Source organism: Rhizobacter terrae, from assembly GCF_003852895.1.
GTDB lineage: Bacteria > Pseudomonadota > Gammaproteobacteria > Burkholderiales > Burkholderiaceae_C > Albitalea > Albitalea terrae.
The window spans coordinates 508,021-564,121 of sequence record NZ_QUSW01000001.1 but is presented as its reverse complement, the minus strand read 5'-3'; the positions used below and the strand labels follow the sequence as shown (position 1 = coordinate 564,121).

At 66.7% G+C, this 56,101-nt stretch carries 51 protein-coding genes and 1 other RNA gene (2 of these 52 running past the window's edge); 24 read left to right on the top strand and 28 right to left on the bottom strand.

Features of this window, described 5'->3' with window-relative positions:
• A protein-coding gene (locus DZC73_RS02540) for a pirin family protein (RefSeq protein ID WP_124538618.1) crosses the window boundary here: on the top strand, positions 1-53 show its final stretch. The gene continues 649 nt to the left of window position 1, outside the view; 53 of the gene's 702 nt are visible here — the last part of the coding sequence; the start codon falls outside the window, past its left edge; its stop codon occupies positions 51-53.
• Between the two features lie 70 nt (positions 54-123).
• On the top strand, positions 124-843 hold the full coding sequence (locus DZC73_RS02535; RefSeq protein ID WP_124538617.1) for a DUF599 domain-containing protein: 720 nt from the start codon (positions 124-126) through the stop codon (positions 841-843).
• Between the two features lie 10 nt (positions 844-853).
• Here the strand turns inward: DZC73_RS02535 and egtB are convergent, their stop codons facing one another.
• From egtB to DZC73_RS02520, 3 genes are read right to left on the bottom strand one after another with little or no spacing between them, the layout of a single operon-like run.
• Positions 854-2,146, bottom strand: a complete 1,293-nt coding sequence (egtB, locus tag DZC73_RS02530; protein WP_124538616.1) for an ergothioneine biosynthesis protein EgtB — start codon at positions 2,144-2,146, stop codon at positions 854-856.
• The gene (locus DZC73_RS02525; protein WP_124538615.1) at positions 2,143-2,787 is read right to left on the bottom strand and encodes a class I SAM-dependent methyltransferase; all 645 of its coding nucleotides are present in this window, start codon (positions 2,785-2,787) and stop codon (positions 2,143-2,145) included. Before DZC73_RS02525 ends, egtB begins: the two co-directional genes overlap by 4 nt.
• A gap of 54 nt (positions 2,788-2,841) precedes the next feature.
• Positions 2,842-3,591 carry a sulfurtransferase gene (locus DZC73_RS02520; RefSeq protein ID WP_124538614.1) on the bottom strand — a complete coding sequence of 250 codons (750 nt, stop codon included), beginning with the start codon at positions 3,589-3,591 and terminating at the stop codon, positions 2,842-2,844.
• 41 nt (positions 3,592-3,632) lie between these two features.
• Here DZC73_RS02520 and dnaE point away from each other — a divergent pair, with 41 nt between their 5' ends.
• From dnaE to DZC73_RS02505, 3 genes are all read left to right on the top strand, one after another.
• Positions 3,633-7,136 (top strand): DNA polymerase III subunit alpha, encoded by a 3,504-nt coding sequence (gene dnaE, locus DZC73_RS02515; RefSeq protein ID WP_124538613.1) that lies wholly within the window; start codon positions 3,633-3,635, stop codon positions 7,134-7,136.
• A gap of 78 nt (positions 7,137-7,214) precedes the next feature.
• Complete coding sequence (locus tag DZC73_RS02510) at positions 7,215-7,661, top strand: hypothetical protein (RefSeq protein ID WP_124538612.1); 447 nt, start codon at positions 7,215-7,217, stop codon at positions 7,659-7,661.
• Between the two features lie 81 nt (positions 7,662-7,742).
• Positions 7,743-8,978, top strand: coding sequence for a patatin-like phospholipase family protein (locus DZC73_RS02505; protein WP_124538611.1), 1,236 nt, complete (start codon positions 7,743-7,745; stop codon positions 8,976-8,978).
• An 88-nt stretch (positions 8,979-9,066) separates the two neighbouring features.
• Here the strand turns inward: DZC73_RS02505 and DZC73_RS02500 are convergent, their stop codons facing one another.
• From DZC73_RS02500 to gyrA, 12 genes are all read right to left on the bottom strand, one after another.
• Entirely contained in the window at positions 9,067-9,444 is a 378-nt protein-coding gene (locus DZC73_RS02500; RefSeq protein ID WP_124538610.1) for a ComEA family DNA-binding protein, read from the bottom strand.
• A gap of 127 nt (positions 9,445-9,571) precedes the next feature.
• Positions 9,572-10,564: an ADP-glyceromanno-heptose 6-epimerase gene (gene rfaD, locus DZC73_RS02495; protein ID WP_124538609.1), complete on the bottom strand. Its 993-nt coding sequence runs from the start codon at positions 10,562-10,564 to the stop codon at positions 9,572-9,574.
• 41 nt (positions 10,565-10,605) lie between these two features.
• Positions 10,606-11,541, bottom strand: coding sequence for a D-glycero-beta-D-manno-heptose-7-phosphate kinase (gene rfaE1 / locus DZC73_RS02490; protein WP_124538608.1), 936 nt, complete (start codon positions 11,539-11,541; stop codon positions 10,606-10,608).
• Entirely contained in the window at positions 11,541-12,701 is a 1,161-nt protein-coding gene (lapB, locus tag DZC73_RS02485; protein ID WP_124538607.1) for a lipopolysaccharide assembly protein LapB, read from the bottom strand. The genes rfaE1 and lapB overlap by 1 nt, the downstream gene beginning before the upstream one ends.
• The gene (locus DZC73_RS02480; RefSeq protein ID WP_124538606.1) at positions 12,691-13,008 is read right to left on the bottom strand and encodes a lipopolysaccharide assembly protein LapA domain-containing protein; all 318 of its coding nucleotides are present in this window, start codon (positions 13,006-13,008) and stop codon (positions 12,691-12,693) included. The genes lapB and DZC73_RS02480 overlap by 11 nt, the downstream gene beginning before the upstream one ends.
• Before the next feature lie 64 nt (positions 13,009-13,072).
• Positions 13,073-13,411, bottom strand: a complete 339-nt coding sequence (locus DZC73_RS02475; protein WP_124538605.1) for an integration host factor subunit beta — start codon at positions 13,409-13,411, stop codon at positions 13,073-13,075.
• 35 nt (positions 13,412-13,446) lie between these two features.
• On the bottom strand, positions 13,447-15,168 hold the full coding sequence (rpsA, locus tag DZC73_RS02470) for a 30S ribosomal protein S1 (protein ID WP_124538604.1): 1,722 nt from the start codon (positions 15,166-15,168) through the stop codon (positions 13,447-13,449).
• Between the two features lie 122 nt (positions 15,169-15,290).
• Positions 15,291-17,321, bottom strand: coding sequence for a bifunctional 3-phosphoshikimate 1-carboxyvinyltransferase/cytidylate kinase (locus DZC73_RS02465; RefSeq protein WP_124538603.1), 2,031 nt, complete (start codon positions 17,319-17,321; stop codon positions 15,291-15,293).
• 46 nt (positions 17,322-17,367) lie between these two features.
• Entirely contained in the window at positions 17,368-18,252 is an 885-nt protein-coding gene (locus tag DZC73_RS02460) for a prephenate dehydrogenase (protein WP_124538602.1), read from the bottom strand.
• 2 nt (positions 18,253-18,254) lie between these two features.
• Positions 18,255-19,361 (bottom strand): prephenate dehydratase, encoded by a 1,107-nt coding sequence (gene pheA / locus DZC73_RS02455; protein ID WP_124538601.1) that lies wholly within the window; start codon positions 19,359-19,361, stop codon positions 18,255-18,257.
• Positions 19,362-19,452: 91 nt separating this feature from the next.
• On the bottom strand, positions 19,453-20,055 hold the full coding sequence (locus DZC73_RS02450; RefSeq protein ID WP_124538600.1) for a DUF2059 domain-containing protein: 603 nt from the start codon (positions 20,053-20,055) through the stop codon (positions 19,453-19,455).
• Positions 20,055-22,694, bottom strand: a complete 2,640-nt coding sequence (gene gyrA / locus DZC73_RS02445) for a DNA gyrase subunit A (protein WP_124538599.1) — start codon at positions 22,692-22,694, stop codon at positions 20,055-20,057. The genes DZC73_RS02450 and gyrA overlap by 1 nt, the downstream gene beginning before the upstream one ends.
• A gap of 262 nt (positions 22,695-22,956) precedes the next feature.
• Between gyrA and ompA the strand changes: the two genes are divergently transcribed.
• The 4 genes from ompA to ssrA all read left to right on the top strand — a co-directional run bounded on the left by ompA (position 22,957) and on the right by ssrA (position 25,491).
• A complete protein-coding gene (gene ompA / locus DZC73_RS02440; RefSeq protein WP_124538598.1) occupies positions 22,957-23,631 on the top strand; it encodes an outer membrane protein OmpA in 675 nt (224 codons plus the stop codon).
• A 102-nt stretch (positions 23,632-23,733) separates the two neighbouring features.
• The gene (gene ubiG, locus DZC73_RS02435) at positions 23,734-24,441 is read left to right on the top strand and encodes a bifunctional 2-polyprenyl-6-hydroxyphenol methylase/3-demethylubiquinol 3-O-methyltransferase UbiG (RefSeq protein ID WP_124538597.1); all 708 of its coding nucleotides are present in this window, start codon (positions 23,734-23,736) and stop codon (positions 24,439-24,441) included.
• Positions 24,441-25,106: an HAD-IA family hydrolase gene (locus DZC73_RS02430; RefSeq protein WP_124539471.1), complete on the top strand. Its 666-nt coding sequence runs from the start codon at positions 24,441-24,443 to the stop codon at positions 25,104-25,106. Before ubiG ends, DZC73_RS02430 begins: the two co-directional genes overlap by 1 nt.
• Positions 25,107-25,120: 14 nt before the next feature.
• Positions 25,121-25,491: a transfer-messenger RNA gene (ssrA, locus tag DZC73_RS02425) on the top strand.
• A gap of 74 nt (positions 25,492-25,565) precedes the next feature.
• On the opposite strand, the gene DZC73_RS02420 is transcribed toward ssrA, so the two are convergent.
• From DZC73_RS02420 to DZC73_RS02405, 4 genes are all read right to left on the bottom strand, one after another.
• Positions 25,566-25,958: a YybH family protein gene (locus DZC73_RS02420; RefSeq protein WP_161974424.1), complete on the bottom strand. Its 393-nt coding sequence runs from the start codon at positions 25,956-25,958 to the stop codon at positions 25,566-25,568.
• A gap of 39 nt (positions 25,959-25,997) precedes the next feature.
• Positions 25,998-26,540, bottom strand: coding sequence for a GAF domain-containing protein (locus tag DZC73_RS02415; RefSeq protein WP_124538595.1), 543 nt, complete (start codon positions 26,538-26,540; stop codon positions 25,998-26,000).
• Positions 26,541-26,667: 127 nt separating this feature from the next.
• Positions 26,668-28,044, bottom strand: a complete 1,377-nt coding sequence (locus DZC73_RS02410; RefSeq protein WP_124538594.1) for a sensor domain-containing diguanylate cyclase — start codon at positions 28,042-28,044, stop codon at positions 26,668-26,670.
• Positions 28,045-28,482: 438 nt separating this feature from the next.
• Positions 28,483-29,340: a helix-turn-helix transcriptional regulator gene (locus tag DZC73_RS02405; RefSeq protein ID WP_124538593.1), complete on the bottom strand. Its 858-nt coding sequence runs from the start codon at positions 29,338-29,340 to the stop codon at positions 28,483-28,485.
• Between the two features lie 133 nt (positions 29,341-29,473).
• Here DZC73_RS02405 and DZC73_RS02400 point away from each other — a divergent pair, with 133 nt between their 5' ends.
• From DZC73_RS02400 to DZC73_RS02390, 4 genes are read left to right on the top strand one after another with little or no spacing between them, the layout of a single operon-like run.
• Positions 29,474-30,343 carry an alpha/beta fold hydrolase gene (locus tag DZC73_RS02400; RefSeq protein WP_124538592.1) on the top strand — a complete coding sequence of 290 codons (870 nt, stop codon included), beginning with the start codon at positions 29,474-29,476 and terminating at the stop codon, positions 30,341-30,343.
• 13 nt (positions 30,344-30,356) lie between these two features.
• A complete protein-coding gene (locus DZC73_RS02395) occupies positions 30,357-32,141 on the top strand; it encodes a DUF885 domain-containing protein (RefSeq protein ID WP_124538591.1) in 1,785 nt (594 codons plus the stop codon).
• A gap of 12 nt (positions 32,142-32,153) precedes the next feature.
• Positions 32,154-32,294: a hypothetical protein gene (locus DZC73_RS29585; RefSeq protein ID WP_161974423.1), complete on the top strand. Its 141-nt coding sequence runs from the start codon at positions 32,154-32,156 to the stop codon at positions 32,292-32,294.
• A gap of 8 nt (positions 32,295-32,302) precedes the next feature.
• Complete coding sequence (locus DZC73_RS02390) at positions 32,303-33,100, top strand: NUDIX hydrolase (RefSeq protein WP_124538590.1); 798 nt, start codon at positions 32,303-32,305, stop codon at positions 33,098-33,100.
• Here DZC73_RS02390 and DZC73_RS02385 read toward each other — a convergent pair.
• Positions 33,080-34,750 (bottom strand): Na/Pi cotransporter family protein, encoded by a 1,671-nt coding sequence (locus DZC73_RS02385; RefSeq protein ID WP_124538589.1) that lies wholly within the window; start codon positions 34,748-34,750, stop codon positions 33,080-33,082. The two genes, DZC73_RS02390 and DZC73_RS02385, sit on opposite strands and share 21 nt — an antisense overlap.
• A gap of 133 nt (positions 34,751-34,883) precedes the next feature.
• Here DZC73_RS02385 and DZC73_RS02380 point away from each other — a divergent pair, with 133 nt between their 5' ends.
• The 5 genes from DZC73_RS02380 to ald all read left to right on the top strand — a co-directional run bounded on the left by DZC73_RS02380 (position 34,884) and on the right by ald (position 41,132).
• Positions 34,884-35,924 carry a putative 2-aminoethylphosphonate ABC transporter substrate-binding protein gene (locus tag DZC73_RS02380; protein ID WP_124538588.1) on the top strand — a complete coding sequence of 347 codons (1,041 nt, stop codon included), beginning with the start codon at positions 34,884-34,886 and terminating at the stop codon, positions 35,922-35,924.
• 47 nt (positions 35,925-35,971) lie between these two features.
• A complete protein-coding gene (locus tag DZC73_RS02375) occupies positions 35,972-37,366 on the top strand; it encodes a glutamine synthetase family protein (RefSeq protein ID WP_124538587.1) in 1,395 nt (464 codons plus the stop codon).
• 3 nt (positions 37,367-37,369) lie between these two features.
• Complete coding sequence (locus DZC73_RS02370; protein WP_124538586.1) at positions 37,370-38,503, top strand: iron-containing alcohol dehydrogenase; 1,134 nt, start codon at positions 37,370-37,372, stop codon at positions 38,501-38,503.
• A 5-nt stretch (positions 38,504-38,508) separates the two neighbouring features.
• A complete protein-coding gene (locus tag DZC73_RS02365; RefSeq protein WP_124538585.1) occupies positions 38,509-39,882 on the top strand; it encodes an aldehyde dehydrogenase family protein in 1,374 nt (457 codons plus the stop codon).
• A gap of 134 nt (positions 39,883-40,016) precedes the next feature.
• On the top strand, positions 40,017-41,132 hold the full coding sequence (ald, locus tag DZC73_RS02360) for an alanine dehydrogenase (RefSeq protein ID WP_124538584.1): 1,116 nt from the start codon (positions 40,017-40,019) through the stop codon (positions 41,130-41,132).
• A 6-nt stretch (positions 41,133-41,138) separates the two neighbouring features.
• On the opposite strand, the gene DZC73_RS29580 is transcribed toward ald, so the two are convergent.
• The 7 genes from DZC73_RS29580 to DZC73_RS02330 all read right to left on the bottom strand — a co-directional run bounded on the left by DZC73_RS29580 (position 41,139) and on the right by DZC73_RS02330 (position 48,576).
• Entirely contained in the window at positions 41,139-41,996 is an 858-nt protein-coding gene (locus tag DZC73_RS29580) for a Kelch repeat-containing protein (protein ID WP_161974422.1), read from the bottom strand.
• 98 nt (positions 41,997-42,094) lie between these two features.
• A complete protein-coding gene (locus DZC73_RS29575) occupies positions 42,095-42,556 on the bottom strand; it encodes a hypothetical protein (protein WP_161974421.1) in 462 nt (153 codons plus the stop codon).
• A gap of 86 nt (positions 42,557-42,642) precedes the next feature.
• Positions 42,643-45,387, bottom strand: a complete 2,745-nt coding sequence (locus DZC73_RS02350) for a TonB-dependent receptor (RefSeq protein WP_161974420.1) — start codon at positions 45,385-45,387, stop codon at positions 42,643-42,645.
• Positions 45,388-45,550: 163 nt separating this feature from the next.
• Positions 45,551-46,288, bottom strand: a complete 738-nt coding sequence (locus DZC73_RS02345; protein ID WP_124538581.1) for a response regulator transcription factor — start codon at positions 46,286-46,288, stop codon at positions 45,551-45,553.
• Positions 46,270-47,184 carry an AraC family transcriptional regulator gene (locus DZC73_RS02340; RefSeq protein WP_124538580.1) on the bottom strand — a complete coding sequence of 305 codons (915 nt, stop codon included), beginning with the start codon at positions 47,182-47,184 and terminating at the stop codon, positions 46,270-46,272. Before DZC73_RS02340 ends, DZC73_RS02345 begins: the two co-directional genes overlap by 19 nt.
• Positions 47,185-47,255: 71 nt before the next feature.
• Complete coding sequence (locus DZC73_RS02335; protein WP_124538579.1) at positions 47,256-47,690, bottom strand: MarR family winged helix-turn-helix transcriptional regulator; 435 nt, start codon at positions 47,688-47,690, stop codon at positions 47,256-47,258.
• Positions 47,691-47,763: 73 nt separating this feature from the next.
• Complete coding sequence (locus DZC73_RS02330) at positions 47,764-48,576, bottom strand: IclR family transcriptional regulator (RefSeq protein ID WP_124538578.1); 813 nt, start codon at positions 48,574-48,576, stop codon at positions 47,764-47,766.
• Positions 48,577-48,655: 79 nt separating this feature from the next.
• Between DZC73_RS02330 and DZC73_RS02325 the strand changes: the two genes are divergently transcribed.
• From DZC73_RS02325 to ntrC, 6 genes are all read left to right on the top strand, one after another.
• Complete coding sequence (locus DZC73_RS02325; protein ID WP_124538577.1) at positions 48,656-49,528, top strand: EI24 domain-containing protein; 873 nt, start codon at positions 48,656-48,658, stop codon at positions 49,526-49,528.
• Positions 49,525-50,319 (top strand): competence/damage-inducible protein A, encoded by a 795-nt coding sequence (locus DZC73_RS02320; protein ID WP_124538576.1) that lies wholly within the window; start codon positions 49,525-49,527, stop codon positions 50,317-50,319. Before DZC73_RS02325 ends, DZC73_RS02320 begins: the two co-directional genes overlap by 4 nt.
• Positions 50,320-50,564: 245 nt before the next feature.
• Positions 50,565-51,983, top strand: a complete 1,419-nt coding sequence (glnA, locus tag DZC73_RS02315) for a type I glutamate--ammonia ligase (protein ID WP_124538575.1) — start codon at positions 50,565-50,567, stop codon at positions 51,981-51,983.
• Positions 51,984-52,161: 178 nt separating this feature from the next.
• Complete coding sequence (locus tag DZC73_RS02310; protein ID WP_124538574.1) at positions 52,162-52,659, top strand: hypothetical protein; 498 nt, start codon at positions 52,162-52,164, stop codon at positions 52,657-52,659.
• Positions 52,656-53,786 carry a nitrogen regulation protein NR(II) gene (gene glnL / locus DZC73_RS02305; RefSeq protein ID WP_124538573.1) on the top strand — a complete coding sequence of 377 codons (1,131 nt, stop codon included), beginning with the start codon at positions 52,656-52,658 and terminating at the stop codon, positions 53,784-53,786. The genes DZC73_RS02310 and glnL overlap by 4 nt, the downstream gene beginning before the upstream one ends.
• Before the next feature lie 69 nt (positions 53,787-53,855).
• Positions 53,856-55,385 (top strand): nitrogen regulation protein NR(I), encoded by a 1,530-nt coding sequence (ntrC, locus tag DZC73_RS02300; protein ID WP_124538572.1) that lies wholly within the window; start codon positions 53,856-53,858, stop codon positions 55,383-55,385.
• Positions 55,386-55,399: 14 nt separating this feature from the next.
• Here ntrC and DZC73_RS02295 read toward each other — a convergent pair whose 3' ends face one another.
• A protein-coding gene (locus DZC73_RS02295) for an exodeoxyribonuclease III (protein WP_124538571.1) crosses the window boundary here: on the bottom strand, positions 55,400-56,101 show its 3' portion. Its footprint extends 63 nt past the window's final position; only the last 702 of its 765 coding nucleotides appear in the window; its start codon lies off the right edge, out of view; it ends in the stop codon at positions 55,400-55,402.

The following is a 56,101-nucleotide window of genomic DNA, read 5'->3' as shown; positions in this document are numbered from 1 at the left end:
TCATCGACCACGGCGAGAAGGCCGAGGTCATCGTGTTCGACCTCGCAGCCTGACCATCGCCGCCGGGCGCCTTGCGCCCGGTCGGCACCCAGTCTGGCCGGGGCGTCGGCTAAAGTCGCGCCCATGGAAGCGATGTTCAAGGTCTTGGCGCTGCTGCCCTGGCTGGATTGGGCGGCGGTGGTGGTGTTCTTCAGCGGGTGGGCGGGCTATGCCTGGTTCGCGCGGCACCGCGCGATGACACAGCCCTCCGTTCTCGCCAGCACCAACCGCATCCGCCAGGCGTGGATGCTGCAGACCACCTACCGCGACGTGCGCGTCATCGACGGCGTGGTGGTGCAGAGTCTCTCGACCAGTCCGTCGTTCTTCGCGTCCACGTCCATCCTTGTCATCGGCGGCCTCCTGGCGACCCTGGGCGCGACCGAGAAGACCACCGAGCTGGTGCGCGACCTGCCTTTCGCCGCACGCACCTCGGTGCTGGTGTTCGACCTCAAGCTCGTGCTGATGCTGGTGGTGTTCGTGTATGCCTTCTTCCGCTTCACGTGGTCGATGCGGCAGTACACCTTCGGCGCGCTGCTCATCGGTTCGGCGCCGGAAGCCAAGCAGTTCGATGCCTTGGGCGATGGCGCGCAAGCCGCCCGTCTCGCGTTCTCGCAGAAAGCCGGCCGCGTGCTGGGCCTGGCAGCGGAGACCTTCAACGACGGCCTGCGCGCGTACTACTTCGCCTTCGCGGCGATCGGCTGGTTCTTCTCGCCCATCGTCTATGTCCTGGCGACGCTGGGCGTGATCTACATCCTCTACCAGCGCGAGTTCAGGTCGGACGTGCTCCAGGGCCTGAACGCCTGAGCCTCGGACTTCAGCGGGCCAGCCTCAGTCCCGTGAACTGCCACTGCGCATCCGGTGGAAAGAAGTTGCGGTAGCTGGCGCGCACATGCCCCGCCGGCGTGGCGCAGGAGCCACCGCGGAGCACAAACTGGTTGCACATGAACTTGCCGTTGTATTCGCCGACTGCGCCCGGCAGTGGCCGGTAGCCGGGGTAGGGGTTGTAGTTCGATTGGGTCCACTCCCACACGTCGCCGTACATCTGGAGCGGCTCTCCCCCGTCGGGCACTGAGGCAGGCAAGGGATGGAACGCACCGCGCTCGGCGAAGTTGCCGTGCGTCGGGCTGCTCTTGATGAGTCGCCGTGCAGCCAGTTCCCATTCGGCTTCCGTCGGCAGCCGGGCGCCGGCCCAGCGCGCGTAGGCCTCGGCCTCGAAGAAGCTGAGGTGGCAGGCGGGCGTGTGCGGGTCGATCTCGACCTGGCCTTGCAGGGTGTGGGTGAGCCAGCGGTTCTCCTCCTGCCGCCAGTACAGCGGGGCGTCGCGCTGCTCGGCCTGCACCCAGTCCCATCCCATGGACAGCCACAGCTCGGGGCGGCGGTAGCCGTCATCGTCCATGAAGGCCATGAACTCGCCGTTGCTCACCGGGCGCGACGCCAGCTCGAAGGGCGCGAGGTAGGTGCCGTGCCGCGGCGTTTCATTGTCGAAACAGAAGTCACCGTCGCGCGACGATTCATGGCCCAGCTGGAACATGCCGCCGTCGAAGCCATGCCACTGCGGCGGCTGCGGACTCACCGCACCGATCGGCCAGCGCTTCGCATACGGCCCATGCAGCGGGTTGAACGACAGCGCGTGCTTGATGTCGGTGAGCAGCAGTTCCTGGTGCTGCTGCTCGTGGTGCAGGCCCAGGGTGAGCAGCTCGTTCAGCTGCGCATCATCGGGTCGCGCAGCGAGCAGGCTGAGCATGCGGGCATCCACGTCGGCCCGGTAGCGCTTCACCTGCGCCAGCGTGGGGCTGGTGATCAGCCCTCGCTGAGGCCGTGGATGCCGCTCGCCCACGCCCTGGTAGTAGCTGTTGAACAGCACGCGGAACATCGGCTCGAAGGCCCGGAAGCCCGGCTCGAAACGTTCGAGGATGAAGGTCTCGAAGAACCAGGTCACGTGTGCCAGGTGCCACTTGGTCGGGCTGGCGTCAGGCATGGACTGCACCTGGCAGTCCTCGTCGGTCAGCGGCTCGGCCAGTGCGAGCGTGAAGCGGCGAATTTGCTCGTAGCGCTGCGACAGCGGCGACGAACATCGCGGCGGTGATTCAGGTCGTGCAAGCGTCATGGACCAGTCCCTCGAACACGTCCCGACCCAATGTAGCCCATGCCGCCTTGTGTGGGTTTCCAGTTGAAGTTCTGCAAGCGAGGTTCGATCAGCGACCAGGGCTTGTGCAGCTCATGCGCCCGCACGTTGTACGGGCGATTCTTCAACCAGGCGAGCAGGTTCAGCGGCGCCAGCCACCAGGGAAAGAACTTCATGCCTGCGATGGCAATGCGCGTGCCCGGCGGCAACTGCTCGAAGAGGTTGTCCACGGCTTGCGGCGTGCGGCTGATGTCGTGCACGTAGTGGAAGAGGGCCGCATCGGGCCGGCCCTTGAAGCGCACTTCCTCGGCACTGGCGCACAGGAGCTCGATGTTCCAGCCCTGTGCGATCAGCCCCTTGGCCCGCAGCTCGGCCTGGCGGAACATGTGCGGGCTCTGCTCGAAGGCGATGAGGTTGCCGTTGCGGCCGACTTTTTCCAGGATGGGCTCGAAGCTCAGCCCCGTGCCGCAGCCCACGTCCAGCACGCAATCGCCCGCATCGAGCTTGAGCAGTTCGATGCAGCGCATGCGGATGGGCCAGGTGGGGCGCGTGGTCCTGTCGTACGCGGCGGCGGCGTGCCGGTACTTGCGGATCGAGCGCAGGTTGTCGCGGGTCGGAGGCATCTGTGGGCTGTCGTGCCGGCGGACCCGAAGCTTACGTCTGCGTCCTTGACCTTGTCATTCGGGCTGGGACGGAGGCGATTCGGCCAAGGCTGCATCCACTGCCCGGCGATCGTCGAACACGAAGCAGTCGCCGTCGAAGTGTTTGCCGCCCACTTCCTCGAAGTACTTGAGGATGCCGCCTTCGAGCTGGTACACGTGGTCGACGCCCGCCTCGGCCATGAAGATTGCCGCCTTCTCGCAGCGGATGCCGCCGGTGCAGTAGCTCACCACCGTCTTGCCGCGCAGTTCCTCGCGGTGGTCGAGCACCGCCTGCGGGAACTCGCTGAACTTGTGGATGTGCCAGTCGATGGCATCGTGGAATCGGCCCTGCTGCACCTCGAACTCGTTGCGCGTGTCCAGCGTCACCACCGGCCGGCCTTCGTCGTCGTGGCCGGCGTCCAGCCAGCGTGCCAGCGTCTTCGCATCCACCGCTGGCGCCCGCGAATCCGCCGGGCGGATGGTGGGGTGGTTCATGCGGATGATCTCTTCCTTCACCTTCACCAGCAGCTTGCCGAAGGGCACGGCGTCGGACCAGCTTTCCTTGGGCGCCAGCGGTGCGAATCGCGCATCGCTGCGCAGCCAGGCGACGAAGCCGCGGACGTTCTCGGCGGCCCCCGCGAGGAAGAGGTTGATGCCTTCCCCGGCCAGCAGCACGGTGCCCTTGAGTGACAGGTCCATCGCTTGTGAGCGGATGCTCTCGCGCAAGGCGGCGGTGTCGTTCAGTGGCGTGAAGAGGTACGCCGAGATGTTCAGAATCGGTTTCACCTGCGGGATTTTACGGACCCGGCCCTCCGTAAAATCGCCCGATGGCCTTCGTTCACCTGCGCATCCACACCGAGTTTTCCGTCGTTGACGGCACCCTGAGAATCGACGAGGCGGTGGGCGCCGCAGCGTCCGACAAGCAGCCTGCCCTGGCCATCAGCGACCTGAGCAACCTGTTCGGCGCGATCAAGTTCTACAGCAGCTCGCGCAAGAAGGGCGTCAAGCCCATCATCGGTGCGGACGTGTGGCTGGAGCCCGAAGGTGGCGAGAAGGGCGCGAGCCGCCTCTTGCTGCTGGTGCAGAACAAGACTGGCTACCTCAACCTGTGCGAGCTGCTGTCCAAGTCGTGGCTGGTGAACGTGCAGCGGGCGCAGGCCTGGGTCAAGTGGGAATGGCTGGCCGAACTGGGCGAAGGGCTCATCGCGCTGTCGGGCGCGGACCTGGGCGCCGTCGGCCAGGCCCTGCTGGCGCAGGACAAGGACCGGGCGAAGGAACTCGCGACCCGACTGGCGGGCCTCTTCCCGAACCGCTTCTACATCGAGCTGCAGCGTGCCGGGCAGGCGACCAACGAGGCGCATGTGCGCGCCGCCGTGCCGCTGGCGGCCGAGATGCATCTGCCGGTGGTGGCCACGCATCCCATCCAGTTCCTGGCCGATGAAGACTTCGAGGCGCACGAGGCCCGCGTTTGCGTGGCCGAGGGCGAGACCCTGACCAACCCGCGTCGCATCAAGCGCTTCACCCGCGAGCAGTACTTCAAGACGCAGGCGCAGATGGAGGCACTGTTCGCCGACATCCCCAGTGCCATCGCCAACACGGTGGAGATCGCCAAGCGCTGCAACCTCTCACTGGTGCTGGGCAAGCCTCAGCTGCCGAACTTTCCCACGCCGCTGCTGGACGACGGCACGCCCATGCCGATGTCGGACTACTTCCGGCTCGCCTCCCATGACGGCCTAAAGGAACGCCTGGTCCAGCTCTTTCCCGACGAAGCCCTGCGCGAGAAGGAAACCCCGCGCTACGTGGAGCGCCTGGACTTCGAGATCAACACGATCTTGAAGATGGGCTTCCCCGGCTACTTCCTCATCGTGGCCGACTTCATCAACTGGGCGAAGAACAACGGCTGCCCGGTGGGGCCGGGCCGGGGGTCGGGCGCGGGCTCTCTGGTGGCCTACGCGCTGAAGGTGACCGACCTTGATCCGCTGCGCTACAACCTGCTGTTCGAACGCTTCCTGAACCCCGAGCGGGTGTCGATGCCCGACTTCGACATCGACTTCTGCCAGGGCAACCGCGACCGCGTCATCGACTACGTCAAGCACAAGTACGGCCGCGAGGCGGTGAGCCAGATCGCCACCTTCGGTACCATGGCCGCCAAGGCCGCGCTGCGCGACGTGGGCCGTGTGCTGGGCATGGGCTACGGCCATGTGGACAGCATCGCCAAGCTCATCCCCGCGCCTCCAGGCAAGACGGTGACGCTGGCCCGCGTGCCCGAGAACCCCGATGGCGGCGTGATCTACGCGCGCAAGGAATCGCCCGAGATCGAGGAGCGCGAGAAGAACGAGGAAGAAGTCGCCGAGCTGCTGACGCTGGCGATGCGCCTGGAAGGCGTGACCCGCAACATCGGCATGCACGCCGGTGGCGTGCTCATCGCGCCGGGCAAGATCACCGACTTCTGCCCGCTGTACATGCAGCCCGGCAGCGACAGCGCGGTGAGCCAGTTCGACAAGGACGACGTGGAAGCCGCCGGCCTGGTGAAGTTCGACTTCCTGGGCCTGGCGACGCTGACCATCCTGGAGCTGGCCAAGGACTACATCCGCGAACGCAACCCCGGCAAGGAAAACTTCGTCCTCGAGGACATTCCGCTGAACGATCGCTCGGCCTACCAGCTGATGAGCGAAGGCAAGACCGTTGCCGTGTTCCAGCTGGAAAGTTCGGGCATGCAGCGCATGCTCAAGGACGCCAAGCCCAGCGTGTTCGAGGACATCATCGCGCTGGTGGCGTTGTACCGCCCGGGCCCGATGGACCTGATCCCCACCTTCTGCGCCCGCAAGCACGGCCGCGAAGAGGTGGAGTACCCGCACCCGATGATGGAGGCGGTGCTCTCGGAGACCTACGGGATCATGGTCTACCAGGAGCAGGTGATGCAGGTGGCGCAGCGCCTGGGCGGCTACTCGCTGGGCGGCGCCGACCTGCTGCGCCGCGCGATGGGCAAGAAGAAAGCCGAAGAGATGGCCACCCACCGCGGGCTGTTCGCGGAGGGCGCGGCGAAGAACGGCATCAGCACCGACAAGGCCAACGAGATCTTCGACCTGATGGAGAAGTTCGCGGGCTACGGCTTCAACAAGTCGCACGCCGCGTGCTACGCCCTGCTGGCCTACCAGACGGCCTGGCTCAAGTTCCACTACCCGGCCGAATTCACCGCGGCCAACATGAGCATCGCCCTGGACGACACCGACAAGCTCAAGGTGTTCCATGACGATGCGGTCGACAAGCTGGGCCTGACCTTCGAGCCGCCCAACGTGAACACCGGCAACTACCGCTTCGAGCCGGTGGGGCGCAAGGTGGTGCGCTACGGGCTGGGCGCCATCAAGGGCACGGGGCAGAGCGCGATCGAGGCCATCATCCAGGCCCGCAAGGACGGCGGTGACTTCAAGTCGCTGTTCGACTTCTGCACCCGCGTGGACCGCTCGCGCATCAACAAGCGCACGGTGGAGGCGCTGATCAAGGCCGGTGCGTTCGACATCCTGGGCCTGGAGCGCGCATCGCTGGTGGCGAGCATTCCGCTCGCCTTCGACTACGCCGACACACAGCACGCGAATGCCGACCAGGGCGGGCTCTTCGACTTCGGCGACTCGCACGCCGCCTCCACGCAGGAGCCCGACCTCGTGCAGGCCGAGCCGTGGAGCATCAAGGAGCGGCTGACCTTCGAGAAGGTGGCGCTGGGCTTCTACCTCTCGGGCCACCTGTTCGACCAGAGCGCCGACGAGGTGCGCCTGTTCGCCAAGCGCCGCAATGCGGACCTCGTGGACAGCCGCGACCCGCAATTGCTGGCGGGCATCGTGAGCGACCTGCGTGTCATCAACGGGCAGCGTGGCCGCGTGGCCATCTTCAAGCTCGATGACAAGACCGAGGCCATCGAGGCCGTGGCGAACGAGGAGGTGCTCAACGCCAACAAGGACCTGCTCAAGGACGATGAACTGCTCATCGTGACGGGCAAGGTGCAGCCCGATCGTTTCTCCGGTGGCCTGCGGCTGAACGTGCAGCAGGTGTGGGACCTGACGACGGCCCGCTGCCGTTTCGGCAAGTACCTGCGCGTGGAGGTCAACGGCAGCATTCCGCCGGTGGCCGAGGTGCTGCGCGACTTCCCGACGCGCAAGACCATGGGCGAGCTGGGGCCGACGACGCAGGGGTTGGGCGTGCGCCTGGTGCTGGAGCGGCAGTCCGCCCGCGGCGAACTGGACCTGGGCGAGGACGGCAAGTTCTTTCCGAGCGATGCGGCCATCGCCCGCTGGAAAGAGGGCAGCCACGGCAAGGCGACGGTGGTGTACGAATAGTCACGTTTGCGGGCCGGCCATGGTGCACAGGCCATGGCCCGGCTGCGTTGGACAAGTAGCTTTCCCAGGAGTCCAACCATGAAACGAATTCTTGCCGCCATTGCCCTCGCCGCCTGCGTTGTGCCAACTTTTGCACAGCAAGTCGGGGTGTCGGTGCAGGTCAATCAGCCGGGCCTGTACGGCCGCATCGACATCGGCCATGTGCCGCAGCCGCCGGTGGTGATCTATCCGCAACCCGTCGTGATCCAGCCATCGCCGGTGGCGGTGTACCAGGCACCGATCTACCTGCGCGTGCCGCCCGGCCATGAGCGCCGCTGGGCCCACTACTGCGGCCGCTACGGCGCCTGCGGCCAGCCCGTCTACTTCGTGCGGGAGGACTGGTACCAGCGGCAGTATGTGCCGGCCCAGTGGCATGGACGCGGTCACGACCATGACCACCATGACCATGACGACCATGGCCACGACCGTGACCATGACCGTGATGACGACCACGATCGCGGACATGGCCGCAGCCGCCACCACTGATCGCTCCCCGCGGATGTTGCGCCGGGGCCACCCCGGGGCAGTCCCGACCACCAAGCCGCATGCCGCTGTCTACACTGCGGCATGCCCGACATTCCAACCACCGGCCTGATCCTCACGGGCGGTGGAGCCCGTGCCGCATACCAGGTCGGCGTGCTCGATGCGGTGGCGAACATTCGCCGACACAGCGACGCGCCGCCCGGCAATCCCTTCCCGGTCATCGCCGGGACGTCTGCCGGTGCCATCAATTCCACCGCGCTCGCCTGCGGCGCGGATGACTTCGACAAGGCCGTCAACGGCCTCGTGCACATCTGGCGCAACTTCCGCGCGGAGCAGGTCTACCGCAGCGACTCCATCGGCGTGATCCGCACCGGCGCAAGCTGGCTGACCATGATGTCGGTGGGCTGGATGATCGCGCGCTTTCGCCGCGCCCGGCCCCGGTCTTTGCTGGACAACAGCCCGCTGGATGTCCTGCTCGCTAAGCTCATCGACATCCGCCGGCTGAAGCAGGTGATGCGCGACGGCCATGTGCAGGCCCTGGCGGTGACGGCATCGAGCTATGGCAGCGGGCTGCACGTGACCTTCTACGACGCGGTGAAGGACATCGTGCCCTGGACACGCTCGCAGCGCATCGCGGTGCGCAGCGACGTGGGCGTGCCGCACCTGCTGGCCTCGTCGGCGATTCCATTCGTCTTTCCCGCGGTGCCGCTGGTGATCGATGGGCACATCGAATACTTCGGCGACGGATCGATGCGGCAGTCGGCGCCCATTTCACCGGCCGTGCACCTTGGCGCCGAGCGAATCCTGGTGGTGGGTGCGGGCCGCATGCATGAGCCGCCGGGCGAGCGCCCGGCCAGCGGTGAATATCCGAACGTGGCGCAGATCGCGGGCCACGCGCTGTCGAACATCTTCCTCGACGCGCTCGCGGTCGACGTGGAGCGCCTGCAGCGCATCAACAGCACGCTCGGGCTGCTGACGCCCGAGGCGAGGGCGCGCACGTCGCTGCGTCCCATCGATGTGCTGGTGATCGCGCCCAGCAAGCGGCTGGATGACATCGCCGCCAAGCACCTGGGCAGCCTGCCGGCGCCCATCCGTGCATTGCTTCGTGGGGTGGGCGTGTCGGGGCGCGGCAATGACGCACGCGGCGCGGCGCTGGCCAGCTACCTGCTGTTCGAGGCGCCGTACACGCGAGAGCTGATGGCGCTGGGCCGCTCGGACACCTTCGCACGGCGCGACGAGGTGATGCAGTTCTTTGGGTGGAAGCCCAGGAGCCGCATTCCCGCTGCAGCCCAGGCTGAATCCCTGGTCGCCTCCAAGTAGGGCACGAAAAAAAGGCGCCCTGGCAGGGGCGCCTTCGGAGAATGCTGGCCGTTCACTCAGCGTGCCGGCGGTGCCTGGACGATGCGCTTCATTGGGCCACTGCCTTCTTCTTCGAGGCCTTGGCATCGCTGGCCTTGTCGGCTGCCTGGAACGCCGCCTTCTTGCTGCCCTTGCCCGATGCCTTCGGTGCGTCGCCCGTCGACTTGTAGGCCTCGCCATTCACCGTCAGGCCGTTGTTGGACAGCTTGGTGGCGCGCGCATCCTTGATGCCGTGCATGCGCTGCTGCACGTCGGCCCAATCCTTGAACGAGCCCTTCTTGCGCTCCTCCATGATCTTGCCGGCGGTCACCGTCCCCACACCTTTCACGCCTTCCAGTTCGGCCAGGTTGGCCTTGTTGATGTCCACCGACGCGAAGGCGGCGGCAGCAAAGAAAGCGAGGGTGATGGCGATGATCTTCTTGAACATAGGTTCCTCCAAACGTGTTGTTGATGATGTGCACGACACGGTGTTGTGCCGTGCCGTCATTGAACGACACGTGATGGGTCGCGGTCGACCCACGGAGGAGGGGCTCGATGCCCCGCGTCGGAGGGCCCTAGGATTGACGAGCCATCCACTCCACGTAGCGCTGCACGCCTGCGGCCACGTCGCTGAACACGTGGCCGCAGCCGATGCCGCGCAACCGTGCGAGGTCGGCCTGCGTGAAGCATTGGTACTTGCCCACCAGCGCCTCGGGGAAGGGGATGTATTCGACCAGGCCCTGCCTGACCATCTCGGCGAGCGACAACGCGGCCTCTCCCTTCAAGGCGCGTGACGCGTTCACTGTGGCGATCGCCACGTCGTTGAACGGCTGTGCGCGCCCGCTGCCCAGGTTGAAGATGCCGCTGGCCTGCGGGTTCTGCAGGAACCACAGGTTCACCGCCACCACGTCGTCGACGAACACGAAGTCGCGCGATTGCTCGCCTGCTGCGTAGCCGCCGTACTCGCCGAAGAGCTTCACACGGCCGGTGTCGCGGAACTGGTTGAAGTGGTGGAAGGCCACCGAGGCCATGCGCCCCTTGTGCTGCTCGCGCGGACCGTACACGTTGAAGTAGCGAAAGCCCGCCACCTGCGTCTTCGCGCCCGGCAGCATGCGTCGCACGACGTTGTCGAACAGCAGCTTGGAGTAGCCGTAGACGTTCAGCGGCTGCTCGAACTCCGGTTCTTCGCGGAAGGACGCGCTGCCGCCATAGGTCGCGGCCGATGACGCATACAGCAGCCGCGTGCCCTGCGCCTGGCAGGCATCCAGCAGCGCCTTGGAGCACCGGTAGTTGGTGTCCATCATGTAGCGGCCGTTGTGCTCCATGGTGTCGGAGCAGGCACCTTCGTGCAGTACGGCGTCGACGCGGCCGAACTCGCCCTGGGCGAAGCGCTGGTAGAACTCGGTGCGGTCGAAGTAGTCCGACAGCTTGGCGCCCAGCAGGTTGCGGTACTTGGGGCCATCGGTGAGGTCGTCCACCGCGATCACGTCGTCGATGCCGATGGCGTTGAGCCCGTGGACGATGTTGCTGCCGATCATGCCGGCTGCGCCGGTGACCACGACTTTCATGCCGCTTCCTTTTTCGGTAGTCCGATGCGTTCGACCGATGCTCAGCCGAACAGTTCTTCGTAGGTGACGCCGGCCGTGCCGAACTTGCCCACCACGATGCCGCCCGCGCGGTTGGCGATGGGCATCGCCTCGCGCAGGCTGAGGCCGGCAGCCAGCATGGCGGCCAGGGTGGCGATGACGGTGTCGCCCGCGCCGGTCACGTCGAACACCTCGCGCGCCTGGGCCGGGACTTGCACGTGGCCCGCGCCGTCGAAGAGCGACATGCCTTCTTCCGAACGGGTCAGCAGCAGGGCGTCGAGCTTGAGTTCGCGCCGCAGGTTCTGGGCGCGCTCGTGCAACTGTGCCTCGCTGCTCCACGGGCCGATCACCTGCGCCAGCTCGGCACGGTTGGGCGTGACCACGGTGGCGCCGGCATAGCGGCTGTAGTCGTGGCCCTTGGGGTCGATGAGCACGGGCTTCTTCGCCGCACGCGCCAGCTCGATCATGCGCGGGATGTGTTCGAGCCCGCCCTTGCCATAGTCGCTGAAGAGCACAGCGCCTTGCTCGGGCAGCACGCGCTCGAAGTCGCTGAGCATGCCGGCCAGCACCTCGTGGTCGGGCTGGTTCTCGAAGTCGATGCGGATGAGCTGCTGCGAGCGGCCGATGACGCGCAGCTTGACGATGGTGTAGAGCTGCGGGTCTTCACCCAGCAGCGTGGTCACGCCTTGTTGCTCCAGCAGGGCGCGCAGCTTGCGGGCCGGCTCGTCGTTGCCCACCACGGTGAGCAAGGTGGCCTGCGCACTCAGCGTCTTCACGTTCAGCGCGACGTTGGCCGCGCCGCCCAGGCGCTCTTCCTCGCGGTTCACGCGCACCACCGGCACCGGGGCCTCCGGCGAGATGCGCTCCACGGCGCCGAACCAGTAGCGGTCCAGCATGGCGTCGCCCACCACCAGCACGCGCGAGGAAGCGAGCTTCTTGCGATCGACGATCGACGACATCACAGATCCTCCAATCGCTGGGTCGGGTAGCTGTCCCAGTTGAGGCAGCCGGGGCATTGCCAGAAGTAGTTCTGCGCCTCGAAGCCGCAGGCCGCGCAACGGTAGCGCTGCAAGGGCTTGGCGGCATGCGCGATGGCCGACTGGATGCTCAGCACGTCGGGCTCTTCGCTCACGCCGCGCTCGGCGGTGCGCAGGCGAAGCAGCTCGCGGGCGGCGGACAGGCTGGGGTGCTTGCGAAGGTGCTCGGAGACCCGCGTGCGCTGCGACTCGGTGGCAGCGTCCAGCAGGTTGATGGCGGCCAGCAGGTCCAGCGAAGGCAGCTTGTCGTACAGGGTGCGAAGTTCCTGCAAGGCCTTGTCCTGTTGGCCGGCGTCGATGGCACTCGAGGCGAAGTCGCGGGCGACCAGGGTGAAGGCTTCCGGATGCGTCAGCACGAGCTGGCGCCAAGCCTCCAGCGCCTGCGCATGTTGGCCGGCCTGGCGGGCGCGATGGCCAGCCAGCACCATGGGGCGCGCAGCCTGCGGCGCGGCCTCTCGCGCCTTGCGCAAGGCTTCATCGGCGTCGGCGGTCTGGCCGCGGCCATCGGCCTCCTGCGCCAGCTCGCACCAGTAGTGCGCGATGCGTGATGCATACGAGCCGGTGCTGCCGGTGCGGTCCAGCTTGGTCGCGTCTTCGACGGCAGCGCGCCAGTCGCGCGAGCGCTCGTGCAGCGTGAGCAGGGCCAGCCGGGCTTCAGTGTCGAAGGCCGTGCCTTCGAGCGCCTTCCACGCCTCTTCGGCGCGGTCGAAGAGGCCCGCCTTGATGTAGTCCTGCGCCAGGCCGTGCTGGGCGCGGTCGCGCTCGGCGGCGGGCAGGTCGGCGCGCTTGAGCAGGTGCTCGTGCACGCGCACGGCGCGTTCGTATTCGCCGCGCCGGCGAAAGAGATTGCCCAGCGCGAAATGCAGGTCGGACGTGTCGGGGTCGTGCTGTACGGCCTCGATGAAAGCATCGATGGCCTTGTCCTGTTGCTCGTTGAGCAGGAAGTTCAGGCCCTTGAAGTAGGCCTTGGGTGAATCACGCTGCTCGCGGCGCCACTGGCGCAGGTCGAGCCGGGAGGCCATCCACCCGAGCGCGAAGGCCACGGGCAGGCCGAGGAGGACCCACTGAAGATCAAAGTCCATCGCGTGGCGGGTGCTCGGCGTGTGGGTCGATGGTGGTGGGCGCAGCCACCACCGGCTTGTCGGCGGGCATCGGCTCCGCCGGTTGAACGCGGCGTGCGATGCGCCAGTGCTTCCACCAGCTCGGCACCATCGCCACCACGCCGAAGGCACAGCCCAGGCCGAAGGCCGCGAGGACGACGAAGATCATGGGCGCACGCCATTCCTGGCCGAAGAACCAGCGCACGCTGGCGTCGTGCTGGTTGTTCAGCGCAAAGGCGAACAGCGCAAAAAAAACGAAGGCTCGAAAGAGCCAGGTGAAGAACCGCATCGCATCTCCCGGGCCGATTCTAGTGGCCCATGCGCGGGTTTCAGGGGAAGGGACAAGCGTTGAATCAATCGCCCGTCGCGGGCTTGTTCAGGGGCTTGTCGGCCGGATCATCTTGCACCGGCACCTGGGCATCGACAGACTCGCGAAGAGCCTTGCCAGGCTTGAAATGGGGCACCAGCTTCTCGGGGATCACCACCTGCTCGCCGGAGCGGGGATTGCGCCCCACCCGCGGCGGGCGGCGGTTGATCGAGAAGCTGCCGAACCCCCGGATCTCGATGCGGTGCCCGCGCGCAAGCGCATCGGACATCGCGTCGAGGATCGTCTTGACGGCGAACTCGGTATCGCGGTGGGTCAACTGGCTGAAACGTTCGGCCAGCTGGGCCACGAGATCGGATCGGGTCATGTGGGGTGTCGGCTTTCAGGTCAGGCTGAAAAAGATCAGCCGTTGTCCTTCTGGTTGTCCAGCTTCGCACGCAGCAGCGCACCGAGGCTCGTGGTACCGGCGGTCTCACGCTCGTTGCTCTGCGACAGGCGCTGCATGGCTTCTTGCTGGTCGGCGTTGTCCTTGGCCTTGATCGACAGCTGGATCGAACGCGTCTTGCGGTCGATGTTGATGATCAGGGCGGAGACTTCGTCGCCTTCCTTCAGCACGTTGCGCGCGTCTTCCACGCGGTCGCGGCTGATTTCCGAAGCACGCAGGTAGCCGGTCACGTCGTCGTTGAGCTGGATTTCAGCGCCACGGGCGTCCACGGTCTTGACCTTGCCGGCCACCACCATGCCGCGGTCGTTGACCGAGGTGTAGCTGGTGAACGGGTCGGAGTCGAGCTGCTTGATACCCAGGGAGATGCGCTCGCGTTCCACGTCGACGGCCAGCACGACGGCTTCGACTTCCTGGCCCTTCTTGTAGTTGCGAACGGCGGTCTCGCCCGGCTCGTTCCAGGACAGGTCCGACAGGTGAACCAGGCCGTCGATGCCGGCGGCAAGACCCACGAACACGCCGAAGTCGGTGATCGACTTGACGGGTCCCTTGACCTTGTCGCCACGCTGCACGGTGGCGGCGAATTCTTCCCACGGATTGGCCTTGCACTGCTTCATGCCCAGGCTGATGCGGCGCTTGTCTTCGTCGATCTCAAGGACCATGACTTCGACTTCGTCGCCCAGGGACACGATCTTGCTGGGGGCCACGTTCTTGTTGGTCCAGTCCATTTCGGACACGTGGACCAGGCCTTCGATGCCCGGCTCGATCTCGACGAACGCGCCGTAGTCGGCGATGTTCGTGACCTTGCCGAACAGGCGCGTGCCGGTCGGGTAGCGGCGGGCCACGCCGTGCCAGGGGTCGTCGCCCAGCTGCTTGATGCCCAGCGAGACGCGGTTCTTCTCGGCGTCGAACTTGAGCACCTTGGCGGTGAGCTCTTGACCGACTTGCACCACTTCGCTCGGGTGACGCACGCGGCGCCATGCCATGTCGGTGATGTGCAGCAGGCCGTCGATGCCGCCGAGGTCCACGAACGCACCGTACTCGGTGATGTTCTTGACCACGCCGTGGACGATGGCGCCTTCGGACAGCGTCTCGAGCAGCTTGGCGCGCTCTTCACCCATGGAGGCCTCGACGACGGCGCGGCGCGACAACACGACGTTGTTGCGCTTGCGGTCGAGCTTGATGACCTTGAATTCCATGGTCTTGCCCTCGAACGGGCTCATGTCCTTGACAGGACGCGTGTCGAGCAGCGAGCCGGGCAGGAAGGCGCGGATGCCGTTGACCAGGACGGTCAGGCCGCCCTTGACCTTGCCGGAGACGGTGCCGGTCACGAACTCGCCGGATTCGAGCGAGTTTTCCAGCGACAGCCACGAGGCCAGGCGCTTGGCCTTGTCGCGCGACAGGATGGTGTCGCCGTAGCCGTTTTCGATCGCGTCGATGGCCACCGACACGAAATCGCCGACCTGGACTTCGAGCTCGCCCTGGTCGTTCTTGAATTCTTCAATGGGAACGTAGGCTTCGGACTTGAGGCCTGCATTGACCACCACGAAGTTGTAGTCGACACGGACGACTTCGGCCGTGATGACCTCGCCACTGCGCATCTCCGAGCGCTTCAGCGATTCTTCGAACAGGGCGGCAAACGATTCGCCGCCGGAGCTGGTGGCAGTTTGGGTTTGAGACATGGGGACTTTCTTTGCGGCTACCGCCGCGGGGTTAGGTTGATGATCCGGCACCTTGATGCGCTTGGAACAGCGCGGAAGGGAAGGTGCCGGGCCTCGTTCGCGGTTTTCCGACCGCGGCCTCGTCAGGCGTCTTGTGGACCCCCGAAAGGTCTGCGTTGTTCCCAGCAATTCAAGACCCAGTTCACCGACTCGTCGATGGTGAGGTCCGAATTGTCCAGGGGCAGCGCGTCTGGGGCGGGTTTGAGAGGCGCGACGGCGCGGTTTTGATCCCGCTGGTCGCGCGCTTCCAGGTCCGCACGAAGATCGTCGATATTAGACGAAATTCCTTTAGAAATCAATTGCTTATGGCGTCTTTCGGCCCGCTTGGCGGCGCTGGCCGTGAGGAACACCTTCATGTCCGCGCCCGGGAAGATGACCGTGCCCATGTCGCGGCCATCGGCCACCAGGCCAGGAAGGCGGCGAAACGACAGTTGCAGTTCCCGCAAGGCAGAGCGCACCGAGGGCAGGGCGGAGATCTTCGAGGCGAGGGAGCCGACCGCCTCGTCGCGCAGCAGCTCGGCCACTTCCTCTCCCGCGAGGCGGATGGACTTGCCCTCGAAGGCCAGGTCCAGGGTGGCGGCGACCACGGCCACGGCGTGCTCGTCGGCTGGTGTCAGCCCGGCGCGCATCGCCGCCAGGGCCGTGGCTCGGTAGACGGCGCCGGAGTCCAGGAAGTGGTAGCCCAGGTGCTGGGCGACCGCGCTGGCGACCGTGCCCTTGCCCGACGAGCTGGGACCGTCCACCGCCAGGACGGGGATGCGGGCGTCGTCCGTCTCCACCACCGAGAACAGGGTCTCGAAGTAGTGCGGGAAGGTCTTGGCCACGCATTTCGGGTCGAGGATGCGCACGGGCACGGCTTGGGCATTGCCCGGGGCCAGGGTGTTGAATGCGGCCAGCGAGAAGCACATCGCCACCCGGTGGTCATCGTAGGTGTGGATCGACGCCGGCGTCCACTCGGCAGGCGGCGTGACTTCGATGAAGTCCTGCCCCTCGACCACCGTCGCACCCAGCTTGCGCAGCTCGGTGCCCATGGCGACGATGCGGTCCGTTTCCTTCACCCGCCAGCTGGCGATGTTGGTCAGCCGCGTCGTGCCCGTGGCGTACAAGGCCATCACGGCCAGGGTCATGGCGGCATCGGGGATGTGGTTGCAGTCCAGCTCGATGGCCTTGAGCGGCCAAGCGCCGCGCCGGACCTCCAGCCAGCCGGGGCCGGTCTTCACGGTCGCACCCATGGCCTGGGCGGCTTCGCAGAAGCGGATGTCGCCTTGGATGGAGTCCAGCCCCACGCCCTCGATGCGCACCGGCGCCTCGGTGGCGGCAATGGCGCCCAGTGCCACGAAGTACGACGCGGAGGACGCATCGCCCTCTACGTGGATGCTGCCCGGCGACTTGTACGCGCTGCCCTGCGGGATGACGAAGCGTTCCCAGCCTTCGCGCTTCACCTCGATGCCGAAGCGCTTGAGCAGGTTCAGCGTGATTTCGATGTAGGGCTTGGAGATCAGCTCGCCCTCGACCTCGATGGTCACTGCCGACGAGGCGCTGACGAGGGGTAGCGCCAGCAGCAAGGCGGTGAGGAACTGGCTGGACACGTCGCCGCGCACGCGGATGGGCGCGGCCGTCTTCACGCTGCCCGAGCCGGCCGACAGGCGCAGCGGCGGGTAGCCTTCCACGCCCAGGTAGTCGATGCGGCAGCCGAGCTGGCGAAGCGCATCCACCAGGTCGCCGATGGGTCGCTCATGCATGCGCTGCACGCCGCTCAGGTCGAAGCGTCCGCCCTGCGTGGCGGTGAGGACGGCGAGCGCTGCGCAGAGCGGCCGCATCGCCGTGCCGGCATTGCCCAGGAAGAGCTTGGCGTCGCGGTTCTTCAACCGGCCGCCCAGGCCGGTGATGCGCAGCGTCTCGCCGCTCGAATCAATCTGGCAGCCCATCTCGCGCAGCGCGGCCAGCATCACGCGGGTGTCGTCGGAGTCGAGCAGGTCGTGGACGACGGTCGTGCCCTCGCTCAGCCCGGCCAGCAGCAGCACGCGGTTGGAGATGCTCTTGGAGCCCGGCAGGCGCACCGTGCCGGCGGCTTTCAACAGCGGGGGAAGATCGAGGAAGGGCGTGCTGTACATGTGAAAACCGCGGCGAAAACTGCAGGGACAGGACGGCAGCGCGTCCTCAACGATTCGTGGGTGGCTTGCCGGCGTTCATCTGCCATCCGGCGCGTGCATCGGACGCGCCGCGGATGAGGTCTTCCAGCGCCTCGATGTTGCCCGTCTTGATGACGTGCTCCATCGCGTCCAGCGTGTGCCGAAAGCGCATGGACTGCTTGAGCAGTTCCTCGCGGTTGGACACGAGGATGTCGCGCCACACGGTGGGGTCGCTCGCGGCGATGCGCGTGAAGTCGCGAAAGCCCGGGCCGGCCAGCGAGAGGAAATCCTTGCCCGCGGGCTGGCGCGCCACCGAGTTGAAGTAGGCGAAGGCCAGCATGTGTGGCAGGTGGCTCACGGCGGCGAAGGCCGCGTCGTGGTTCTCCGGCGTCATGCGCAGCACCTGCGAGCCGATGGCGGCCCACACGTCGGTGGCCTTCTGCACCAGGTCGGGGTTGGTCTGCGAGATCGGCGTGAGGATGACCTGGCGGTTCGTGTAGAGCGCCGCATCCGCATTGCCGATGCCCGACACTTCCTTGCCCGCGATGGGGTGGGCCGGCACGAAGCTCGCCACGCGCTCCTTGAGCACGCGGCGCGCGGCGTCGATCACGTCGCGCTTGGTGGAACCCACGTCCATGAACAGCACGCCGGGTTCGACGAGGTGGCGGATGGCCTTGAAGGTCGCTTCGGTGGCCGACACCGGCACTGCGACCAGCACGATGTCAGAGCCCGACACCGCGAGCAGGGCGGATTCGGCCGCCATGTCGATCACGCCGAGCTTCTTGGCCCTCTCGGTGGTGGAGGGCGACTTGCTGTAGCCGATGACGCGCTTGACGAGACCGGCCCGCTTGAGCGCGAGCGCGAACGACCCGCCCATGAGACCGCAACCGATGACGCCGAGTTGGTTGAACATTTTTAGTGGACGTCGATGGGGTAAGTGCCCAGGACCTTGAAGAAGGCGCAGACCGAGCGCAGTTCCTTCAAGGCCGTGGCCACGGCCGGCTGGTCGGGATGGCCCTGGATGTCGATGTAGAAGTAGTACTCCCACTGGCCCGAGCGTGCGGGGCGCGACTCGAAGCGCGTCATCGACACGCCGTGCTGCTTGAGAGGCACCAGCATGTCGTGCACCGCGCCGGGGCGGTTGGTCACCGACACGACCAGGCTGGTGCAGTCGTGGCCCGAGGCCTGGGGCTGCGGATGGCGAAGCGGGTGGGTGAGGATGGCGAAGCGGGTGCGATTGTGCGGATCGTCCTGGATGGCCGGACCCACCACGTGCAGGCCGAACTCGCTGGCCGCGCGCTCGCTGGCAATGGCGGCGAGGGACGGATCCAGGCTCGCCAGGCGCGCGCCTTCGGCATTGCTGGACACCGGCCGGCGCTCCACCTGGGGCAGGTGGTTGCTGAGCCAGCCATGGCACTGCGCCAGCGCCTGCGGATGAGCACACACCGCGCTCACGTTGGCCAGCGAGTTCTCCTTGCGCAGCAGGTTCTGCCGTACTGCCAAGCTCGTCTCGCCGATGATGAACAGCGGCTCGGTGAGGAACAGGTCCAGCGAGCGGGCGACCACGCCTTCGGTGGAGTTCTCGACCGGCACGACGCCGAAGTCGGCCGCGCCCGCGGAGGTGGTGCGAAACACCTCGTCGATGCTGGCGCATTGCACCTTGACGATCGAGGAGCCGAAGAAGCCCAGCGCAGCTTCTTCGCTGAAGGTGCCGGCGGGGCCCAGGTAGGCCACGCGCGTGGGCGTCTCCAGCGCCCGGCAGGCCGACATGATCTCGCGCCAGATGGGCGCCACGCTGTCGGAGTGCAGCGGGCCGGGGTTCTTCGCCTTCAGGCCGTCGATGACCTGCGCCTCGCGTTCGGGGCGGAAGGCCACCGAGCCTTCCTTCTTCTTTACCTCGCCCACTTCCTGAGCGAGCGAAGCCCGCCGATTGAGCAGGGACAGCAGCTCGCGATCGACCGCGTCGATCTGGGTTCGCAGCGCGAGCAGCGCGGGATTGGTCGCGGGGGTGGTCTCAGCCATGGCGTGCGCCAAATTCTCGCATGTGCAAGCGCTTGCGACGGTCCATGGCGGTGTGCAGACGGGCAGGAATCATCGCCAACGCGAGTTCTCTTTACTTGCTGGCGGCCTTGGCGGCCGGCTTGGCGCCGCTGGCCGGGCCGGCGGCCGGCTTGGGCGGCAGCTTGGCGCCCGAGGCGCGCAGGGTGCCGACGATCTTGTCCTGCAAGGCCGAGATCTTCGGGTTGAGCGACGGCGACAGGTCAGCCAGCACGCGTTGGCCCAGGCCCGTGCGCATCTCCGGCGACAGCGCTTCGTACTTCTTGCGCACCGGCGATTCGATCCAGGCGATGACCTGCTTGAGTTCGTCCTCGGTGAGCTTTTCTTCCAGCAAGGGCCCGATGACGACCGGCGCCAGCTTGGTGGTGCGCTCCTTCACGATCGGCGTGGTCTCCTCCAGGTACTTCTTGAGGTCGGCGTCAATGGACTTCGCTGCGGCGTCGCGCTTGTCGGCCGGCACGGTCTCCAGCGCCACCATGGCCTGCTGGCCGAGGCTCATGGCCGGGCCTTGCGCGATGGTGCGGGCCAGGTCATCGACACCCGCCTGCTGCAGCGTCAGCAGCTTGTTGATCAGCTCCTTCTTGGCCGGCGAACCCTGCGTCTGGGCGTTTGCCACCGTGGCGCAGCAAACCAGCGCCAATGCCATCCAGCGTTTCATCAATTGTTCTCCTCGGGTGCGGGTTCGTCGCCGGAGGCGGCATCGCCACCCGACTCGTTGGCGTCGTTCTCGACGATGCGTTGCAGGCCGCTCAGCTTGGAGCCGTCGTCCAGCGCGATGAGCGTGACGCCCTGGGTGGCGCGGCCCAGTTCGCGGATCTCGGAGACACGCGTGCGCACGAGCACGCCGCGGTCGGTGATGAGCATGATCTCGTCATCCGGGCGCACCAGCGTGGCGGCCACCACCTTGCCGTTGCGCTCGCTTTGCTGGATGGCGATCATCCCCTTGGTGCCACGGCCGTGGCGGGTGTACTCGACGATGCTCGTGCGCTTGCCGTAGCCGTTCTCGGTGGCGGTGAGCACGCTTTGCGTCTCGTCCTCGGCCACCAGCATGGCGATCACGCTCTGGCCGTCTTCGAGCATCATGCCGCGCACGCCGCGGGCGTTGCGGCCCATGGGGCGCACGTCGTCTTCGTCGAAGCGCACGGCCTTGCCGCCGTCGCTGAAGAGCATCACGTCGTGCTTGCCGTCGGTGAGCGCCGCGCCGATGAGGTAGTCGCCCTCATCGAGGTCCACGGCGATGATGCCGGCCTTGCGCGGGTTGCTGAACTCGTCCAGCGAAGTCTTCTTCACGGTGCCCTGGGCGGTGGCCATGAAGACGTAGTGGTCAGGCGGGAAGCTGCGGAAGCCGTTGGTCAGCGGCAGCACCACGTTCACCTTTTCGCCTTGCTGCAGCGGGAACATGTTCACGATGGGCTTGCCGCGCGAGTTGCGCGAGCCCTGCGGCACTTCCCAGACCTTCAGCCAGTACACCCGGCCGCGGTTGGTGAAGCACAGGATGTAGTCGTGGGTGTTCGCAATGAACAACTGGTCGATCCAGTCGTCATCCTTGGTCTGCGTGGCCTGCTTGCCGCGGCCGCCGCGCTTTTGCGCACGGTACTCGGACAGCGCCTGGCTCTTGATGTAGCCGGTGTGAGAGAGCGTCACCACCATGTCGGTGGGGGTGATCAGGTCTTCGGTGCCGAGGTCCTGCGCGTTGTGCTCGATCTGGCTGCGGCGCGCGCCCACCTTGGTCTGGCCGAACTCCAGCTTGATGGCGTTCAGCTCGTCCGAAATGATGCTCGTCACCCGAGCCGGCGTGGCGAGGATGCTCAGGAGGTCGGCGATCTCCGCCATGACTTCCTTGTACTCGCCGATGATCTTGTCCTGCTCGAGTCCGGTCAGGCGCTGCAGGCGCATCTGCAGGATTTCGCTGGCTTGTGCATCCGACAGGCGATAGAGGCCGTCGGGCTGCATGCCGTAATCCTTCGGAAGGCCTTCAGGACGGAACGACTCGCGTCCGCCGGGTGCTTCCTTCTCGGCGCGCGCGAGCATCTCGCGCACCATCGAGGAGTCCCAGCTCTTGCTCATCAGCGCCGCCTTGGCCACCGGCGGCGTGGGCGAGGTCTTGATGGTCTCGATGAACTCGTCGATGTTGGCCAGCGCCACGGCCAGGCCTTCCAGCACGTGGCCGCGCTCGCGCGCCTTGCGCAGCTCGAACACCGTGCGGCGGGTCACCACTTCGCGGCGGTGCTCCAGGAAGATCTCGACCAGGTCCTTCAGGTTGCACAGCTTGGGCTGGTTGTCGATCAGCGCCACCATGTTGATGCCGAAGGTGTCCTGCAGCTGCGTCTGCTTGTACAGGTTGTTCAGCACCACCTCGGGCACTTCGCCGCGCTTGAGCTCGATCACCACGCGCATTCCCGACTTGTCGGACTCGTCCTGGATGTGGCTGATGCCTTCGAGCTTCTTCTCGTGAACCAGCTCGGCCATGCGCTCGAGCAGGTTCTTCTTGTTCACCTGGTAGGGGATCTCGTCGACGATGATCGCCTGGCGCTGGCCACGGTCGATGTCCTCGAAGTGGCACTTGGCGCGCATCACCACCTTGCCGCGGCCGGTGCGGTAGCCGTCGCGCACGCCTGACAGGCCGTAGATGATGCCGGCGGTCGGGAAGTCCGGTGCCGGGATGATCTCCATCAGTTCATCGATGGTCGCCGCCGGGTTCTTCAGCAGATGAAGGCACGCGTCGACCACTTCGTTGAGGTTGTGCGGCGGGATGTTGGTGGCCATGCCCACCGCAATGCCTGCGGCGCCATTGACCAGCAGGTTGGGCAGCCGCGTGGGCAGCACAAGCGGCTCTTTCTCGGAGCCGTCGTAGTTCGGGCCGAAGTCGACGGTTTCCTTGTCGATGTCGGCCAGCATCTCGTGGGCGATCTTCGACAGGCGGATTTCCGTGTACCGCATGGCCGCGGCGTTGTCGCCGTCGACCGAGCCGAAGTTGCCCTGGCCGTCGACCAGCATGTGGCGCAGCGAGAAGTCCTGCGCCATGCGCACGATGGTGTCGTACACCGCACTGTCGCCGTGAGGGTGGTACTTGCCGATGACGTCACCGACGATACGCGCTGACTTCTTGTACGGCCGGTTCCAGTCGTTGTTCAGCTCGTGCATCGCGAACAGCACGCGCCGGTGCACGGGCTTCAAGCCGTCGCGCGCATCGGGCAGCGCACGGCCGACGATCACGCTCATCGCGTAATCAAGGTAGGAGCGCCGCATCTCCTCTTCGAGGCTGATGGGCAGGGTTTCCTTGGCGAATTGAGTCATGAGGCAGGCGTGGGCCGTGAAGGCCCGCCGCAAAGGGTGGCGAGGGGAGAGGCGAAGCCCGACATTCTAAGTGCGCGCGGTTGTAGCACATGCGCAACACTGCTTCATGCTCGACGGGGCAAAAGGGGGAAAAACGGCTTGGGCTGGCACAATCATTCGGGTGGTGGACCATGCGCCTATTGGGCATTGGTGTGCCAACGTTTTCCGATTCCGGTTCGGACGTTTTGCAGAAACAACTGCACCTTCCCTCGAGAGGAGAATCATGAAGAAACTGAACAAGGTGGCGTCGCTCTTCGCATCCGCCACGCTCGCCGCCTCGGCGTCGGGTGTGTTCGCTCAGTCGCAAACGATTGACAACTGGGTCAATGCCACTGGCATTCCCTGGAAGAACGGTACCAACGAACTGTGCTGGCGCGATGCCAACTGGACGCCCGCCACGGCTCACCCCGATTGCGACGGCGCCATCAAGCCCGTTCCCAAGGCTCCTCCGCCGCCCCCGCCGGTTGAACCGCCGCCCCCGCCCCCGGTTGCTCCCCCGCCCCCGCCCCCGCCGCCCCCGGCCGTCGTGGCCCCGGTGAGCGAGAAGGTGACCTTCGCCGCTGACGCGTTCTTCGACTTCAACAAGGACACGCTCAAGCCCGAAGGCAAGGCCAAGCTGGACGACCTCGTCAGCAAGATGTCCGGCATCAACCTCGAAGTCATCATCGCCGTCGGCCACACCGACTCGGTGGGCAACGACGCCTACAACCAGAAGCTGTCGGTCAAGCGCGCCGATGCCGTCAAGAACTACCTGACGAGCAAGGGTGTCGAGAAGAACCGCGTGTACACCGAAGGCAAGGGCGAGAAGCAGCCTGTCGCCGACAACAAGACCGCCGAAGGCCGCTCGAAGAACCGTCGAGTGGAAATCGAAGTGGTCGGTACCCGCAGCAAGAAGTAAATCGGCCTTCGCCGATGCCTCAAAGCCCCGCCCCGGCGGGGCTTTGTTTTTGGGCCTTCGCCCTCGTGGTGGGGGCAGGCCCATTGGTTAACATCAAGGGCTATGACAACCCTCAATGCCGACCCCTCCGAGCTCGCCAAGTTTGGTGAACTGGCGCACCGCTGGTGGGACACCGAAAGCGAGTTCAAGCCGCTGCACCAGATCAACCCCTTGCGGCTGGACTGGATCGACCAGCAGGCCCGGTTGATTGGCAAGCGCGTGGTGGACATCGGCTGCGGCGGCGGCATCCTGTCGGATTCCATGGCGCGGCGCGGCGCCAACGTGCTGGGCATTGACCTCGCGACCAAGGCGCTCAAGGTGGCGCAGCTTCATGCCCTGGAAGCGCAGACCCCCAACATCGAATACCGTGAAGTGGCCGCCGAAGTGCTGGCCGCCGAGGCACCCGGGCAGTTCGACGTCGTCACCTGCATGGAGATGCTCGAGCACGTGCCCGAACCCGCCTCCGTCGTGCGTGCGTGCAGTGCGCTCGTGAAGCCGGGCGGCTGGGTGTTCTTCTCCACCATCAACCGCAACGCCCGTGCCTTCCTCTTCGCCATCGTGGGCGCGGAGCATGTGCTCAAGATGCTGCCCAAGGGCACGCACGAGTACGCCCGCTTCATCCGCCCGAGCGAGCTGGCGCAGTGGTGCCGCGATGCCGACCTCGACCTGCAGGCCACCCGCGGCATGGAATACAACCCGCTCACGCAGCGTTACTGGCTGTCGGGCGATACCAGCGTCAACTACCTGCTGGCCTGCCGCAAGGGCACATGATGTTTGACCGTTTCGAAGCAGTGCTGTTCGACCTGGACGGCACGCTCATCGACAGCGCCCCCGACCTCGCCGGCGCGGCCAATGAACTGCGCGAAGCCCACGGCCTGCCTGCGCTGCCTTACGAGAGCTTCCGGCCCATGGTGGGGGCAGGCGCGCGCGGCATGATCGGCGTGGCCTTCGACGTGGGGCCGGCGCATGAGTCCTTCCTCGAACTCCGCGACGACTTCCTGCGCCGCTACGAGCAGCGCATGACCCTTCAGACCCGCGTGTTCGACGCCGTCGTGCCCGTGCTCGAAGCCCTGGAGCGGCGGCACACCAAGTGGGGCATCGTGACCAACAAGGCCTCGCGCTTCACCGAGCCGCTCGTGCGCTCGCTGGGGCTGCATCCGCGCGCCGCGGCCGTCATCTCGGGCGACACCACCCCGCATGCCAAGCCGCATCCCGAGCCGCTCCTGGAAGCGGCCCGCCGGGTGGGCCTGGCCCCCGAGCGATGCATCTACGTGGGCGACGACCTGCGCGACGTGCAGGCCGGCCATGCAGCCGGCATGGCCACGGCGGTGGCAGGGTGGGGCTACCTGGGTCTGGGCGAGCCCATCGAGGCCTGGGGTGCGGAATTCATCGTCCGCCAGCCTGCAGATCTCTTGAACCTTCCGGGCTTGGCCTAAACTAACGACTTCCTGGGGCCGACTTGGCTTCGACGTGGGTGCGGAGTTGGAACAGGGCATGCCGAGGGCCAGGCACCTCGTAAATCCATCTGGATCAAAGTAACTGCGAACGACTCTTCGTACGCCCTCGCCGCTTAATACCGGTGAGCTTCGCAACGGTTGGCCGATGGGCCGGGTCTGAGGGGCAACCCAAGGACTGCGAAGTCATACACATTGGCTCGCTCTGAGCTGGGTCACTCAGTCCAGGGCTAAATCAAGTGACTCGGGGTGAACGCAGCGTGCTCCTGCGCGGCGGCCACTCTTAAAACCAAATCAGAGAGCTACGCATGTAGAACTGCCTGATGATGGCTTGCGGACGGGGGTTCGATTCCCCCCGGCTCCACCAAGACCCAGACCGACGCCGCCAGAGAAGAAATATCTCTGGCGGCGTTTTTCATGTGCTCATCGCCTCCTGCAACCTCAGTGCTCCACCGCCGCCAGGGTGTGCGCGTCGCGAGCCAGAAGCCAGCGGCCATCGGACTGCTTGCGATAGACCGTGAGGCGATGCCCGGCCAGCTTCATGGCGTCTCCACCGGCACGCGGCTCGACGGACAACGAGTCACTGCACAGCGTGTGCGCCAAGCCGCCGACGACCACGACCTCTTGCAGCTCGCTGATGCAATGGATCCGATTTTCTCGATGAGCGCTTGAGAACCGCGCAGGGAACCCATCGCGGCCGAACGGCGCCAAGCCTGGATTCACAAAGACGACATCGTCCGACATCAAGGCGAACAGGCGCTCAAGGTCACCGGCGTTGACGGCTTCGATCCAGGCGGCATGCACCTCGCGGACAGCTCGTTCATCGGATTCCATCGGCAACCTCCGCGTCGCAGCCATCTGCTTGCCCCGAGATTATTTCCGAGCCGGTGAGAAGTCCGTGCGCTGCTGGATGTCCAGCTTCCTCGCCACCAGCTTTGCGCATTGCTTGAGACGGACCAGATCTGCTTCGACCAGATGGTTCTTCGGCACGCTGCCGAAGCAGCACACCGTGCCATAGACGCGGCCGTCGCGCAGGATGACCGGGGTGCTCAAGTGCCCTCCGACCTTGATGCTCGTCGGCGGCAACTCGCCTCGCCGCACGGCCTCCGCAGCATCCTTCACCAGTTCGGACATGCGCCCGTCGACCACGCGCTGGCAGTAGCTTTGTTCCAGGGGGTCACCCACGCCGGCGTGGATGCCGAGGGCATCGCCTCCGTCGACAAACCTGAAGACGCGCTGGCCGTTGATGAACTCGGAGACGAAGATGACGTCCATCTTCAACTGCTCGCGCAGCAGCTGAAGGACCTCGGTGATCTCTTCGTCCAGGTGGCGGTCATAGCCTCCGGCGGTGGCGGCCAGCAATTCAGAAATCCTGGTGTCCAGCGCCTGTGCGTCCAGCGGTTCCAGCAATGGCATCGCAATGCTCCATCGAAGGGACTCCCGAGCGCGGCAGTGTACGCAGCGCTGGAACCGCGTCCACCACTGCGCAACATCACCCATTTCGGCTCAGGACTTCTCGGTGTTTCTTGATGCCCCGGGTGCATCACGCCCGCTCTCTTGCGGCCACCAACTCCTCGACCATCTGCCGCCCACGCCCCGCAGCCTTCGCCTGGTACAGCAAGGCATCCGCACGGGCCAGCAGTTCGCGCCAGTTCGCGTCGGATCGCGCTGAGAACGCCACGCCCACGCTGGCGCTGACGCGCACAGTTCCGCCTTCCAGGTCGAAGGGCTGGTTGGCCGCGGCCAATACCTTCTCCGCAACGGCCCGTGCCGTCGCCTCGTCGCGCACGCCGGCCAGCAGCACGGCGAACTCATCGCCGCCCAGCCGCGCCACCACGTCGCTGCCGCGCACTGCCTCGCCCAGGCGCCTTGCAAAGCCTTGCAGCAGGCGGTCGCCTGCGAGGTGGCCGAGCCGGTCGTTCACCGGCTTGAAGTGATCCAGGTCGATGAACAGCAACGCAAGGCTTTCGCCTTCGCCCATCGCGACCTTGCGCTCCACACGCTGCTCGAAGCCGGCCCGGTTGAACAACCCGGTCAAGGGGTCGCGCTCGGCCAGGTGGGTCAGCCGATCCTGTTCTCGCCGCTGCACGGTCACGTCCTGCCCGATGCCGACGAAGCCATCCACTTCGCCATCCAGCTTGAGTGGAATGCAGGTCAGCGACAGATGGGTCGTGCCCTGGTCGCCGGGGTAGTCCAGCGTGAAGCTCACGGCCTCGCCAGCCAGTGCCTTGATCATGTAAGGCTTGCGGCGCGCGACTTCTTCCGCCCCAAGAATGTCGACTGCCGTGCGGCCGATGATGTCGCTCGCCGCTCGGCCGACGTAGCGCTCGAAGGCGCTGTTGACGAACCGGTACCGGCCCTGCGAATCCACGATCACCACCGTGGCGGGGATCGCTTCGGAAATGGCATGGAGGATCTGCGTGTGCCGCAGCACCTCGGCATGCGCCTGGGCCTGCGCGGAGATGTCCCGCATCACCACGGAGTAGGCGTCGATGTGCCCGTGCGGATCGCGATGGGCCAGCGCCATGTGACTGAACAGTGCCTCCTGTGAACCGCCCAGACGCACCGCGGCCTCGCCGCACCAGCGGCCCTGCGACGCCAGTGCCGGGGCCACCACCTCGTCGAAAAGCGCGCGGGTGGCGGCCGGTGCCAGTTCGGCCAGCGCCAGTTCGGGAAGCGGGCCCTGCGCAGGGATGTTCAGCGCGGCCCTGGCCGAGGCATTGAGGTAGGTGATGGCGCCGCGGTGATCCGTCTGGATCACGTTGTCGGCGCTTCGCTCCAGCATGTCGAGCAGCCGGCCGTTCACGTTGCCGTCGTGCGAGGGCTGCTGGCTGGCAGTGGCGTCAGGGTGGCGCCACCCATCGACGGCGCCTTGCCAAGCCGACTTCAGGCGATGCCAAATGCTGCGGCCGCCCGCCATGATGATCCTTCGTGTCTCGCGGCCCGGGGCCAATGGCTGCCTATCGGCACTTTGCGGCGCCACTTGATGGGCGATCGCCAGTGCGGACCGCTCAAAGTGCCCATTCGTACACCGGATGGCCCGTTACCGACGCTCGTTCCGCCAGATGTTCCAGCTGCACGTGCCGCCACAGGTGAGCAGCAGCATCGTGATCACGACCCCTGGGGCCTGTTGTCCTGCGAGTGCCATGCAAGCACCACCGGCCAGGACGCTGAAGAGCAACGGGGCGACGACGAAGAATCGCGACCAGGATTTACTACGCATGCCGCTACTTTCGGCCGCGAAACCGCCGGACCAAATTGGGGCAATCCCGGCTGGCGGAACGAAACGGCCGCTTTTTGCTTCCGGTGGCGCTGATCGTTGCCCTCGCACGACAACGGATCAGTGTTGCGGCGTTGATCAGCTGCCGGCAACCCCGCCCTTGCGGAAGCCATTCGGAGAGCATCCCACCTCGCGGCGAAAGGTGCGCGAGAAGTTCGACAGGTCCGACCAGCCGCTGTCGTAGGCGACGTCGGTGACGGGGCGGGCGGTGTCGCGCAGCAGGCTGATGGCCCGCAGAAGGCGCACCCGCATCAGGTACTGGTGTGGCGTGACGCCGATGCTCCGCCGGAACATGCGCACGAGGTGGAAGCTTCCGACGCCGGCGCAGCGGGCCACGTCGTCGAGCGACAGGGGCTCGGTGGCACGCTGCTCGATGCAGTTCACGGCGGCCAGTGCGCGGTCATCCTGTGGCATCGCCGGTTCGGGCGCCTGTCCGTCGCAGAGCGCGGCGTGGACGGCGTCGACCACGGCCAGCGCGGTCTCTTCCAGGGCGAAGCCTTCGTCGCCGTCATCCAGCAAGCCGCCGAACAGCGCGGCCACGCGCGGCAGGGGCGGCATGCCGGCACGATTGAATGTCGGCGGCACACCGGTGCGTCCCAGCGCGCTGCAGACCTCGTCCAGCGTCTGGGCCGACATCGACAGCACGGCGCAGTCATCGCCGGTGCCATCGCCGTGCTCGTGCGAGCACACGTAGGCCTCGCCCGGGTTGCCCAGCATCAGCCAGCCGGGAGACAGCACGGCACTCCCGGCCGTTGTCCGATAGCCCAGCGTGCCGCGCTCCAGCAGCGTGATCGAGAACGCCTCGTGCTGCTCGTCGACCGGCCGCTCGTCGACGCCGGCATGGCAGTGGCAGCGCAGCACGCGCAGCCCGCTGGCCCGGCGCATGGGCCGGTAGTGGCGCTCGACGGGCGTGGCGTCTGTGAGGGTGAGGGACATGGTGCAGCGGTGCTGGAAGAGCCGCCATCTTAGTGATGGCCGCCGCATGCTGCCGAAGTCAATTTTTGCCAAGTCTTTGCGCAGGGGCATCCCTACGCTTGCGCCTCGTTTTCACTCCATCACGAGGCCACACATGACTCCCCGGGAATTCGAATCGCAGCGCCGTTTCGTCGACACGCCCTCCGGCCGCATCGCCTACGTCGAGCAAGGCAGCGGGCCGGTCGCCCTGTTCGTGCACGGCGTGCTGCTCAACGGCTACCTGTGGCGGCACCAGCTCGAACACCTGTCGCGCCATCGCCGCTGCATCGCACTGGACCTGCTGGCCCACGGCGCCACGCAGATTGCGCCGCAGCAGGACGTCTCCTCCGACGCCAATGCCGCCATGCTGCTGCAGTTCCTCGATGCGCTGGGCATCGACGAGGCGGACCTGGTCGGCAACGACAGCGGCGGCGGCATCGCGCAGATCTTTGCGGCCCGGCATCCGCAGCGCGTGCGAAGCCTGGCACTGACCGATTGCGATGCGCACGACAACTGGCCGCCCGAAGCCTTCAAACCCTTCCTCGCCCTCTCTGCTGCCGGCGGGCTGCGGGGCGCGCTGCAGAAGATGATCGACGAGAAGGACTTCTATCGTTCGCCGCAGGCTCTTGGTCCGGCCTACGAGAACCCGCAGACGGTCGACGACGCGAGCATCGAGTGCTACTTGCGTCCGCACCTCGCGAGCGAACAGCGCACCACCGATCTCGCGCGCTTTCTCGCCGCCTTCGACTGTGCGCAGACGATGGCCATCGAATCCGGCCTGAGGGCGCTGCATGCCCCCACGCTCATCGTGTGGGGCACGGATGATGTCTACTTCGACGTCAAATGGTCGCATTGGCTGGCGCAAGCCATCCCGGGCGCGCATCAGCGCGTGGAGTTCGAGGGAGCGCGGCTGTTCTTTCCCGAGGAGCGATGGCGGGCATTCAACGCGGAACTGCTCGCGCATTGGCGTGGTCTGGCTGATTGAGGGCAGGGTTCACATGCGTTGGTTCCGATTCATCTTCCTGTTTGCGGCGTGCTTTGTGGGTGGGGCCGCCGTGGCGGCCGAGGTCAAGCCGGCATCCGTCCAGCTGGCTGCGCTGGCCGAGCGCTACTACGAGGCGCAGGCGCGCTTCGATCCCATCTACTCGGCGACGCTGCAAGGTGACAACCGCTTCGACGACCAGTTGCCCATCGGCATTGCGCCGGGCGAACGGCGGCAGCGCTTCGCGATGTACCGCGATGTGCTGCGGCAGCTGGCGCGCATCCCGCGCGGCCAGTTGCCGGCCGCCGATGCGCTCACGCACGACCTGCTGGCCTACGAGTTGAAGTCGAGGCTGGGCTTCGAACGGTTCAACGACGACCTGTTGCCGCTGCAGCATCTTGGGGCCGTGCCCATCCAGCTCGCCACCTTCGCCAGCGGCCAGGCCGAGCAGCCCTTGCAGACGGTGGCGCAGCACGAGGCCTACCTTCGCCGCATCGCACGCCTGCCAGCCTGGATCGACCAGGCCATGGTGAACATGCGCGAAGGCATGCGCCGCGGCATCGTGCAGCCGCGAAGCGTCATGACAGCGGTGCAGGCCCAGCTGCGCGAGATGGCCAGCGATCGCGAGGAGGAGAACCCCTTCCTCGCGCCGGTGCGCAGCCTGCCGGCATCGTTCGCCGATGCCGATCGGCAGCGCCTGTCGGAGGCTTATCGGCAGGAAGTGCGGGGCCGCATCGCACCGGCCGTGCGGCGCCTGGTGCTCTTCATCGAGCGCGAGTACCTGCCGGCCTGCCGCGACACGGCAGGCTGGGGTGCGCTGCCTGAAGGGGCAGCCTGGTACCGCCAATGGGTGCGGTCGCAGACGACCACCGAACTGACGCCAGACGAGATCCACACCATGGGCCTGCGGGAAGTCGCGCGCATCCAGAAGGAGCTGGAGAAAGTCGCGCCGAAGCTGGGCTACGACGGCGACCCGCGCCTCCTGCTGAGCTGGGTGCGCGGCAACCCGAAGTTCCTGCCCTTTCGCAGCGAGGAGCAGATCCTCGCGGCCTATGCGCACATCAACGACCGCGTGAAGGCCAAGCTGGGTCAGCTGTTCGTCCGCAGCCCCAAGGCGGCGCTGGAGATTCGTCCTGAGCCTGAACTCACGCGCGCCGCGGCCTCCGACCACTACTCGCTGCCGGCCGAGGACGGTTCGCGCCCCGGTGTCTTCTGGGCGGTGATCAACGATCCCGCCACCTACGATGCCACCACCATGACGGCGCTGTTCCTGCACGAAGGCCAGCCGGGCCACCACTTCCAGATGGCGATGCAGCAGGAGATGGACCTGCCCAAGTTCCGCAAGCGCGCATGGATCAATGCCTATGGCGAGGGCTGGGCGCTGTATGCCGAATCGCTGGGCGCGGAGATGGGCCTGTACCAAGACCCGGCGGCGTACGTGGGCGAGCTGCGGCTGGAGATCTTCCGCGCCGCGCGCCTGGTGGTCGACACAGGCATCCATGCCAAGGGCTGGTCGCGGGCCCAGGCCATCGCGTACCTGGTGGACACCGCCGGCTTCACCGAGAAGCAGGCCGCCAACCAGATCGACCGCTACATGGCGTGGCCCGCGCAGGCGCTGGGCTACAAGCTCGGCGCACTGAAGATCCAGGCCTTGCGCGAGCGGGCGCGGCAGCGCCTGGGCGACAGGTTCGACCTCGCAGCCTTCCACGACACGGTGCTGGGCGAAGGCCCCTTGCCGCTGGCCGTGCTGGAGGCGCACGTCGACCGCTGGATCGCGCGCGAGTTGGCGAAGAAGCCTTGATACGATGGCTTGATGAAGACGTCGTACCTTCTCGCCCTCATCACCGCCAGCAGCGTGCTTGGCGCCGTGACTTCGCACAAGACCGCCAAGACCGCCTTCGCGGTCATCTCCGCGCTGGCCGGTGGCTACGGCCTGCTGCGCATGCTGCACTGAACCCGGCCATGGGCTTCGATCGCGACAGCGCCTGGTTCCGGGACTACCTGGCACGGGCGCAGGTCGGGCCGGCGATGCCGCGTGGGCGATTGCTGATCGGCTCGCGTGTCTGTGGATCCGTCGAGCCGCGTCTTGCACAGGAGATGGTGCAGGCGGGCTTGCCTGTGCAGGCCTCAGGCGATGGCTGGGCCGTCACCGGCGCGCCCGACGAATCGCTTCACGCCATGGCTCGATGGCTGCATGCCAACGGCCACGGCGGGAAGTGGCGCCACGAGCGCGTCGCCGTCACCGATGAGCAAGGCCAGGTCGTGGCGGCGGTAGAACGTGCCGCGGTCCGTGTGCTCGGCATCGCGACGCAGGCAGTGCACCTCGTGGGCAGCGATGCCGACGGACGCGTCTGGGTGCAGCGCCGTGCGCTCGACAAGGCGGTGGACCCGGGCATGCTCGACACGCTGGTGGGCGGGCTCGCGGCCTTTGGCGAGTCGGTGGCGACGACGCTGGAGCGCGAGGCCTGGGAAGAGGCGGGCCTGCGGCTGGCCGATCTCGGCGAGGTTCGCGACATCGGCCGCGCGGTGGTCCGGCGTCCCGTGTCCGATGGATACATGGTCGAGCACATGGCGATGTTCAGTGCCCAAGTACCTTCGCACATGGTACCCAGCAACCAGGACGGCGAAGTCATGGGCTTCGACTGCCTGGCCGTGGATGACCTCGTGCGCCGCATGTCCGCCGGCGAGTTCACCTTCGAGGCTGTGCTGATCCACTCGGCGTGGATCGAGGCGCAGTCCTCACTCCATCTCGGGCGGTAGCGCCGCGAACCTCGACTGCCGGATCCGCGTCTTCGACAAGGCCCCGGCCGATTCGAGGATGGGATAGGCGATCGAGCAGATGTGCGAGTTGATGCGCTTGAGGTCGCTGATGAGGTCCAGGTGCAGCGAGCTCGTCTCGATGCTCTGCGCGGTGTTCTCGCGCAGCCGGGCGATGTGGCTGGCGGCGTACTCGTGCTCCATGTCGCGGAATCGCGCCTTCTCTTCGAGCAGCTTCTTCGCGTCACGCGCGTGGCCGTCCAGGAACACGCTCATGCCCAGTCGCAGGTTCGCCATCAGGCGTTCGTGCAGGGCGGCGATCTCGGCCATGCCGGCATCGGAGAAGCTGCGGTTCTTGCGGATCTTCTTGTCCTCCACGTCCTGGATCACGCGCTCGATGATGTCGCCGATCTGCTCCATGTTGATGGTGAAGGACACGATGTCCGTCCAGCGCCGGCTCTCGCGTTCGGACAATGCCTCGCGCGAGATCTGCGTGAGGTAGAACTTGATGGCCGTGTAGAGCTCGTCGACCGTGTCGTCCATCTGGCGCAGCTGTTCGGCCAGCGCCACGTCGTTGTTGCGGATGATGGGCATGATGCCGCGCAGCATGGTCTCGACCACGTCAGCCTGGTGCAGCGCCTCGCGCGCGGCGCAGCTGATGGCCAGCGATGGCGTGGCCAGGGCGGACGGGTCCAGGTGCCTCGGGCGCTCGGTGCCCGCACCCACGGCACGTGTGGGCAGCAGCTTCTCGGTGATGCGTGCGACGAAACCCGTCAGCCCGATGAACACCGCCGCGATCACGATGTTGAAGCCCAGGTGGAAGATGACCACCTGCTGGTGCACGTCGCCCACGAACTCCTGCAGCAGGATGTGCGCCTGCCCCAGCAGCGGAATGGCCGCCAGCGCGCCGGCCGCCTTGAACAGGAAGTTGCCCACCGGCAGCCGCCGAACCTGCGCCGAGGCCCGGCCGGTGGCCAGCATGGCCAGCACGCCGCTGCCCACGTTGGCGCCCAGCACCAGCCCCAGCGCCACGCCCGTGGGCACCAGCCCCGAGGCGGCCAGCGTGGCGGTGAGCAGCACGATGGCCAGGCTCGAATAGGAGAGCACGGTGAGCACCGCGCCGACCACGATGTCCAGCAGGATGTCGCTGGGCAGGGCCACCAGCAGGGCACGCACCGCGGGCGACTGCGTCAGCGGCCGCGTGGCGTCCACGATGAGGTGCAGGGCGAGGGTGATGAGCCCCAGCCCGATCAGGATGCGGCCCACCCGGCCCGCACCCGTGTCCTGCTGCGACACGAAGGTGACCACGCCCACGAAGATGAGCAGCGGCGACACCCACGACAGGTCGAAGGAGAACACCACCGCCATCAGGCTGCTGCCCACGTCGGCGCCCAGCATCACGGCCAGCGCCGCGGTGGTGCTCACGATGCCCTTGCCCACGAAGGACGCGACGATCAGGCAGGTGGCGGTGCTGGACTGCACGACGCTGGTCACGCCGATGCCGGCCACCATGGCGTTCAGCCGGTTGCTGAAACTCTTGGCCAGCACCTGTCGCAGGCTCTCGCCGAACACGCGCAGCACGCCGGTGCGCACGATGTGGGTGCCCCACACCAGGAGGGAGATGGCCGCGAGCAGGTTGAGCAGGTGCAGCATCGGGGTGACGTGTCTCCATGCGCCGAAGGGCGCATCGTCATCATGGGGCCATCATAGAGACATCCGGGGTCTTCGGTTGACGTTCGTGACGCCATGCCTACACTGGGTCGCACCGGATTCCCTGGAGGCAGCAATGGCATGGTCCTGGCGACGGCCGGCATGGGGCGTGGCGATGTTCGCCGCCTTGTGCCCGGCCGCCTTTGCTCAGCGCACGCAGCTCGTGGTGTACACCGCCCTGGAACCTGACCAGGTGAAGGCCTATGCGGCGGCCTTTGCCCGCAGCCAGCCCGACATCGACATCAAGTGGGTGCGCCACCCCAACGGCGTGATCACCGAAATGCTGCTGGACGAACGCTCCGCGCCCCAGGCGGACGTGGTGATGGGCGTGGCGGCCACCAGCCTCGCGGTGCTGGACAAGCGCGGCGTGCTGCTGCCCTACGCTCCGGCACACCTGGAGAACATCTCCGCGCAATACCGCGACCGCAAGAACCCGCCGGCGTGGTGGGGCATGGACGTGTGGGGCGCGGCGATCTGCTTCAACACCGTGGAGGCCGCGCGCCGCAACATTCCCAGGCCGGAGACCTGGAAGGACCTCGCCCGCCCGGTGTACCGCGGCGTGGTGGTGATGCCCAGCCCGGTGTCCTCGGGCACCGGCTTCTTCGACGTGACGGCCTGGCTCACGCTCTTTGGCGATGACAGCGGCAAGGGCGGCGGCTGGCAGTTCATGGACGCGCTGCACAGCAACGTGTCGCAGTACACCGCCTCGGGCTCCAAGCCCTGCACCATGGCCTCCACCGGTGACGCGGTGGTGGGCATCAGTTTCGAATACCGCGGCAACACCAACAAGGCCAAGGGCGCGCCGATCGACCTCGTGTTCCCCAGGGAAGGGCTGGGCTGGGACCTGGAGTCCCTGGCCATCGTCAAGGGCACGCGGCGCGTGGCGGCGGCCAAGCTGCTGGCCGACTGGGCCTCGAGTCCGGAGGCAATGACGCTGTACGGCCGCAACTTCGCCATCACCGCGCAGCCGGGCATGGCCGAGGCGCTGCCCAACATCCCGCACGACTATGAACGGCGCCTGGTGAAGATGGACTTCGGCTGGGCGGCGGACAACCGCGACCGCATCCTCGCGGAATGGACGCGGCGGTACGGCGCCAAATCGGAGTCACAGAAGTAGGGTACACCTCCGCCCATCCGCGACCCGGGCTCCACGAAAGGCTGCGCATGCCACGCGAACCGAGTTCCTCGAAGAAGTCCGGCGACCATCCGGCGCTGGCGGCAGTGCGCAGCAGCGAGGCCGGCAAGGTCAAGGTGGCGGTGAGCGACATCGACGGCGTGCTGCGCGGCAAGTACCTGCACCCTGACAAGTTCTTCAGCGCGGCAAGGCCACATCCGGATGGCGGTTTCGGCTTTTGCGACGTGGTGTTCGGCTGGGACAGCAGCGACACCTGCTACGACAACACCACGCTCACCGGCTGGCACCACGGCTTTCCCGATGCACTCGCGCGCATCGACCTGGACACCTTCCGCCACGTGCCCTGGGACGGCCGCGTGCCATTCTTCCTCGGCGAGTTCGTGGGTCCCGATGGATCGCCATCGCCCATCTGCCCGCGCCAGACCCTGCGCCGCGTGCTGGCCCGGGGCGCGAAGCTGGGCCTGCAGGCAATGTGCGGCGTGGAGTTCGAGTGGTTCAATTTCGCCGAGACGCCGCAGAGCTGGGCGGCGAAGAAGGGCTTCGGGCCTGAGCCCATCACCCCGGGCATGTTCGGCTACTCGCTGCTGCGCATGAATCACCAGCGCGAGTACTTCAATGCGCTCATGGACGAGATGCGCGAGTTCGGCGTGCCCATCGAAGGGCTGCACACCGAGACGGGGCCGGGCGTGTACGAGGCGGCCATCCTCTTCTCGGAAGCGCTGGAGGCGGCCGACCGCGCCATCCTCTTCAAGACCGGCGCGAAGGAGATCGCCGCGCGCTTCGGCATCATGCCCAGCTTCATGGCCAAGTGGAGCGCGCAGTACCCGGGCTGCAGCGGGCACATCCACCAGAGCCTGAGCGACGGCAAGCGCAACGTGTTCTTCGACGCGAAGGCGCCGCGCACCATGAGCCGCGTGTTCGAGAGCTACCTGGCCGGGCAGGTTGCCTGCCTCATGGAATTCGCGCCGATGTTCTGGCCCACCGTCAACAGCTACAAGCGGCTGGTGGACGGCTTCTGGGCGCCGGTGAAACCCACCTGGGGCGTGGACAACCGCACCGCAAGCTTCCGGGTGATCGCCGGGAGTGCCAAGTCGACGCGGCTGGAGACGCGCTGCCCGGGGGCGGACATCAACCCGTACCTGGCCATGGCTGCTGTCCTGGCGGCCGGCCTGCACGGCGTGGAGAAGGGCTTGAAGCTCACCACGCCGCCGATCACCGGCACCAACCAGGGCGCGGAGGACATCCCCCGTGCGCCGCGCACCCTGATCGAGACCACGCGGATCTTCCGCGACTCGGCCATCGCGCGCGACTGGCTGGGCGACGACTTCGTCGACCACTTCGCCGCCACCCGGGACTGGGAATGGCGGCAGTGGCTGGACGGCGTCACCGACTGGGAATTGAAACGCTACTTCGAGATCATCTGAGTCATGAGCATCAATGGGTTTTCGTTTCCCACCGCGATCCGCTTCGGTGCCGGCGCGCGGCGCGAGGTGGCCGAGCACCTGTTGGCGCAGGGCTGCCAGCGTCCGCTGCTCGTCACCGACAGGGCATTGGCCACCTTGCCCCTGCTGAAGGAGTTCCGCTCGCACCTGCAGGGGCTGGACGTTGTGGTGTTCGATGGTGTCTTCGGCAATCCCACCGGCAGCCAGGTGATGGCCGGGGCCGCGGCGTTCAAGGCGCATCGTGCGGACTGCGTGATCGGCTTCGGCGGCGGCGCGGCGCTGGACGTGTCCAAGCTCGTCGGCCTGATGGCGGTGCATGAGGGCGATGTGATGGAGTACGTGTGGGACCACCCGCAGGTGCGTTCCATCACGCAGCCCCTGCCGCACTTCGTGGCCTTGCCGACGACCGCGGGCACAGGCTCCGAAGTGGGGCGCTCCAGCGTCGTGTCCGACGATGTGTCGCATGTGAAGCGCGTGGTGTTCTCGCCGAAGATCCTCGCCAAGGCGGTGTTCGCCGACCCCGAACTCACGCTGGGCCTGCCGGCCGCGGTGACGGCTGCCACGGGCATGGACGCGCTCACGCACAACATCGAGAGCTACTTGTCGCCCGCCTATCACCCGCTGTGCGACGGCATCGCGCTGGAGGGGGCGCGCATCGCAGCCAGGGCCTTGCCGGTGGCGGTGAGCGAGCCCGCGAACATCGATGCCCGCAGCGACATGATGATGGCCTCGATGATGGGGGCCATCGCCTTCCAGAAGGACCTGGGGGCGGTGCATGCCTGCGCGCATGCGCTGGGCGCCGTTTGCGATCTGCACCATGGGCTGGCGAATGCCTTGATGATCGACACCGTGCTCGACTGGAACCGCGAGGCCGCGCCGCAGAAGTTCGATGAGCTGGCGCACGTGTGCGGCGTCGGCGGCGGTGGCGCGGCGTTCGTGGAATGGCTGCGCGTGCTCAAGCGGCGAGTGGGCATCACCGGCGGATTGGCGCAGCGTGGCGTGAAACCCGGGCAGATTTCGCAACTGGTGGAGATCGCGCAGGCCGACATCTGCCACCAGACGAATCCGCGGCCGTGCACGCCGGCGGACTTCGAGCGCTTCTTCAACGCGGCGATGTGATGGCCATGGATGCATTGACCATCGTGAACCCCGCGACCGGCGAGCACGTGGCCGAGATTGCTGCTGACAGCGCCGAAAGCGTGGCCGCAAAGGCCCGGCAGGCGCGTGCAGCCCAGCCGGCCTTCGCCGCGTGGCCGCTGGATCGCCGCAAGGACTGCATCGCCCGTTTCCGCGCACTGCTCGAAGCGGAGCTGGAGGTGCTGGCCACCACGCTCACGCGCGAGGTGGGCAAGCCCATCACGCAGTCGCGCAACGAGATCAAGGGGCTGCTCGGGCGCATCGATTTCTTCCTGGCCGAAGTCGACGGCACCATCGCCACCGAAACGGTGTTCAAGGACCACAGCATCGCCGAGCGCATCGGGCACGACCCGCTGGGCGTCATCGCCAACATCTCGGCGTGGAACTACCCGTACTTCGTCGGCGGCAACGTGTTCGTGCCTGCGCTGCTCACGGGCAATGCGGTGCTGTACAAACCCTCGGAGTTCTCGACGCTCACAGGACTGCACATCGCGCGGCTCCTGCATGAAAGCGGCATTCCGCAGGCGGTGTTCGTGCCTCTCGTCGGCGGGGCCTCGGTGGGGGCGGCGCTGCTGGACCAGCGCGTCGACGGCGTGTTCTTCACCGGGTCGAACGCGACCGGGCGCAGGATCGCCGAAGCCGCTGGGCCGCGCATGATCCGCATGCAGCTGGAGCTGGGCGGCAAGGATCCGACCTATGTCTGCGAGGATGCCGACATCGCCAACGCCGCCGCCTCGCTGGCCGATGGCGCGATGTACAACACCGGCCAGAGCTGCTGCTCGGTGGAACGGATCTACGTGCACGAGAAGGTGCATGACGAATTCGTTCAGGCCTTCGTCGAGACCGTGCGCGGCTTCAAGCTGGGCGATCCGATGGACGAGGCGACCTACATCGGCGCCATCACGCGGCGGCCCCAGCTGGACGTGCTCTCGGCGCAGGTGGCCGATGCCATCGCCAAGGGTGCGCGCCTGCTGCTTGGTGGTCACCGCATCGACAAGCCCGGCCACTGGTTCGAGCCCACGGTGATGGTCGGCGTCGACCACCGCATGGACCTGATGCGCGAAGAGAGCTTCGGCCCCGTCATCGGCATCCAGAAGGTGAGCGGCGACGACGAGGCGGTGGGCTTGATGAACGACACCCGCTACGGCCTGACCGCCGGCGTCTACACCCCCGACGAGGCACGGGCGCAGCGGCTGCTGTCGCGCGTGAACGCCGGCTCGGTCTACTGGAACTGCTGCGACCGGGTCAGTCCGCGCCTGCCGTGGTCGGGCGTGAATGAGTCGGGCATGGGGCTGACACTGTCCCGCCACGGCATCCTGGCCTTCACGCGGCCCAAGGCGTGGCACTTCCGCAGCCCGTAGTCAGATATCCGGTCTGCGATCCCGATTCTGGAGGGTTCGAGCCCGATTCAAGGGTTCCCCCGTGGCGCAAACCACAGGAAATGCGGCGAGGCGATTCCTAGACTGGAGGAACGCCAACATTCCTGGAGACGGTCATGCGCGTGGGTGTGCCCAAGGAGATCAAGGTTCAGGAGCACCGCGTCGGCCTCACGCCGATGGCCGTGCGGGAGTACGTCGCCAACGGGCACGAGGTGCTGGTGCAGACCGGCGCGGGCCTGGGCATCGGTGCCGATGACGCCGCCTATGTGACGGCCGGCGCACGCATCGCATCCACCGCGGACGAGGTGTTCGCGGGCACCGAGATGATCGTCAAGGTCAAGGAGCCGCAGCCCGCCGAGTGGAAGATGCTGCGGCGCGGGCAGATCCTCTTCACCTACCTGCACCTTGCGCCGGATCCGGAACAGGCGCACGGCCTGCTCGAATCGGGTTGCACCGCGGTGGCCTACGAGACGGTGACCGACGAGCGCGGCGGCCTGCCGCTGCTGGCGCCGATGAGCGAAGTGGCCGGGCGGCTGGCCATCGAGGCCGCGGCCTTCTCGCTGCGCAAACCGGCCGGCGGCAAGGGCTTGCTGCTGGGCGGCGTGCCGGGCGTGACGCCGGCGCGGGTGGTCGTGATCGGCGGCGGCGTGGTCGGCACGCACGCGGCGCGCATGGCGGCGGGGCTGGGGGCGGAGGTCACCATCCTGGATCGCTCCATTCCTCGCCTGCGCCAGCTCGACGAGCTGTTCCAGGGCCGGGCGCGCACGCGCTTCTCCAGCGTGGCGAATGTCGAAGACGAGGTGCTGCAGGCCGACGTGGTGATCGGCGCCGTGCTCATCCCCGGCGCCAGCGCGCCCAAGGTGGTCAGCCGGGCGATGCTCTCGCGCATGAAGCCGCGCAGCGTGCTGGTGGACGTGGCCATCGACCAGGGCGGCTGCTTCGAGACCTCGCGCCCGACCACGCACGATGCGCCGACCTACGAGGTCGACAACATCATCCACTACTGCGTGGCCAACATGCCCGGTGCCGTGCCGGCCACGTCCAGCCATGCGCTCAACCACGCGACGCTGCCCTTCGGCCTCGCACTGGCGGCCAAAGGCGAGAAGGCGATGGTGGACGACGCCCACCTGCGCAACGGATTGAACATCCACCGCGGGCGCATCACCTGCGCGCCGGTGGCCAAGGCCCTGAACATGCCGGCGGTGAGCGCCGAGTCGGCGCTGGGGATGTGACGCGGTTCAGCGCCCGCAAGGCGCGCTGAACGCCTCCACGATGGCCGAGCCCGCGGACTCATGGCTGCTGCCCGCGGCCCGGCTGCCACCGACGACGTAGACGCTGCCGTCTCGCACCACCGCGCGTGCGAAGTTGCGTGCCGTCGGCATGGAGGCGATGCGTGTCCACTCGCCTTTCGCCTCGTCCAGCCGCAAGGCCTCGGCGATGGTCGATTCCGTCGCCTGCGACTCGCCGCCGAAGAGATGGATGGCGCCGCAGTACGACACCGCGCCGGCCGTGCCGCGAGGAGGAATCGAGGGCATGGCCACCCACCGGTTGTTCGCTGCGTCGTAGCGGTAGACGTCGCCGAAATCCGATGGTCCGCTGCGGCCACCCACCGAGTACAGGACGCCGCCATGGACCACGGCGGCAGGGCTGCCCATCGATCGTGGCAAGGGCGCCAGCTCGGACCACTGCTGGGTGCTCGGATCGAACACCGTGTGGTCGGCAATGGTCGAGCGCGAGTTGCCGCCGCCGATCACGTGGATGCGTCCATCGAGCACCGCGGCCGCATGCCCGCCGCGTGGCGCGGGCAGGGCCGGGCCATCGCTCCAATTTCCGCTGATCGTGTCGAACACACGCACCTGCGACACGGGCACGTTGGTCGTCAGGTCGAAGCCGCCGATGAGGTAGATGCGCTCGCCGAGTGCCGCCGCGGCCGGAGCGTTCAGCCCGTTGGCGGGCAGTCGCGTGACGACGGTCCAGGCCTTGCCGTCGAAGCGTTCGACCTCGATGACAGGACGGCCTGAGGCGCCGGTGCCCGCGAGCGCGACGATGCCCGACGGCGTCGACACCACGGCATGTGCCGCGCGGCCGTGTTGCATCGATGGCGCGCTGCGCCATGTGCCGTCAATGGGTGCGTCCACCCATGCGCAGCCGACGACGGCCACGCTCGCGGTCACAGCCGCCGCCCAGGTCCGCATCACGGCGCGTGCCGCTTGTAGTGGATGCGCCAAAGCAGCTTCCAGGTCTTGCCGCCGTCGCCGGTGCTTTCCCAATCCCATGTGAACGTGTCCTTCCTGATGTCGTGGAACACCATGCGCTGGGCCGAAGGCTGGCCATTCTTCATCACGGTGTCGGTGATGAAGATTCGGCGGTCGCCCTCTGCCAGGCCGGTGAAGGAGAAGTACCCGCCCTGGTTGTCGACCCAGGACTGGCGCCACTGCCCCAGGAGCTGGTGCAGTACCGACAGTGAGCGCCCCTTGAGCGGCGGCGATGTGCCATCCGGCGTCTCCTCGAAGTTCTCTTCGAGCACCTTGCCGTCCAGGATCCGCCCGATGCGGTTGCGGCCCCGGCCGGGCTTGCCGTCCGTGCCGATCCATGAGGCGTCCCAGTCGCCGATCCAGAAATCGAACAGATCGGAAGCTTGTGCGGTCTGGGTCATGGTGGCGGTCTGCGCGTGAAGTGGCGGTGCGGTCACGAGCCAGGCCGCCGCCAACCATGATGCCAGTGCGTGTCTCGTGCTCACGTTCATTGGAAGGAGTAGCTCAGGTTCAGGTAGACGAAGCGTCCGCGCGGGTCGGCGTACTGCGGGTCGTAGCCGGCCTGGAAGGACACCTGGCCGCCTGCGTTGGTGTAGGGCGGGTCACGGTCGAAGATGTTCTTCATGCCCAGCGTGAGCCGCAGGTTCTTGATGCCGCTGTACTGCACTTGCGCGTCGTAGATTTCGTAAGGCCCCACGTTCGCGGTTTCACCGGTGATGCTGCTTGGGAAGTCGGTGTAGCCGCTTTGCCAGTTCTGTGCCACGGTGAAGTTCCACGGGCCGCGCGCCAGGTTCACCGAAAGGTAGGTCTTCAGCCGCGGGATGATGCCCCCTGTCGCGCCGTTCACGAGGTTGATGTTGGGCGCAAAGCTGCCGTCGATGTTCTCCGTGTCGTACTTGGTGAAATAGGTGCCGCTGTAGCCCACCGTGACGCGGCCGAGCGCCGTGTCGGGGATGCGCAGCTTGGCGTCGAAGTCCACGCCGGCCAGCTTGGTCTTGCCCAGGTTGATGTTGGTCGTGTTGATCTGCGTGATAGGCCCGGGCAGCGTCGGGAAGGCCGGGTCCACCGGGCCGCGGGTGATGAGGTAGCCGTACTTGGTCAAGTCCGTCAGTACCACCGCCGGCGTGATGCCGTTGACGATGGTGTCCTTCAGGTTGATCTTGAAGGCGTCCACCGCCACCGACAGGTTGGCTGTCGGCTCGAACACGAGACCCAGCGTGGCGCTGCGCGATGTCTCCGGCTTGAGCGTGGTGTTGCCGCCGTTGAGCGTGGTGAACTGGGTGGCGCAATCCTTCACGCCGTCGCCGGTGGTGGGGCAGCGCGCCGGGTCGCTGAGCCCCGGCGGCGTCACGCCGGTGGTGTTGGGCAGGTACAGGTCCTGCAGGCTGGGTGCGCGAAAGCCCTCGCCCAGCGAGCCGCGCAGCAGCAATTGCCGGGTCGGCTGCCAGCGCAGGGTGAACTTCGGTGTCGTGGAATTGCCCACGCCCTGGTAACGGTCGTGGCGGACTGCCGCTCCCGCTTCCAGGCTCTTGAAGACGGGCACGCTCACCTCGGCGAAGATGGCCTTCACGTCCCGTGACCGGTCGGTGACGAGGAAGTTGCCCCCGTAACCGGCGATGTCGCCGGTCTGGATGGTGGGGTCGGGTTGGAAGAGGTATTTTTCCTTGCGCGCTTCCACGCCGAAGGCCGCAGCCAGCGCGCCGGCGGGCATCTGCAGCAGTTCCTTCGAGGCCTTGGCCTGCAGGCTGTCGATGCTCGACTTGATGTGGAAGGCCTCGCCGTGGAAGTTGGTCGCGCGCAGCGCGGCCTCAACGGCCGGATCGCTCGCGCCGAATGGGTTCACCGTGCCGCTGTTGAGCAGCGGCAAGATGGCCGAGAGCGACGGGAAACCGTCGTTCACGAGTTCGCTCACGCGACTTTCCGAATGCAGGAAGCCGCCGTCCACATCCCAGCCGGCGGCACTGCCCTTGACGCCGAAGGCCAGGCGCGGGGCTTCGGACACGTCGGTGATGTCGCGGTTGCCGTTGACGGCCGCGCGGTAGCGAACCAGCAGGTCCGGCGTGGGGCCGCCCGTGATCGACACCACCTGCGCGGTCGGGTAGTAGGGGCTCGACGGCTTGAGGAGGAAGGTCGACACGCCGTTGTAGGGTGCCACGTTGAACAGCGGGTGGTTGGGTGGCAGCGCGAACTGGTCCGACAGCGGCACCGGCTGGATGATGTTGTTCTGCTTGTTGCGGTTGTACGAGGCTTCGAGGTAGGCCTCCATGTCGTTGTTCAGTGCGTACTTGAAGGATGCGAACACGCTCGTGCGTTCCGACTCGGGCACCAGCTGCACCAGCGGTGACGGGTCGAAGCGGCAACCGTTGGGCGAAAGGAATGGGCTCTTGATCGCATACGGTCCCGGACACAGCGGGCTGCTCGGGTTGTAGGTGCCGAAGGATCCGTCGGCTGCGGCGAAGTTGGCCGGGAAGGTGTTGCCTGACGTGGTGTCGTTGCCGTGGCCCACGTTGATGCCCGTGCTCGAGAAGCTGCGGTCGCGGCCGAACAGCGGCGCTTCCTTCTGCAAGGAGGCCACGAACATCACGTTGTAGCGGTCCTGCGCGAGATTGCCGGCGCCCCAGGTCGCGGCCATGCGCTGCACGCTGGCGCCGCCGTCGGCCGTGTCACCGTAGTTGGCGGTGATTTCGCCGCCGGTGAAGTCGCGCCGCAGGATGAAGTTGATGACACCGGCCACCGCGTCGGAGCCGTACACGGCCGAGGCGCCGTCCTTGAGCACTTCCACGCGCTCGATGGCCGACAGCGGGATGCTGTTCACATCCACCGACACCGAGTCGCCGGTGAAGCCGATGCCGTAGGGCGCGATGCGCCGGCCGTTGAGCAGCACCAGCGTACGGATGGAGGTGAGGCCGCGCAGCGACACCGACGAGATGCCGCCGGTGGTGGAGCCCGACACCGACGAGGCGGTGAGGCCGCCCGAGCTGGACACCGCGCTCACGGTCTGCAGCAACTGTTCGACGTTGGATGCGCCGGTGCGCTGGATCTCCTCGCGAGAGATGACCTGCACCGGCAAGGCCGTCTCGGCCTCGATGCGCTTGATCGACGAGCCGGTGATCTCCACGCGTTCGAGCTGCTGCGGCTGCGCCTGCGCGAGCACGACGGTGGGTTTGAGAGCGAAGACCCCTGCGAGCGCAGGCACAAGCAGTGCCGCGACCTGTCTGGCTTTGAGCTTCATCATCACTCCGCAATGGTTGAATGTGGTGAGGCCAGACTACGTGGGCGAGTCACGCGGCGTGTTGCAGTTCTTGCGAATTTGCTCGGCGTGCGCCGATGCCGCCACAGAGCGCGCGCCGCTGAAACGGGACTGAAACAATGTCACGCTGCGCTGGTGTCGCGGATCACTCCACCCACTGCGGATACCGCACCGGCACGTCCTCCGATTGACGCTGCGGGTCATGCACCGACAGGCAATAACCGCGGCCATAGACCGTGTCCAGCCGCAGGCTCGCGATGCCCTGGTCGCGCAGCTTCTTGCGGATGCGGTAGATGTGGACGTCGGCGCTGCGGCCCACCTCTGTCATCGGTCCGCGCAGCGCACGGGCGATGGTCTCGCGGTGCACGAACTGGCCGGCGCGTGATGCCAGCACGAACAGCAGCTCGAACTGGTGAGTGGTGAGCTCCAGCGGCACGCCATTGACGGTGGCGCGTCCGCGGCGCGCATGCATCACCAAAGGACCGACAGTGATCTCGGAAGCCTCGTCCTCGGGCTCGCGCACGCCGACCTCGATGAGCCGCCTGAGCTTGGCCGCGATGAGCCTCGTCGAGGCCGGCATGGTCACGATTTCCGTGGCACCGGACTCGAGGCTCGCGATCTGTTCCTGCTCGTCCCTGGCGGTGGACAGCAGCATCAACGGGATGTGCGAGCGCAGCTGCAGCCGGCGCAGCATCGGCAAGACGCCCGGGCCAATGGCGTCCGCGTCCAGCACCACGGCGTCGAAGCTCCACTGGCGCATCACGGTCATGGCCGTCTCGCACGATTCGACGACGTAGGGCTTGAAGCCGAAGGCGGGGAAGTCCCGCTGGATGGACTGTGAGAGCCTGGCGTCGCGCTCGATGATCAAGCTGAGGTATGGCATGGCGTGTGGTCGGCAGTGCGGGTGGCGTGCATGGGCGTGTCCAAACGGTTGCGCAAAGCAACGCCGCCGGCACCGCGCTGCTTGCGCAGGTGGCGAAACAGCGACGAGCGGGTTCCGAAGCCTGAGCGCTGCGCGATGTCGTTCAGGTCCAGCTGCGTGTGCAGCAGCAGCCGCTCGGCAACGGCCAGCCGCTTGCTCAGCAGATAGGCATGTGGTGTCGAACCCAGCACCTGGCGGAACAGCCGCACGAGGTGGAAGCGCGACAGCCGCGCCGCGCCGGCGATGTCGCCCAGCGTGATGGGCTGCTCATGGTTGCTGAGGATGAAGTCGGTGGCCAGCAGCACGCGGCGAAGCAGCTCCAGCCGCGTGGCCGGCTTGACACTGCCGATGCCCAGCCCCGCATGGCGCACCTCGCGTTCGAGGTCGAGCACGCCGTCCAGGAGCGCGAGTGCCTGCTCTTCGATCCAGCTGTCGTCTTCGTCGCCGGCGTTCACGCGCTGCACGAGTCGGCGCAACTGCAGGCTCAGCGCGTCGCCGTGCGGCCGCAGGTGCTCGAGCAGGCCGAGGTCGCGTTCGGCGCCGTCTTCCAGCGCGCCGCGCAGTGCCTGCTTGACCAGCTCGTCGCCGAAGAAAGCGGCGAAGGGCTGCACCCACGATTCGCCTTCGTAGATGCTGGACGCCGGGTCGCCGCCCTTCAGGATGAGGTAGGCGTCCTCGTCCAGCGTGAGCCGGCGCTGCCGGAAGTGGTGGTGCTCCAGGCCGCGCTGCATGGCCTTGATGCACAGCCGCCGGTCCACCGGCCCGGGGCTGGACGGCCGGCACTGGCACGCGAGCAGGGTGACCGATGCGCCGTGGCCCTGGCTTCGAAAGGTGTCGATGTCGCGCACGATCAGCATCGTGGGTCCTGGCATCGGTTGGCGGATGAAATGCGGTTTACATGCATATACATCTTTCTGGCCAAAAAAAATCAACTCACGGCGCGGGTCAGCTTGATCAGTTGCGAGTTCATCTGCTTGAGCGTGCCGTCGAGCACGGCGGCGACCTGCGCCTGCGCCCGCTGCCACACTGGCAGGGCACGCCCGAAGATGTCGCGGCCGTCGTCCGTGAGCGTGGGCAGCCGCTGGCGGCGGTCTTCGCCCACGTCCATGGCGACCCAGCCGCGTGCTTCAAGCACCCGCAGGTTGCGCAGCAGGGCGGTCTCGTCCATCGCGATGCGCCGGGCGATGTCTTTCACCGTCGAGTCCGGCATGCCTGCCACCGCCCACAACACGGCCAGCTGGCTCGCCTGGATACCGATGGGACGCAGGTGGCTGTCGTAGACGCTGGTGACCGCCCGCGAAGCCATGCGCAGATTGCCGCAGACGCAATCGAGGCCCCTGCTGGCGTAGTGGTCGACATCCATGGAAAAAGTATAGCTGCGTATGCAGGCATCACGGACCCGCACAGACCCTGAGCCGGGTGGCGCCTTCAGCGCTTCAGGACTTGTGCTGCAACATGCGCGAGATGTCCTGCGCAGCCGCCCGCAGCTTGGGCAGGAAGTTCTCCACCATGTAGGCCGGCGACGTGCGGTTCACCTGCCCGCTGATGTTCATCGCCGCGATTGCGCGCCCCGCACGGTCGCGGATGGGCGCTGACAGCGACACCAGGCCTTCCTCCAGCTCCTGGTCCACAAGGCACCAGCCCTGCTCACGCACCTTCACCAATTGCTCCTTGAGCGCTGCGGTGTCGACGATGGTCCGCTCCGTGCGCCGCACCGGTGGCACGTCCTGCAGCAGCTGGTCCAGCGTGCGGCCATCCAGCTCGGCCAGCAGCGTGCGGCCCATGGACGTGCAATAGGCCGGCAGCCGGCTGCCGATGCCCAGGTTGATGCTCATGATCTTGTGCGTGGGAATGCGCAGCACGTACACCACGTCCGCACCGTCGAGCACTGCGGCCGAGCACGACTCCTTCACGTCCTCGACCAGCCGTTCCATCACCGGCTCGGCCAGGTTCCACAGCGGCAGTGACGAGAGGTACGCGAAGCCGAGGTCGAGGATGCGCGGTGCCAGGCTGAACTGCCGGCCGTTGCTGCGCACGTAGCCCAACCCTTCCAGCGTGAGCAGGATGCGGCGCGCGCCCGCGCGGGTGAGTCCTGTGCGCTGTGCGACTTCCGACAGCGTCTGCTGGGGCGCCTGCGCACTGAACGAACGGATGACTTGCAGCCCTCGTGCGAAGGACTGGACGTAGGTGTCGCCGGGCCGCGGCGCCTCGGCGGGCGCGGGGACGGTCGGGTTCTCGTGATCAGGCATGGCCCAGTCTATCTCCGCATGCAGCGGCGGCCATACGGTGCGACGCTAACATCCAAGGGATTCAACTGGAGGGCAATGCATGGCAAAGGATGTGGTCTCGCGGCTGGCCGACTCGCTGTGGCGGGCCGCGGCCTACTGCCTGCATCCCGTGGTCATCGTGCTGTCGTTCATGCCGGTGCTCATCATGGGCGCGGCCGCCTGGTTCCTGGCGCGCTTCTACTGGGAAGACGCGTTGGACGCGGTGATGGGCTGGGAGATCATCAAGCAGATCAACAACCTGCTCGCGGGCATCGGGCTGGCCAAGTTGCACACGCTCGTGGGCCAGCTCGTCGTGGTGATGCTCGCCACGCCGGTCATCGTCGTGGGCTCGCTGCTGCTGGTGACGGCGATGATGGCGCCGTGGATGGTCAAGCTCGTCGCCAGGCGACGCTTCCCGGCGCTGGAGAAATTGCGCGGCGGCACCATCGTCGGCAGCGTCTTCCATGCGTTGTGGGTGACCGCGGTGGCGGCGGTGGTGCTGGTGGTGTCCATGCCGCTGTGGCTCATCCCGCCGCTCATCCTCATCCTGCCGCCGGTGATTTGGGGCTGGCTGACCTACCGGGTGATGAGCTACGACGTGCTGGCTGACCACGCGACCCGCCAGGAGCGGCGCGAGATCGTGCGTGCGCACCGCTGGACGCTCCTGGGCATGGGTGTGCTGTCGGGTTACGTGAGCATGCTGCCGTCGATGGTGTGGGGCATCGGCGCCGCGCTCATCTATGCGCCCTTCGTCATCATGGCCGCCATCTGGATCTACACGCTGGTCTTCGCCTTCACAGGCCTGTGGTTCGGCCACTACCTGCTGTCGGCGCTGGCCGATCTTCGCGAGTTCCATGCACGCGAGGCGAAGACGCGGCAGGAAGCCTTGCCGCCGGCCATTGACGTGCCCATCGAGGTATTGCCCCTGCCATGAACTTCGGACTGATCATCATCGGCGACGAAATCCTCTCGGGGAAGCGCCAGGACAAGCACATGCCGCGCGTCATCGAGATGCTGGCGGCGCGGGGGCTGATGCTCTCGTGGGTGCGCTACGTGGGCGACCACCGCGAGAGCATCACCGCCAACCTGCGCGATGCCTTCGCCAGCGGCGACGTGGTGTTCTCGTGCGGCGGCATCGGCGCGACGCCGGACGACCACACGCGCCAGTGCGCTGCGGCGGCGCTTGGACGGCCGCTGGCGCTGCATCCGCAGGCCAAGCTGCTCATCACCGAACGTGCGCGGGAGATGGCTGCGCAGCAAGGGACGGCGCTCGACGAGGATCACCCGGACATGCACCGCCGCCTGGAGATGGGCGAGTTCCCCGAGGGCGCGGACATCGTGCCCAATCCGTTCAACAAGATCCCCGGCTTCACCGTGGGCGAGGTGCATTTCGTCCCGGGCTTCCCGGTGATGGCCCACCCGATGATCGAGTGGCTGCTCGACCACCGCTATGGTCACCTGCATCGCAAGAACGAGTGGCAGGAGCGCTCGGTCATCGTCTACGGCTCGATGGAGGCGACGCTCACGCCGCTGATGGAAGAGATCGAGGCGCAGTTCGACGGCGTGAAGGTGTTCAGCCTGCCGAGCGTGGACCACCCGCAGCACGGCCGGCACATCGAGCTGGGCGTGAAGGGCCGGCCCGAGCAGCTCGATGCGGCCTATCCGGCGCTGATCCAGGGGCTGGGCCGCTACCCGGTCCAGTTGGGCCCGGAACTGGTGCGTTGAGGGATGACTGATTGCACTTGAATGGTGCAATCAAATGTCCTATTGTGGTGCGCAATGCCGGGCGAAGCGCGCACATTCCCTGGCATCCCGTCGTCGCTGCACCGGGCCGTGCAACACCCTCTATGACTCAGGGTCTCCGGCATGCTTTCTGCTACATTCCTGTGCGCATTTTTAAGGCACTCCAGCCAGTGCCTGCGGATGTCGTCCCACCACCCAACAAATAGCGTCCAGCTAGGAGATTTTTGATGGCAGCCAAGACCGTCGCCGACGTGATGAAGTTGGTGTCGGAAAACGAAGTCAAGTTTGTCGACTTCCGCTTCACCGACACCCGCGGCAAAGAGCAACACGTGACCGTGCCCCTGTCGCACTTCGATGAAGACAAGTTCACGTCGGGCCATGCCTTCGACGGTTCTTCGATTGCCGGCTGGAAGGGCATCGAAGCGTCCGACATGCTGCTGATGCCGGACCCCAACACCGCCAACATCGACCCGTTCTTCGAAGAACCCACCCTGATCCTCACCTGCGACGTGATCGAGCCGGGCGACGGCAAGCCCTACGAGCGTGACCCGCGCTCCCTGGCCAAGCGTGCCGAGGCGTACCTGAAGGCTTCGGGCATCGGCGACGCCGCCTTCTTCGGTCCGGAACCCGAGTTCTTCGTGTTCGACAGCGTGCGCTGGAACGTGGACATGTCCGGCTCCTTCTCCAAGGTCGAGTCCGAAGAGGCCGCCTGGAATTCGGGCAAGGAATACGAGCACGGCAACTCCGGCTACCGCCCCGCCGTCAAGGGCGGCTACTTCCCGGTTCCCCCGGTTGATTCGTTCCAGGACATGCGCTCCGAGATGTGCCTGATCCTCGAATCGCTGGGCGTGCCCGTCGAAGTGCACCACCACGAAGTGGCCAACGCCGGCCAGATGGAAATCGGCACGAAGTTCAGCACGCTGGTCCAGCGCGCTGACTGGCTGCAGATCCAGAAGTACGTCATCACGAACGTCGCCCACGCCTACGGCAAGACCGCGACCTTCATGCCCAAGCCCATCGTGGGCGACAACGGCTCCGGCATGCACGTTCACCAGTCCGTGTGGAAGGACGGCAAGAACCTGTTCGCCGGCGACGGCTACGCAGGCCTGAGCGAATTCGCGCTGTACTACATCGGCGGCATCATCAAGCACGCCCGCGCGCTGAACGCCATCACCAACCCCGGCACGAACTCGTACAAGCGCCTGGTGCCTGGCTTCGAAGCCCCGGTGAAGCTGGCCTACAGCTCGCGCAACCGCTCGGCCTCGATCCGCATCCCGTACGTGTCCAATCCGAAGGGCCGCCGCATCGAAGCGCGCTTCCCGGATCCCCTGTGCAACCCGTACCTGGGCTTCTCGGCCATGCTGATGGCCGGCCTGGACGGCGTGGAGAACAAGATCCACCCGGGCGAAGCCGCGACCAAGGACCTGTACCACCTGCCGCCGGAAGAGGATGCAAAGATCCCGACCGTCTGCCACAGCCTGGACCAGGCCCTCGACTACCTCGACAAGGACCGTGCCTTCCTGACCAAGGGCGGCGTGTTCACCGATGCGTACCTCGATGCGTACATCGACCTCAAGATGCAGGAAGTCACGCGTTTCCGCATGACGACCCATCCGGTCGAATTCGACATGTACTACGCCGCCTGATCGATTCATCGATCGGCACAGGCAGAAAGGGACGGCGCGAGCCGTCCCTTTTTTCGTTGATGCGGCCTTCGGACCTGCGGGCTTCCACGGCATCGTCAGGAATGACGCTTGTGCGCGACAATGCCCGGCGTCATCTCGAATGCAAGCGCTCGCGTTGACCGCCAAAGGAGTTCTCCGCATGAAACGTGTTGCCCTGTTCGGATTGAGCCTGGTCACCGCCACGCTGGCGCTGGCCCAGCAGCCGGGTCGGGAGGTCTACCGCTGCCCCGGCAACCCGGTGCTGTACACCGACGCCCTGTCAGCCAAGGAAGCCCGCGACAAGGGTTGCCGCACGCTGGAAGGAGCGCCCATCACCGTGGTGCAAGGCAGCAGGCCGCGGGGCGCGGCCTCCGGCCCCGCGACGCCGCGCACCGGCCCTGACCAGCGGGTGACGACAGAAGACCAGCGCGCCCGCGACAGCGATGCCCGCCGCATCCTGGAGAGTGAGCTCAAGCGCGAGGAAGAAAAGCTCGCCCAGATGCAGAAGGACTACAACGGCGGCCAGCCTGAGCGCAACGGCGACGAGAAAAACTACCAGAAGTACCTCGACCGCGTGGCGGAAATGAAAGCCGGCATCGCCCGCAAGGAAAGCGACATCGCCGCCATCCGGCGTGAACTGACCAAGCTGCCGCAGTGAAATCCAAGTCCCAGGCGGCCGGCGGCGACGCGCAGGTGGCCGCCGCCTTCACCGCACTCGATCACCTGGCCACCATGGTGGCCATCGTCCGCCCCGACGGGCACTGCGTGTTCGCCAACGCCGCCTTCGAGCACGTGCTGGGCCTGTCGCGCCGCAGCGTGCTGCGCGGCTCACTCTTCGACTGGTTCGTGGACCCGCAGCGGCTGCGCGACACCGTCACTGCGGTGATGCGCAACGACTACGCCACCAGCCGCCTCGAAGCGCAGCTCAAGCGTCCCGTGGGCGCGCATGGCGACGTGCTGCCGGTTCACGTCATCGTGAACCAGATGGACCGCGCGAATCCCTTCTCGGCCGATTCACCCAGCCGCGACACCGTGGTGGTGGAGCTGGTGGAGATCGAGCAGCAGACCCGGCAGGACCGCGAGGAGCGTGCGCTGGACCAGGCGCAGGCGAACAAGGAGCTCATCCGCAACCTCGCGCACGAGATCAAGAACCCGCTGGGCGGCATCCGAGGTGCGGCGCAATTGCTGGAGATGGAAGTCGAGTCGCGCGCGCTGACGGAGTACACGCAGGTCATCATCCAGGAGGCCGACCGGCTGCAGGCGCTGGTCGACCGGCTGCTCGCCCCGCACCGCAAGCCGCATGTGGTGAGCGACGTGAACATCCATGAGGTTTGCGAACGCGTGCGCTCGCTCATCCTCGCGGAGTTTCCGCGCGGCCTGACGGTGATGCGCGACTACGACATCTCCATTCCCGACTTCCGCGGCGACCGCGAGCAGCTCATCCAGGCGGTGCTCAACATCGCGCACAACGCGGCGCAGGCGCTGTCCGAGCGCATCGCCGTCGGTGACGCGTGCATTACTTTACGAACGCGCATCGCCCGTCAGGTCACTTTGGGCAAACAGCGCTATCGTCTGGCACTGGACTTGCATATCGAAGACAACGGCCCGGGGGTTCCCGAGTCGATCCGTGATCGCATCTTCTACCCGCTGGTGTCGGGGCGCGATGGCGGGTCGGGTCTGGGACTCACGCTGGCGCAGACCTTCGTGCAGCAACACCAGGGCATGATCGAATGCGAAAGCGTTCCCGGCAAGACGAACTTCAAGATCGTGATTCCGCTTCCCTGAGGCCACAAGCCGATGCTGCGGATGAGCGATCGGGGCAGCGAACGAGGCTGATCGCCTCAAGGGCAGGGAATGAAACCCATCTGGATCGTTGACGACGACCAATCCATCCGCTTCGTGCTGGAGAAGGCACTGATGCGCGAGGATCTCGCAGTACGCAGCTTCACCAACCCGCGTGACGTGCTCACGGCGCTGGACAGCGAAGTGCCTCAGGTGCTCGTGTCCGACATCCGCATGCCCGGGGGCTCGGGCATCGAGCTGCTGGGCAAGGTGAAGGAGAAGAACCCGGGCCTGCCCGTCATCATCATGACGGCGTATTCCGACCTCGACAGCGCGGTCAGCGCTTTCCAGGGCGGCGCCTTCGAGTACCTGCCCAAGCCCTTCGACCTGACCAAGGCGGTGGAGCTCATCCGCCGCGCTGTCGACGAGAGCATGCGCGAGGAAGTGCGCGAGACCGGCTCGGCCGAGATGCCCGAGATGCTGGGCCAGGCTCCGGCGATGCAGGACGTGTTCCGCGCCATCGGCCGCCTGAGCCAGAGCGTGGTGACGGTGCTGATCACCGGAGAGTCCGGCTCAGGCAAGGAACTGGTCGCGCGTGCACTGCACAAGCACAGCCCGCGCGCGAGCGGCCCGTTCGTGGCGATCAACACCGCGGCCATCCCCAAGGACTTGCTGGAGAGCGAACTCTTCGGCCACGAGCGCGGCGCCTTCACCGGCGCGCAGACGACACGGCGCGGCCGCTTCGAGCAGGCCGACGGCGGCACGCTCTTCCTCGATGAAATCGGCGACATGCCCTTCGACCTGCAGACGCGCTTGCTGCGCGTGCTGAGCGACGGGCAGTTCTACCGCGTGGGCGGCCACAGCCCGCTGCGCAGCAACGTGCGCGTGATCGCGGCCACGCACCAGAATCTCGAAGAGCGCGTGAAGCAGGGCGGCTTCCGCGAAGACCTGTTCCACCGCCTCAACGTGATCCGGCTTCGCCTGCCCGCATTGCGCGAGCGGCGCGAAGACGTGCCGGGCCTGGCGCGCTTCTTCCTGCAAAAGAGCGCGAAGGAACTGGGCGTGGAGGCCAAGCGCATCACCGAACCCGCGCTCGCGCGGCTGGTGAAGTTCGACTTTCCCGGCAACGTGCGCCAGCTGGAGAACATCTGCCACTGGCTCACGGTGATGGCGCCGGCCCAGGTGATCGAAGCCAAGGACCTCCCGCCCGAGCTGCTGCTCGATGGCGCAGTGGCACCGGTTCCGGCCAGCCTGCCGGCCATCACGAACGAGTACGCGACATTCACGGAGAGTTCTTCCATGACGAGCGCACCCAGTCCCTTCACCGCGCCGGCGATTCCCGGCTACACGCCCGAGGCCGTGGCCCCGTCTGCACCGGCAGGTCCCGCACCATGGCTGCTCGATCTCGAACGCGAGTCGCGCAGCCTGCTCCAGGCTGGTGCGCCGGATGTGTGGGACGTGCTCACGCGCAAGTTCGAGGCGCAGCTCATCCACACCGCGCTGGAGATCACGCGGGGCCGGCGCATCGAAGCCGCGCAGAAGCTGGGCATCGGTCGCAACACGATCACCCGCAAGATCCAGGAGCTCGGGCTGGACGACTGAGCTTCAGGGCTGAGTCACGAAAGTTCGACCACCACCGGTGCGTGGTCGCTGGGCCTTTCGTTCTTTCGCGGCAGCTTGTCGATGTGGCAAGCCAACACCCGCGGCTTGAGCGCATCGCTCACGAGGATGTGGTCGATGCGCAGCCCCTGGTTGCGGCGGAAGGCGAGCATGCGGTAGTCCCACCAGCTGTAGAGCTTGGGCGCCTGGTCGAAGAGGCGGAAGGCATCGTGCAGGCCCAGGCCGACGAGCTTCTGGAAGTGATCGCGCTCCTCGACGGTGCAGTGGATCTGCCCCGCCCATGCGACCGGATCGCACACGTCGCGGTCTTCGGGCGCGATGTTGAAGTCGCCCAGCAGCGCGAGCTTCGGATGCTTGGCCAGCTCGCTGCGCACCCATTCGCGCAGCGCGTCCAGCCACTTCATCTTGTAGGCGAACTTCTCGCTGCCGGGCTCCTGGCCGTTGGGGAAGTAGGCGCCGATCACACGCACGTCGCCCACCGTGCCTGCGATGACGCGGGTCTGTTCATCCTCGAAGCCGAAGATGTTCTTGGCGATGTCGTTCGCCGGCGTCTTGCTCAGGAGCGCCACGCCGTTGTAGGTCTTCTGTCCGAACCATTGCGACTCGTAGCCCGCTTCCTTGAACTCGGCGTGGGTGAACTTGTCGTCGGTGAGCTTGGTCTCTTGCAGGCACAGCACGTCGGGCTGGTTGGCGGCGAG

What these genes read in the sequence shown, in the direction of transcription:
- DZC73_RS02535 (WP_124538617.1), top strand. Translation starts at nt 124, where the DNA reads ATGGAAGCGATGTTCAAGGTCTTGGCGCTGCTGCCCTGGCTGGATTGG.
- egtB (WP_124538616.1), bottom strand. Translation starts at nt 2,146, where the DNA reads ATGACGCTTGCACGACCTGAATCACCGCCGCGATGTTCGTCGCCGCTG.
- DZC73_RS02525 (WP_124538615.1), bottom strand. Translation starts at nt 2,787, where the DNA reads ATGCCTCCGACCCGCGACAACCTGCGCTCGATCCGCAAGTACCGGCAC.
- dnaE (WP_124538613.1), top strand. Translation starts at nt 3,633, where the DNA reads ATGGCCTTCGTTCACCTGCGCATCCACACCGAGTTTTCCGTCGTTGAC.
- DZC73_RS02510 (WP_124538612.1), top strand. Translation starts at nt 7,215, where the DNA reads ATGAAACGAATTCTTGCCGCCATTGCCCTCGCCGCCTGCGTTGTGCCA.
- DZC73_RS02505 (WP_124538611.1), top strand. Translation starts at nt 7,743, where the DNA reads ATGCCCGACATTCCAACCACCGGCCTGATCCTCACGGGCGGTGGAGCC.
- DZC73_RS02500 (WP_124538610.1), bottom strand. Translation starts at nt 9,444, where the DNA reads ATGTTCAAGAAGATCATCGCCATCACCCTCGCTTTCTTTGCTGCCGCC.
- rfaD (WP_124538609.1), bottom strand. Translation starts at nt 10,564, where the DNA reads ATGAAAGTCGTGGTCACCGGCGCAGCCGGCATGATCGGCAGCAACATC.
- rfaE1 (WP_124538608.1), bottom strand. Translation starts at nt 11,541, where the DNA reads ATGTCGTCGATCGTCGATCGCAAGAAGCTCGCTTCCTCGCGCGTGCTG.
- lapB (WP_124538607.1), bottom strand. Translation starts at nt 12,701, where the DNA reads ATGGACTTTGATCTTCAGTGGGTCCTCCTCGGCCTGCCCGTGGCCTTC.
- DZC73_RS02480 (WP_124538606.1), bottom strand. Translation starts at nt 13,008, where the DNA reads ATGCGGTTCTTCACCTGGCTCTTTCGAGCCTTCGTTTTTTTTGCGCTG.
- DZC73_RS02475 (WP_124538605.1), bottom strand. Translation starts at nt 13,411, where the DNA reads ATGACCCGATCCGATCTCGTGGCCCAGCTGGCCGAACGTTTCAGCCAG.
- rpsA (WP_124538604.1), bottom strand. Translation starts at nt 15,168, where the DNA reads ATGTCTCAAACCCAAACTGCCACCAGCTCCGGCGGCGAATCGTTTGCC.
- DZC73_RS02465 (WP_124538603.1), bottom strand. Translation starts at nt 17,321, where the DNA reads ATGTACAGCACGCCCTTCCTCGATCTTCCCCCGCTGTTGAAAGCCGCC.
- DZC73_RS02460 (WP_124538602.1), bottom strand. Translation starts at nt 18,252, where the DNA reads ATGTTCAACCAACTCGGCGTCATCGGTTGCGGTCTCATGGGCGGGTCG.
- pheA (WP_124538601.1), bottom strand. Translation starts at nt 19,361, where the DNA reads ATGGCTGAGACCACCCCCGCGACCAATCCCGCGCTGCTCGCGCTGCGA.
- DZC73_RS02450 (WP_124538600.1), bottom strand. Translation starts at nt 20,055, where the DNA reads ATGAAACGCTGGATGGCATTGGCGCTGGTTTGCTGCGCCACGGTGGCA.
- gyrA (WP_124538599.1), bottom strand. Translation starts at nt 22,694, where the DNA reads ATGACTCAATTCGCCAAGGAAACCCTGCCCATCAGCCTCGAAGAGGAG.
- ompA (WP_124538598.1), top strand. Translation starts at nt 22,957, where the DNA reads ATGAAGAAACTGAACAAGGTGGCGTCGCTCTTCGCATCCGCCACGCTC.
- ubiG (WP_124538597.1), top strand. Translation starts at nt 23,734, where the DNA reads ATGACAACCCTCAATGCCGACCCCTCCGAGCTCGCCAAGTTTGGTGAA.
- DZC73_RS02430 (WP_124539471.1), top strand. Translation starts at nt 24,441, where the DNA reads ATGTTTGACCGTTTCGAAGCAGTGCTGTTCGACCTGGACGGCACGCTC.
- DZC73_RS02420 (WP_161974424.1), bottom strand. Translation starts at nt 25,958, where the DNA reads ATGGAATCCGATGAACGAGCTGTCCGCGAGGTGCATGCCGCCTGGATC.
- DZC73_RS02415 (WP_124538595.1), bottom strand. Translation starts at nt 26,540, where the DNA reads ATGCCATTGCTGGAACCGCTGGACGCACAGGCGCTGGACACCAGGATT.
- DZC73_RS02410 (WP_124538594.1), bottom strand. Translation starts at nt 28,044, where the DNA reads ATGGCGGGCGGCCGCAGCATTTGGCATCGCCTGAAGTCGGCTTGGCAA.
- DZC73_RS02405 (WP_124538593.1), bottom strand. Translation starts at nt 29,340, where the DNA reads ATGTCCCTCACCCTCACAGACGCCACGCCCGTCGAGCGCCACTACCGG.
- DZC73_RS02400 (WP_124538592.1), top strand. Translation starts at nt 29,474, where the DNA reads ATGACTCCCCGGGAATTCGAATCGCAGCGCCGTTTCGTCGACACGCCC.
- DZC73_RS02395 (WP_124538591.1), top strand. Translation starts at nt 30,357, where the DNA reads ATGCGTTGGTTCCGATTCATCTTCCTGTTTGCGGCGTGCTTTGTGGGT.
- DZC73_RS29585 (WP_161974423.1), top strand. Translation starts at nt 32,154, where the DNA reads ATGAAGACGTCGTACCTTCTCGCCCTCATCACCGCCAGCAGCGTGCTT.
- DZC73_RS02390 (WP_124538590.1), top strand. Translation starts at nt 32,303, where the DNA reads ATGGGCTTCGATCGCGACAGCGCCTGGTTCCGGGACTACCTGGCACGG.
- DZC73_RS02385 (WP_124538589.1), bottom strand. Translation starts at nt 34,750, where the DNA reads ATGCTGCACCTGCTCAACCTGCTCGCGGCCATCTCCCTCCTGGTGTGG.
- DZC73_RS02380 (WP_124538588.1), top strand. Translation starts at nt 34,884, where the DNA reads ATGGCATGGTCCTGGCGACGGCCGGCATGGGGCGTGGCGATGTTCGCC.
- DZC73_RS02375 (WP_124538587.1), top strand. Translation starts at nt 35,972, where the DNA reads ATGCCACGCGAACCGAGTTCCTCGAAGAAGTCCGGCGACCATCCGGCG.
- DZC73_RS02370 (WP_124538586.1), top strand. Translation starts at nt 37,370, where the DNA reads ATGAGCATCAATGGGTTTTCGTTTCCCACCGCGATCCGCTTCGGTGCC.
- DZC73_RS02365 (WP_124538585.1), top strand. Translation starts at nt 38,509, where the DNA reads ATGGATGCATTGACCATCGTGAACCCCGCGACCGGCGAGCACGTGGCC.
- ald (WP_124538584.1), top strand. Translation starts at nt 40,017, where the DNA reads ATGCGCGTGGGTGTGCCCAAGGAGATCAAGGTTCAGGAGCACCGCGTC.
- DZC73_RS29580 (WP_161974422.1), bottom strand. Translation starts at nt 41,996, where the DNA reads ATGCAACACGGCCGCGCGGCACATGCCGTGGTGTCGACGCCGTCGGGC.
- DZC73_RS29575 (WP_161974421.1), bottom strand. Translation starts at nt 42,556, where the DNA reads ATGACCCAGACCGCACAAGCTTCCGATCTGTTCGATTTCTGGATCGGC.
- DZC73_RS02350 (WP_161974420.1), bottom strand. Translation starts at nt 45,387, where the DNA reads ATGAAGCTCAAAGCCAGACAGGTCGCGGCACTGCTTGTGCCTGCGCTC.
- DZC73_RS02345 (WP_124538581.1), bottom strand. Translation starts at nt 46,288, where the DNA reads ATGCCATACCTCAGCTTGATCATCGAGCGCGACGCCAGGCTCTCACAG.
- DZC73_RS02340 (WP_124538580.1), bottom strand. Translation starts at nt 47,184, where the DNA reads ATGCTGATCGTGCGCGACATCGACACCTTTCGAAGCCAGGGCCACGGC.
- DZC73_RS02335 (WP_124538579.1), bottom strand. Translation starts at nt 47,690, where the DNA reads ATGGATGTCGACCACTACGCCAGCAGGGGCCTCGATTGCGTCTGCGGC.
- DZC73_RS02330 (WP_124538578.1), bottom strand. Translation starts at nt 48,576, where the DNA reads ATGCCTGATCACGAGAACCCGACCGTCCCCGCGCCCGCCGAGGCGCCG.
- DZC73_RS02325 (WP_124538577.1), top strand. Translation starts at nt 48,656, where the DNA reads ATGGCAAAGGATGTGGTCTCGCGGCTGGCCGACTCGCTGTGGCGGGCC.
- DZC73_RS02320 (WP_124538576.1), top strand. Translation starts at nt 49,525, where the DNA reads ATGAACTTCGGACTGATCATCATCGGCGACGAAATCCTCTCGGGGAAG.
- glnA (WP_124538575.1), top strand. Translation starts at nt 50,565, where the DNA reads ATGGCAGCCAAGACCGTCGCCGACGTGATGAAGTTGGTGTCGGAAAAC.
- DZC73_RS02310 (WP_124538574.1), top strand. Translation starts at nt 52,162, where the DNA reads ATGAAACGTGTTGCCCTGTTCGGATTGAGCCTGGTCACCGCCACGCTG.
- ntrC (WP_124538572.1), top strand. Translation starts at nt 53,856, where the DNA reads ATGAAACCCATCTGGATCGTTGACGACGACCAATCCATCCGCTTCGTG.